Source organism: Streptomyces sp. 3N207 (assembly GCF_052246355.1).
GTDB lineage: Bacteria > Actinomycetota > Actinomycetes > Streptomycetales > Streptomycetaceae > Streptomyces.
This window is the reverse complement of record NZ_JBQQBV010000002.1, coordinates 288,358-345,052: the sequence shown is the minus strand read 5'-3', so window position 1 is coordinate 345,052 and position 56,695 is coordinate 288,358. Positions and strand designations below refer to the sequence as shown.

Here is a 56,695-nt window from a genome sequence, read left to right as displayed (position 1 = left end):
CGGTGGCCAGCAGCCGCACCGAGTCGGTGACCCCGCGCGGTGAGTTGCTGGTGCGCTCGATGAAGGCGAACAGCCGGCCGGAGGTGTCCTCGCCGGGTCTGCTGCCGAGCGAGATGTGCCGGGCGACCTCGTCGGCGGCGGCCCCGTCGTGCTGGAGCAGGTTGGCGGCCTCCCGGTGCAGTGCCATCCGGGTGGCGCCGGGCAGGTTCTCGTAGACCGCGTCGCGGACCAGCGGGTAGCGGAAGTCGACGCCCTGCTCCCGTTCGACGAGCACGCCGTCGCGCAGTGCCTCGTGCGCTGCGTCGGCCACCTGGAGCGCCGGCCGGTCGAGCAGCGCGCTGGCCTCGTGCAGGGTGGCGGGGCGGTCGAAGACGGCGAGCGCCGTCACCAGCAGCCGGGCGTCCTCGGACAGGTCGTTCAGCCGCAGCGCGACGGTGTCCAGGACGCGGCGCGGCAGTTCGTCGCTGCGCAGTCCCGCACGTTGGGAGCGTACGCGCACCAGGCCGTCCTCCGTCAGCGCGTCGAGCAGCAGCTTCACCAGTCCGGGCGCGCCCCCGGTGCGGTGGACGAGCTCGGCGAGCCGGGGCTCCATGGTGGTGGCGCCGAACGCCGTGGTGCCCATCTCGTCCATGGCCGCCATATCCAGCGGGCCGAGGCTCAGCCGGGTGGCGTGCCGGGCGGCGACCTCCTCCAGCACCGTGCCGGCCGCGCTGATCCGGCCACCGGTTCTGCGGGCCAGCAGCCACAGCACGGGCAGCTGGCCGGTGCGCCGCAGCAGCGCGGCCAGCAGCAGGGCCCGCGCTTCCGGGAGCCGTTCGGTGTTGTCCAGTGCGACGGCGAACGGGTCGCCGCAGGCGCTCAGTCGGCGGAGCCGCTCGTCCGGGTCGCGCTCCGCGATCACCTCGTCGCCCCGTATGAGACGCAGCCCCAATTGGGCGGCCTCGGACCGGACGGTATGCAGCAGGTGGGTCTTGCCGATACCCTCTGGCCCCTCGATCGTCACGCAGCCGCCGGTGCCGCTTCGTAACTTCTCCAGCATGCCGCGCAGCACGCCCCGTTCTTCGTGGCGGCCCGCCGTGGGCGCTTCGCGCGGCACTGTCAGTCCGGTCAAGGACACGTCCCATCTCCCTCGGAATGACGACGGTGCCTGCCTCGATGGACGTCGACGTACCGCCGCTGGGGGCGGCACCGTGCCGGGACGCGTGGGCACCGCGGCCCGGCACGCCGTACGTCGGCGGTAGGGAGGCTTGCCAAAGGTCACTTGTCGTGGACCGCACAGCAGGACCGGGGACTCCTGATGCGCTGCGAGTCGGCACAGTCGTGGTCGAATCAGTGGTCGAATCGATCGGCTGATTCCTGTGACGCTGTCGGCCACCGACAGCACGGCAGCGGTGTCCGCTGATCCACCCCCCGTGGACTTCCGCTCTCACTCAAGCTCTTGGCACAGTCGAGCAGTTGGTGCCCTTCAGCTCTGCAACGTGCCCGAGCTTTTCTGCGCTTCTCAAGTCGTACGCGAGCGTGGCGCTCAGAGCCATGCATACAGGAATTCCGGGGCGGAAGACAGCACTCCCTTTCGGCCCGCGGGGCCTCGCAGACGGCCCTCACGAACGGCCCCCGCGGGCGGTCTCGCACGCGGCCCGGCCGCTCCTGCGCCGCCTCGCATATCCCGCGTTCGCGTGAGGTGATCGCGGCCCCCTCCGTACCAGGCTGGCGGTGGCTGACACAGCCGTGCTTCGCCGATCGCCGGTGCCCGTAGCGGTTCCGGCCCGTCCAAGGAGGCTGCCGGTGCACCGACGTGCCCTGCTCACGGGAACGGCCGCCCTTGTGGCCACGGGCGCCGCCACCCCGGCCGTGGCCCGTACCGCGCAGGAAACGCCGGGGGAAACGCAGCCCCGGCACCGCCCGGTGGCCCGCACCTCGGCGGGTGCGGTGCGGGGCACGGACGAGGACGGGATCGCCGTTTTCCGGGGCGTGCCCTACGCCCGGCCGCCGCTGGGGCGGCTGCGTTTCGCACCGCCCGCACCGCCGCTGCCGTGGACCGGGATACGCGAGACGGTGGAGTTCTCCCGGCCCTTCCTCTCGCCCGGTGCGCGCGACGGTACCGAGGACGCGCTCTACGCCAACGTGTGGACGCCCGACCTCACGGGCAGCAGCCCCGTTCTCATCTATGTGCACGGCGGCGCCTGGCTGTACAACACCGCAAGCAACCCGACGTACGACGGAAGCGGCCCCGCGCGGCGCGGCGGACTCGTCGTTGTGACCTTCAACTACCGGCTGGGCTGCTTCGGCTGGGGACTCCACGAGGGCTTCGGCACCGGCGACGCGGCGGCCAACTGGGGGCTCCAGGACCAGGCGGCGCTGCTGCGCTGGGTGCACGAGAACGCCCGGGCCTTCGGCGGGGACTCGGACAACATCACGCTGTGCGGCACCTCGGCCGGCGGCTCCAGCGTGTGGCAGCTCGCCCTGCTCCCGCGGACGCGCCCGCTGGTCCGCCGTATCGTCCCGATCAGCGCAGCGCATGTGTGGACCCCGGCCGGCGCCCTGACCTCGCGCGACGCGCGCAGCACGTACGAGAGCACGGCGCACCGGTTGGACAGCACGGTGGCCGGGCTGCGCCGGCTTCCCTCGCTGGAGGTGATGGACGCCTGGGAAGGCCACTTCGCGGGCGCTGTGGACACCCGCGAGGTGGGCAGCGGCCGGATGTTCCGCGGCCCGGTCGTCGACGGCCGCTGGATGCGCGGCTACGACCACGAGCTGCCGACGCCGGCGCTGCCGGCCATGGTGATCAACACCCGTACGGAAGGCTCGTTCTACACGGATGCGACCGCGCCCGCACCACGCACCGAGGCCGAACTGCGGCGTATGACACGGGAGTACCTGCTGGTGGGCGCGCGCGAGGTGCCCGACGCGCTGCTGGACGGCGCACTCGACGCCTACCGGGCCGCCGCCCGCGCCGACGGACTGCCCGACGACCCGCTCTCGCTCTACACCGAGATCCACGGCGACGGACTGTTCCGCTACCAGATCCTGCGGCTGGCGCAGCGCCGCGCCCGCGAGAGCGGACTGCCGCAGTACCACATGGACTTCGCCCACCCCGTGCTGCCACCGCGGCACGGAACGCCGCACGAGGCGACCTCCCCGTTCCTCTTCGGCACCTACGGCATTCCGCAGAACGCACCGGTGTACGGGGACGGCCCGCTGGAGCGCCGGATCTCGCACACCTTCATCGACCTGGTGGCCTCCTTCGCCCGCACGGGAGTGCCGCGCAGCCCGAACGCCCCCCGGTGGCCCGTCTTCGCGGCCCGTGCTCCGCACTCCCTGGTGCTGGGCGGCGAGCGGGTGGCGCACGTGGCGGCCACGCCCAAGCTGCGCCAGCTCACGTTCTGGGACCGGGCGGGCTGGGTGCCCAGGCCCTGACGCGGCTTCGCGTCCTTCCCGATTCCTCCCTTGGACCCACCTGTCCCCGACCCCGGCCACAGGCCGACAGGAAGGAAGACCATGTCCGACGCACAGCAGGAGCGCTATCTGGTGATGGGTGCCACCGGCGCCCAGGGCGGCGCGGTGCTCAGGCAGTTGACCGCCCAAGGCCGCACCGTGGTGGGGATCGCCCGGGGCGCGGCCGAGGCGGGCACGATGCCGGATGCCGCGACCGCGCACCCGGTCGACCTCGCGGACCGCGACGCGCTGTGCCGCGCGTTCGACGGGGTGACGCGGGTGGCCGCGAGCCTCCCGCTGGTCTACGACGAGGATGTGGCCGCTGCGTACGCCGAGAACATCGCGTACGCGGCAGAGACGGCCGGGGTACGCCGGATGGTGTTCAACACCAACCTGCCGGTACCGCCGGAGCCGACCGGCTACCCGGCGTTCGAGACCCGGCGGATCGCGGAGGAGACGCTGCGGGCTGCCGATGTGCCGGTCACGGTGCTGCGCCCGCCGCTCTACCTGGACAACCTGTTCGGTCCCGGACACGCCCCCGCGCTGGTCAACGACGGCGTGCTGGCCTTCCCGCTGCCCACCACGCTGCCGGTCAGCTGGATGTCGCTGGACGACATGGCCGCGGCCACGGTGGCGGCCCTGGAGGGCGCCGACGAGCTGGTCGGCTCCGCGCTGCGGATCGGCGGCCCGGAAGCCGTCACGGGGCCGCGGCTCGCGGCGCTCTTCGAGGACGTGCTGGGCCGGGATGTGACCTTCCACCCGATGGCTCCCGGCGACTTCGAGGCCGCGGTCAGCGCGGTGCTCGGTCCGCAGCTCGGCGCCGGCATCGCGGGCGGCTACCACTGGGCGTGCGCCTCGGCCGGAGCCGACGCCTTCACCGCCGACGCCGCGGCCACCGAGAAGCACCTGGGCATCCGGCTGACCCCGCTGCGCCAGTGGATCGCAGCGCAGCCGTGGAGCCGGTGGGCCGCGCCCGCCGCGGCGAACGAGGAGGACGCGCAGTGGAACTGAGGACGTTGGGCCGCACCGGTATGCAGGTCAGCCCGCTGTGTCTGGGCACGATGATGTTCGGCGTCTGGGGCAATCCCGACGTCGAGGAGTCGGTCGGCGTGATCGAGGCGGCGCTGGACGCCGGGATCAACTTCGTGGACACCGCCGATGTCTACTCCTGGGGCGGCTCGGAGGAGATCGTCGGAAAGGCGCTGGCGCGCCGCAGGGACGAGATCGTGCTCGCCACCAAGTTCCACTTCCCGATGGGCGACGGGCCGCACCGGTCGGGCAACTCCCGGCGGTGGATCACCCGCGCGGTGGAGGAGAGCCTGCGCCGGCTGGGCACCGACCGGATCGACCTGTACCAGGTGCACCGGCCCGACCCGGAGACAGATCCGGAGGAGACCCTCTCCGCGCTGACCGACCTGGTCGCCGCGGGCAAGGTGTGCGCGGTCGGCACCACCACCTTCCCGGCCGAGGAGATCGTCGAGGCGCAGTGGGTCTCCGAGCGCCGCGGACTGGTCAGGTTCCGTACCGAGCAGGCACCGTACTCGCTGCTCAACAGGGCTGCGGAGGCAGCCACGTTCCCCACCTGCATCCGGCACGGCCTCGGGGTGACGACGTGGAGCCCGCTCAGCGAGGGCTGGCTGACCGGCAAGTACCAGGGCGAGATCGATCTGAGCCGGGGCCGGCAGGCCGCGCACCGGGCCAACTTCGACCTGGAACTGACCGCGAACCGGCGCAAACAGGCCACCGTGGGCCGGCTGGCCAAGCTCGCCTCGGACGCCGGACTGACGCTGATGCAGCTGGCCCTCGGCTTCGTACGCAACCACCCGGCGGTGACCTCGGTACTGATCGGGCCACGCACCCGCGAGCAGCTGGACGGCCTGCTGGCGGCGGCCGACACGGTGCTGGACGCCGACCTGCTCGACCGTATCGACGACTGCGTACCACCCGGCACGGTGCTCAACCCCGCCGACGCGCACTACACGCCCGAGGCGCTGGCCGACCCGGCGCTGCGGCGCAGGAACGGCGTCGGCACCCCTGCGGCCCCCTCCTGGGAGCGCCGCGGGCCCTCGGCCCCGCCGAACGCGTGAGGCCCATCCGTCGCAACTGCTGAGAGGAAACGACACGTGGAAAGCACGGACAGCACGGACACCCTGACCGACATCAGCGAGGAGGTACGCGGCGCGATCGCCGAGGGGCGCCCCGTCGTCGCGCTGGAGTCCTCCCTCATCGCCCACGGGCCCGGCTACCCGGCCAGCGTGGAGATCGCGCTCGCGCTGGAGAAGGCCGTACGGGACGCGGGCGCGGTGCCCGCCACCCTGGGCATCGCCGACGGCAGGTTCGTCGTCGGCATGGACGAGGAGATGATCGAGAGGTTCGGGCAGAGCAAGGGCACCCCGAAGGTGAGCGGCCGGGACATCGGCCGGGTCATGGCGGGCGGCGGCCTCGGCGCGACCACCGTCGCCTCCACCATCGTGGGCGCCGAGCGCGCCGGGATCCCGGTGTTCTCCACGGCGGGCATCGGCGGTGTGCACCGCGGGGCCCAGGAGACCTTCGACATCTCCGCCGACCTCCAGCAGTTCACCCGCAGCCGGATGACGGTGGTGTGCGCAGGCGCCAAGTCGATCCTGGACCTCCAGCTGACGGCCGAGGTGCTGGAGACCGCCGGTGTCCCGGTGCTCGGCTACCGCACCGACTCCCTGCCCGCGTTCTACGTACGCGAGTCGGACGTCCCGGTGCCGCGGGTGGACGACCTGGCGCAGGCCGCGCGTTCGGTGCTGCTGCACTGGGAGGTCAACAAGGGCGGCTCGGTGCTGCTGACCGCGCCCATCGACGAGCAGGACGCACTGGACGGTGCGGAGATCGAGCGGGTCATCCAGCAGGCACTCGACGAGGCCGACCGCGCCGGCGTGGTCGGCAACGCGGTCAGCCCGTTCCTGATGCGGGCCGTCGGCGAGGCCACCGCGGGCCGCTCGGGTGCCGCGACGCGCTCGGTGCTGATCAGCAATGCGCGGCTCGCCGGCGAGTTCGCCGTCGCGCTGTCCGCCGTGCGGGAGGAGAGCTGAGATGGCCGTCTCCACCGGTCCCGTACGACGGGGCGTGATCTTCGATCTGGACGGTACGCTCGCCGACACCGCGCCTGCCATCACCTCGGTCACCGCCAAGATCCTGAGCGCGATGGGGCGTTCGCCCGTCGAGGCGGAGATCCGCGCGACGGTGGGCAAGCCGCTGGACCAGAATTTCGCCATGCTGCTCGGCGTCGATCCCGGCCACCAGGACGTCGGACAGGCCATGGCCGAGTACCGCCGGCTGTTCGGCGAGCACGTACGCACGGAGGGGCCCAGGCTGCTCTTCCCCGGCGTCGCCTCCGGGCTGCTCCAGCTGCGGGAGGCCGGCAGGAAGCTGGGCATCGCCACCTCCAAGGTGCACGCCGCGGCCGTCAAGACCGTCGAACTGACCGCGATCGCCGAGCAGTTCGACGCCATCGCCGGGCACGACAGTGTGCCGCGCGGCAAGCCGCATCCGGACATGGCGCTGAAGGTCGCCGAGGAACTCGGCCTCGCACCCCAGGAGTGCGTCGTGGTGGGCGATGCGACCGGCGACATCGAGATGGGCGCCGCCGCCGGGATGGCCACCATCGGTGTCGGCTACGGGGTCGCCGAAGCGGCGGAGCTCACGGCGGCCGGTGCCGATACCGTCGTCGACTCCTTCGACGCGGTGGTCACGGCGGTGCTGACCGGTGTTCCCGTCGGGGCCTGAGCAGCGGAACGGGCGCCGGGGCAGCGCTGCCCCGGCGCCCGGCCGTGTCCGGAAGACCGCAGACGTCCAGCGAAGGAGAACGCCATGACAGCCCAGGACACCGCCGACAGCCGAGCACTGCTGGTACGGATGACGTACGGCTATATGACCTCGCAGATGATCCGTACCGCGGTGGAGCTGCGCATCCCCGAACTGCTGCGCGAGGGCCCGCGCGGCAGCGCCGAACTGGCCTCGCTGACCGGCACCCATCCGCCGTCGCTGCACCGGCTGCTGCGGGCACTGGTGACGTTCGGCGTACTGACCGAGCCGGAGCCGGGCACCTTCGGCACCACCCCCATCGGAGCGCTGCTGGACACCTCGGCGCCCGGCCATCTCGTCGATATCGCCGCGCTGTTCTGCGGGGAGGAGTTCTGGCACTCCTGGTCGCAGCTGACCCACAGCATCACCACCGGCGAGGCGGCTTTCGACACCCTGCACGGCACCGACTTCTACTCCTACATCGCCCAGCACCCGGAATTCGCGCAGACCTTCCGTTCCGCGATGGCCGCGAACGCCGCCTTCGAGGCGCCGTTCATCGTCGCCGGACACGACTTCTCGCCGTACCGCACCCTGGTCGATGTCGGAGGCGGCGACGGGACGCTGCTGGCGGCGATCCTGGAGCGCTGCCCCGGCCAGCAGGGCATCGTGCTGGAGACGCCCGCCATGGCCGGGCAGGCCCGCGAGCGGCTGGCCGAGGCGGAGCTGGCCGCCCGCTGCGAGGTGGTGGCGGGCGACTTCTTCGACAAGGTGCCCGAGGACGGGGACGGCTATCTCCTCAAGAGCGTCCTGCACAACTGGGACGACGCTCGGGCGATCGACCTGCTCCGCAGCTGCCGTGCCGCGATGGACACCTCGGACACCCTGCTGGTGCTGGAGCCGGTACTCCCCGACACCGCCCGCGAGTCGGTCTGTGTGGAGACCGCGTTCAGCGACCTCAACATGCTGGTGCTGACGGCAGGCGGCTTCGAGCGGACCGAGGCGCAACTGCGGCACATCTTCGCGGAGGCCGGTTTCGAGCTGGCCGGGATCTCCCCGACGATCGAGGCCACGGACTTCCGCGTGGTACGGGGACGGCCGGTGCCGCGATGAGAACCTCGCAGACCTTGGCGCGCCCGGCTGCCGCCGGTACCGGGCCGCCGCGGGGGCGCCGCCCGGGACTGGTCGTCCACAAGTACGGGGGCAGCTCGCTGGCCACACCCGAGCTGATCCGGCACGCCGCCGGGCGGGTCGGCGCGGCGCAGGCCCGGGGCGAGCGCGTCGTCCTGGTCGTCTCCGCGCAGGGCGACACCACGGACGAACTGCTCGCCCGGGCTCGGCACTTCACGCCCGCCGGGGCAGCTCCTGGTACGAACCTGCGCGAGGCCGACCAGTTGCTGGCCACCGGGGAGCTCGCCTCGGCGGCCCTGATGGCGATGGCGCTGCACACGGGCGGCACCCGCGCCCTGTCGCTGACCGGCGGCCAGGCAGGCGTCAGGGCACTGGGGCGGCACGGCTCCGGACTGATCGACCGACTGGCGCCGGGCCGCATCCTGGGGCTGCTGGACGCCGGTGTCGTTCCGGTCGTCGCCGGCTTCCAGGGCGTCAACTCCAGCGGTGACACGGTGACCCTGGGCCGCGGCGGCTCGGACACCACCGCGGTCGCGCTGGCCGTCGGCCTGGGAGCCGAGCGCTGTGAGATCTACACGGATGTCGCAGGAGTCTTCAGCGCCGATCCACGAGTGGTCGCAGCGCCCCGGCTGCTGCCGCACATACCCGTCGACGTGATGGCCGAAATGGCGTTCACCGGCGCCCGAGTGCTGCACTCCCGCGCCGTGGAACTGGCCGCCCTGCATCAGATGCCCACCCATGTGCTGAGCTCCGCCACGGAAGGACCAGGAACAGTGATCACCGGTATGTACGAGACGGCGCTGGAGACCGCGCCGGCCGTCACCGCCGTCACCCATGACACGGACGTGGCCCGGGTGCTGGTGCGCTGCGCGGGCGCCGGGCGGGACATCGCCCCCGACGTCCTCCGGATACTCGCCGAGCATGCGCTGCCCGTCGACCTCGTGGCCCGGTCCGGGCCGCAGGAGGAGGAGTTCCGGATGGGCTTCTCCACCCGGCGCGGCGAACTGCGCGGCGCGCGGCCCGCGCTGGAGCGGCTGGTGGGTACGTTCGGTGGCTTTCTACGGGTCGACGAGGAGGTCGGCAAGGTCACTGTCGTGGGCACCGGGCTGCTCAACCGTCCCGAGTGCACGGCCCGGATGCTCAGCACCCTTGCGGAGGCCGGCATCCCCACCACCTGGATCCTCACCACCCAGATGCGGGCCTCGGCGCTCGTTCCTGCCGAGCGCCTCGCGGAGGCGGTGCGCGTCCTCCACGCGGCGTTCGCCCTGGACGCCGAACGCGTTGGCGGCTAGGGCTTGTCCGGCGCCTCTTGCTGCGGCCTTCCTTTGTGCCGATGAGGGGGTGCCCTGCCGGTCGCTTGCGGGCTGCGGCTTGCGTTGTGGCTGGTGGGGGCACCTCCCGGCCGGAGGCTGGGGGAGCAGTTCCCCGCGCCCCTGACGGGGCGCCTTCCCCTGTGTTGCGAAGCTTGGGCAGTCTGCGCCCTGGGGGTACCCCCTGCTCGAAGAGCTTGGGGGAGCAGGGTGGGCAAGCGCACCCCCCAATGCCGGGTACGCCCTCACCGCCGCAGCGGCGTTCAGCTGCAGCGGCAAGGGGCCGACGGTGGCTCAGCCCGAACGTTCGGCTGAGCCCTCAGGGGCGCCGCCGCGAGGGAGAAGAGACGTCAGCGCGGTGACAACGATCAGCAGCCCGACGTCCCACCACAGGGTGCGCTGCATGGCGTTGGTGTAGGTATGGGCGCGAGCCTCATCCGCCGCGTCGGCCAGCGCCCGGCCGGCCTCGGCGCGGGCCGGGCGCGGAACGTCCGCCAGCGCCGCGGGGCAGCCCCGCGGCGCCCCCGCCCCCTCCTGATCGGCCATCTGCCGCTCATGGCAGGCCGTAAAGGCGCCGACGACCCGATCCTGTGCGGTACCGGTGACGGCCGCGGCACGCAGATCGCGGCGGAGTTCGCCGACCACCGCGTCGGAGCCGGGGCCCGCCTGCGAGCCGACGGCGCCGAAGAACAGCACCCCGATGACGGCGACGCCGACCACTCCGCCCGCCTGCATCACCGCGTTGAAGACTCCGGAGGCCGCTCCCGAGTCGGAGCCGGGCACTTCGAGCAGGCTGACGTTGGTCGCCTGCGCCATCACCAGGCCCATGCCCAGGCCGCCGACGAGCAGCGAGGGGATCAGATACCAGCCGCTGAGGTCGGTGCCGGCCAGCTCGATGGTGCCGATCAGCAGCAGCAGCCCGACGACCATACCGACGGCGCCCAGGGTGACCACGATCCGCTTCGGCGCGGTGCCCGCGTTGCTGATGAAGATGGCGGCGAGAGTGACGCCGATCGGCCAGGCCAGGCTCGCGGCACCGGCGGCCAGCGGTGAGTAACCGAGTCCGCGCTGGAGGTAGAGCGTCATGATGAGGAAGAAGCCGATGATCGCGGTGAGGAAGCTGAGCATCACCACGAGCCCGGCGTTGAAGCCACGCAGCCGGAACAGTGAGGGCGGCACCAGCGGCGAACCGTCCGCCGCCTGCTTGCGGCGCTGCCACACGACGAAGAGTCCGATCACCGGAAGCGCGGCGACCATCAGACCCCAGCCCCAGCCGGGCCAGCCCAACTCCCGGCCTTGGAGCAGCGGATAGAGGACGGCAAGCAGCGCACCGGTGATCAGGAGGACACCCAGCGGGTCCAGCCGTAGCGGCTTCTCGCTCCGGCTCTCCGGCAGCAGCCGCATCGCCATGACGAAGGCGCAGATCCCGACGGGCAGGTTGACCAGGAAGATGGGCCGCCAGTCGAGCCCGAACAGATCGGCCTTGAGCAGCAGCCCGCCGAGGATGGGACCGCTCACATTGGCGGTTCCCGCGATCATTCCGTAGAGGACGAAGGCTCCGCCGCGTTTGGCGGGCGGAATGGTGGCCGCGATGATCGAGAGCACCTGAGGCACCATCATGGCCGCCATGGCGCCCTGCGCGACGCGTCCGGTGATCAGCATCCCGGGCGAGACCGCCGTACCGCATAACACGGAGGCCGCGGTGAAGCCCGCCATGCCCAGCAAGAACAGCCGCCGGCGGCCGAAGATGTCACCGAGCCTGCCGCCGGTGATGAGCATGAGGGCGAAGGGGAGGGTGTAGCCGATGAGCGACCACTGGATGGCCGAGTTGGTCGCTCCCAGGTCGCGCTGGATGGCGGGGATGGCGACGTTGACGATGTTCGCGTCCAGGACGTCGACGAAGACGGCGATGAGGACGACGGCGAGGACGCCGCGCGAACTCCCGCCACGGGGCGGTGCTTCCGGCGGTCCGGTGGCCGTCGTTGCTTCACTGCTCATGCTGCTGGTCCCTTCGAGGCGGATCAGTGTTAAGTTGGTTACCTTAGCTTCTAAGATATTTACGACGTGAGGGAAGTGCAACCGCATTGGGCAACACACACGCACACTCAGGAGGCCCGCGCCGCCAGGAGCTGACGCGGGCGATCTACCAAGAGGCCCGCACGGTGGCCACCCGCCAGGCACTGGCCGACCAGGCCGTCGCGGCGCGGCTCGGCATCGGCAGCACGGACCTGCTCTGCCTCGGCGTGCTCGACCACGCGGGCCCGCTCACCGCAGGCCGGCTCGCCGAACTCACCGGGCTGACCACGGGCGCCGTCACCGGCGTCGTCGACCGGCTGGAGCAGGCCGGGTTCGCCCGCCGCAGCAAGGACCCGGCCGACCGGCGCAAGGTGATCATCCACCCCGAGAGCGCCCAGCGGGAGCGGACCGGCGCGCTCTACTCGCCCGTCCTCGACGCCCTCGACGCCTGGTGCCGGACCCACTCCGAGGACGAACTGGCAACGGTGCTGGACTATCTGCGCTCCTTCAGCGAAGCGCTGCCCGAACTGACCGAGCGCCTGCGCGCCCAAAAATGACCGCCAGGTTGTGGGCAACGCGGGGCCCATGCCATGGAGTGGCGTGATTGCGTGACGGGATCACGGGATGTGCCGGGGCGATGGGCCCGGCAGGGTGATCGGCATGGGAAAACGGCATGCTTCGGCCGAACGGCCCGTCCCCGTCCTGATCGTCGGGGCCGGCCCGGTCGGCTCGACTCTCGCACTGGAGCTGGCGCACCACGGCGTCGCCGGCCTCCTCGTCGAACGGCACGGCGCACCGTCGCCGCATCCGAAGATGGACTTCGTCAACGGCCGGAGCATGGAGCTGTTCCGGCGTCTGGGCGTGGCCGACGAGATCCGCGCCGGCGGCGTACCCGCCGGGCACTCGTTCAACTTCCAGTGGTTCCGCAGCTTTGCCGAGCCGCCGGTCGACGAGTGGACACACCCCTCCGTCGACGAGGCGTTCGCGCACATCGCGCGGACCAACGACGGCACCGCACCACTGGAGCCGTACCAGCGGCTCCCGGGCAACGTCCTGGAGGAGCTGCTGCGCCGCCGGGCCGGTGAGCAGCCGCTGGTCGAGCTGCGCACCAGCACCGCCTTCCGGGAGCTGACCCGGCTGCCGGACGGCACCCTGACGGCGACGCTCACCGACATGGCCACGGGCGAGGAGTACCAGGTCCAGGCCCAGTACGTGGTCGGCTGCGACGGCGCGGGCAGCGCGGTGAGGCGCGGCACCGGCATCGCCATGCCCACCGTCGGCCCGGAGACCGATCACTGCGATGTCTACTTCCGCAGCACGGACCCGCGGCTGCGCCCGTACGGCAGATACTTCCTGGGGATCTCGGCGGGCGGCGCGACGCTGGTCTCACGGGACGAGAAGGACACCTGGACCGCCTTCTTCCCGGAGCTGGACGACACCGACTTCGAACGCGACCCCATCGGGGTGCTCAGCCGTCGGCTGGGCACCGACATCACCGTCGAGGAGGTCCTGAAGGTCACCCGGTGGCGGGGCCGGATGCGGGTGGCGGAGCGCTACCGCGAGGGCCGTGTCTTCCTCGCGGGCGATGCGGCGCACGAGTTCTACCCGATGGGGGGACACGGGGCGAACACCGGGCTGGGTGACGCGGTCGACCTGGGCTGGAAGCTGGCGGGGGTGCTGCGCGGCTGGGGCGGTCCCGCGCTGCTGGAGTCGTACGAGGCCGAACGGCGGCCGGTCGCGCTGTTCAACCGCGAGATGTGCTTCAACCTGCTGGAGGTCTGGCAGCGCTTCCCGCAGCTGGCGGCAGCAGGCGCACCGCCCAGTCATCTGGCGGGCTATCTCGCCCAGGAGCGCTACCAGATCGAGAACACCGGCATCCACTTCGGCTACCGCTACAGCTCCTCGCCCCTCGTCCTGGCCGAGCAGACGGACACCGGCGAAGCGCCGCCCACCTGGCGGTGGACCGGCATCACCCCCTCGACCTGGCCCGGTTCCCGGGCGCCCAGCGTGCGGCTGCCGGACGGCACACCGCTGCTCGACCGGCTCTCCCGGGGGTTCACGCTGGTCGACTTCTCCGGGAAGGAGCTCGGCCGGGACGCGGCCAGGGCCGCCGACAAGCGGGGCATCCCGCTGGACGTACTGGCCGTGGACGACCCACACACGCGGGGGGTGTGGGAACGGTCCCTGGTCCTGGTCCGTCCCGACCAGCACATCGCCTGGCGCGGCGAGACGCCGCCCGCCGACTGGAGCGAGGTCCTCGATCCGGTCAGCGGCAACATGACCGAAGGGCGGCGGCCGTGACGCCGGTCGGCCCGCCCTTCGCGATGTCACCTGCCAGAGCGGTGACGTCCGTCATGACGGCGGGCCAACTCCCCGGCGGGGGCGTGGCGTTCGACTTCCGGGTCCGGCTTCGGCCGGGAGCCGAGGCCGCCGCCGCGCTGCTGGCCACCATGGACGCGCACGGTATCCGGCGGGCCCTGGCGACGGCGGGCGGTACGGCGCCGCTGGAGCGGATCGCCCGGCAGTTCCTGGAAGGCGGCGGGGTGACGGACGACGCCGGCAACAGCGCGCTGCTCGACACCTGCGAGGCCCACCCCGACCGGCTGGTCCCCTGCTACTTCGCCAACCCGCACAACCCGCGCGCCTACGCCGAGCAGGCCGCGCGGTACGCCGCCATGGAGGTCTCGCCCGCGGTGCACGGCGTACCGCTGGCGGATCCGCGCACCGCGGAGCTGGTGGAGACCGCGGGCCGGGCAGGGCACAGCGTCTACACCGTCTGTCTGCCGCTGCCCGGCTCCGGCGTCGCCGAACTCGTCGAGCTCGCCGCCGCGTTCCCCGCGGTGACGTTCGTCCTGGGCCACTGCGGCATCGGGAACATCGACGTGTACGGCATCGAGCTGGTGCGCGAGAGCCCCAATGTGCTGGTCGAGACGTCCGGGGGCTACACCGTCACGCTCCGTGCGGCGCTGGAGCGGCTCGGCGGCGACCGCGTGCTGTTCGGCTCGGAGCATCCCTTGCAGGACCCCGGCGTGGAGCTGGCCAAGTTCGCCGCGCTCGGCCTCGACGCCACCACCGTGGCCCGGGTCGTCCGGGAGAACGCGCACCGCATACTCGGACTCGGAAGGGACCTGCTATGAACGCGCACCTGCCGCAACTGGGAGACTGGACGAGCGCCGAGGAGCTGCTGGCCGGGCAGGAGAAGCAGCTCGCCCTCAGCCTCTCCTGGGCGGCCCGCTCCCCCTTCTACGCCAAGCGCTTCGGCTCCGGGCCGGCCCCGGCAGGCACCGACCTGGCCGGGCTGGAACTGACCAGCAAGCAGGACCTGCGCGACAACTACCCGTTCGGCCTGCTGGCGGTGGAACGCGAACGGCTGGCCACCTACCACGAGTCCAGCGGTACGGCGGGGCAGCCCACCCCCTCCTACTACACCGCCGAGGACTGGCAGGACCTGGCCGAACGCTTCGCCCGCAAGCACGTGGGGCTGACCCCTGCCGACACGCTGCTGGTCAGAACCCCCTACGCACTGCTGCTGACCGGCCATCTCGCGCACGCCGCGGCCCGGTTGAACGGCGCCACGGTGGTGCCCGGCGACAACCGGTCACTGGCGACGCCCTGTTCGCGCATCGTGCGGGCCCTGCACGATCTGGAGGTCACCCTCACCTGGTCGATGCCGACCGAGTGCCTGCTGTGGGCCGCCGGTGCGCGGGCCGCGGGATACGAGCCGGGGCGTGACTTCCCGGCCCTGCGTGCGCTGTTCGTCGGCGGCGAGCCGCTCACTCCCGCGCGCCGCAGCAGGATCGGCCGGCTGTGGGGCGTGCCCGTCGTCGAGGAGTACGGATCCACCGAGACCGGGACCCTCGCCGGTGAGTGCCCGGCGGGACGGCTGCATCTGTGGGCGGACCGGGCCCGCTTCGAGGTGTACGACCCGGCGACCGGCCGGTGCGCACCGGAGGGATCCGGCCAGCTGGTGGTGACCACCCTCTACCGGGAGGCCATGCCGCTGGTCCGCTACAACCTGGAGGACACCGTCGAGGTGTCGTACGAGGAGTGCCCCTGCGGCTGGCAGCTGCCGACCGTCACGGTGCTGGGCCGCTCCGCCTTCGGGTACCCGGTGGGTGGGCGCACGGTGACCCAGCACCGGCTGGAGGAGCTGGTCTTCGGGCTGCCGGACGAGGACGAGGTGCTCTTCTGGCGGGCCCGCGCCGAGCCCGACGTGCTGCGCGTGGAAATCGAGGCCGCTGCGGACCGCGCCGAGGGGGCTGCGGACCGGCTGGACCGGGCCATCGGCGACCGGTTGGGGGTGCCCGCCCGGGTGACGGCGCTGCCGCCCGGGGGGCTGCTGCCCACCGAGCTGCTGCGGGCGATGCCCGATGTGGTCAAGCCCCGCGGCCTGTTCGGACCGGACGAGGACTGGGACAAGGCGCTGTTGTACCAGTGAGCCGCGTCAGCCGGCCGAGTCTGCGCCCCCCTCGGCGAGGGGGGCGTAGTGCTCGATGAACAGCTTGCCGACCAGCTCGCCACGGCTGGTGACGCCCACCTTCTCGAACGCCGCCTTGATGTGGTCGCGCACCGTGTGCGGCGAGAGGTACAGCCGGCGGGCGATGGCCTCGGTCGACATACCGCGGGCGACGCACCGGGTCACCTCCAGCTCCCGTACGGACATCTCGTAGGCGCCGGCCACCAGCGGCATGATCTCGCCCAGCCCGGCCGGTTCGATGACGACGGCGAAGGACTGCAGCGTTCCGTCCGCAGAACGCAGGCACGAGGCATGGCAGATCAGCCATTGTCCCGCGGTGGTGCGCAGCCGGATCCTGGCCTCGCCGCGCCCCCCGGCCCGCGCCAGGGCCCGGGCCTGCATGGCGGTGCTGTGGATCCAGACCGGGATGCGGTAGCCGAGCCCGGAGGGGGTGGTGGGCACGTCCGGGAGGTCGTTGAGGTAGCCCAGCGCCGCCTCGTTGACGGAGACGAGCGAGCCGGCGGTGTCGAAGAGCAGCAGTCCGGGCTGGTCGGCACGGTGCGCGTCGGGCCGGTCCAGCGGCAGGTGGAACGCGCGCAGCCGGCGGGCCAGCGGGGTGACGAGCGAGCCGACGAAGCGGCTGTCCGCAGCGGTGAAGGGCGCCCGGTCCCGCTCGCGGAACAGGCTGACGTAGCCGTGCGTCGTACTGCCGACCCGCAGCACGGCACGCAACTCGTCCTGCATCCCGCGTGGGCGCAGGAAGTCGTGGTAGAGCGCGCTGCGGGTCGGCCGGCCCTGCGCGGACTCCCACAGCCCGGAGACGGGCTGTGGGGCGCGGGCCAGGTCGCGGAAGAGGTTGATCTGTTCGTCGAGGAGTTCACACTCCCAGTAGGCGGCGCACTCGGCATCGCCGATGTTCTCCGCGTGCACCGGCGCGGTCATCATCCCGTTCACCGGGTCGGTGACCCGCCACACCCCCGCATCGTGCGGTACCAGCCTTTGCAGCTTCGCCGCCGCGAGGGCGAACAACTCCGCCGCATCCGCTGCGCGGGCCACGCCGCTGAGTAACCCCTCCCTCTCGCGGGCCGACCTACGCGCCACGGTGACCTCCTTCACTCGGCGGATCTTGCGAACCCGGCATCGGGGGCAGCGCCCCGTCAGGGGCGCGGGGAACTGCGCGACCAGCCACAACCCACCCGCAGTCCGCGGGATCGGGCAAGGGGCACCCCCTTACCGGCAACCTCCGGTCGCTCCCTCAAAACGTAGCCGCGTCGATGACGAAGCGGTACCTGACATCGCCGCCCTCCATCCGCGCGAGGGCCTCATTCACGCGGGCGGCATCAATGAGTTCGACCTCGGCGCCGATCCCGGCGGCCCCGCAGAAGTCGAGGGCCTCCTGGGTCTCGCGGAGCCCGCCGATCATGGAACCGGCGACCGCCTTTCTGCCGTACACCAGTGAGAACGGCGCCACGGAGGCCGGTGCGTCGGCGATACCCAGATGCACCAGCACACCGTCGACGGCCAGCAGCGACAGATACGCGTCCTGGTCGACGCGGGCAGGCGCGGTGTTGAGGATGAGGTCGTAGGAGCCGGTCAGCGGGGTGAAGTCCTCCGGGCCGCACAGCACATGGAAGTGCTCGGCGCCCAGCCGGCGCGCGTCCGCCTCCTTGCGGGGGCTGCCGCTCAGCAGCGTCACCTGTGCATCCATCGCCCGTGCCAGCCGGACCCCCAGATGCCCGAGCCCGCCCATGCCGACGACGGCGACCCGGGTGCCCCGCCGCACCCCCCAGCGGCGCAGCGGCGCATACATGGTCACCCCGGCGCACAGCAGCGGCGCGGCCCGGTGCAGCGGCAGCTCGGCGGGGAGGCGCAGCACATGGCGCTCGTCGACGACGATATGGGTGCTGTAGCCCCCGTACGTCGGCCGGCCGTCGGCGCCGACGGCGTTGTACGTGGAGGTCATACGCCGGCAGAACTGCTCGGCGCCCGCGGCACAGTTGGCGCAGCTGCCGCAGGACTCGACGTAGCAGCCGACGCCGACCCGGTCGCCCACGGCGTGCCGGGTCACGCCGTCGCCGACCGCGGCGACCACGCCCGCTATCTCGTGCCCGGGGACCATGGGGTAGATGCCCTGGCCCCAGTCGCCGCGCACCTGATCGAGGTCGGTGTGACAAATACCGCTGTAGCGGATCTCGATGAGCACATCGTGCGCGCCGGGCGGGCGCCGGGTGATGACGGTCGGTTCCAGCGGCGCTCCCGCCTTCGGCGCCATGTAGGCGGAGACCCGGTCGAGCCGGGTGGTGAGGGATGGCATTGCGCGTCTCCCGATCAGATCAGTAGTAGTGGACCGCGCGGCCCCAGTCCTCGTCGGCCGCGAAGACGGTGCGCGGTTTGACGAACTCGTGTGAGCGGCGCAGCTCTTCGCGGGAGACGAGGCCGCCGGGCGGCAGCGCCCGGATCCGGGAACCGACCCCGAGCACCGAGCGCAGGGCATGTGTCAGCTGGGCCGCGGCTGCCGTGCCCCGGCCGTCGGCGGTCTCGATCTCCATCTCGACCGCGTCGGGCCGCACCCGGGCGCGCCAGAACAGCACCCCGAACTCCACGGGCAGCCGGTAGACCAGCTCCTCCAGTTGCTGCGGGGTGACCTTGCGCCCGCCGACCGGGTATCCGTCGCCGGAGCGTCCGGCCACCCGTACGGTGGGCAGCTGCCAGCCGCAGGAGCAGTCGGCGGCGGAGATTTCCACGGTGTCCTGGAGGTCGTAGCGGACCAGCGGCATCGCCTCGCGGTAGAGCGTGGTGATCACGAGCCGGCCGCGTCCCTCGCGAACGCCGGTTCCGGTGGCGGGGTCGTGGACCTGCGCGAGGAAGCGGTCGGCCCACAGGTGCAGCCGCCCGGCCGGACACTCGCCCGCCAGGCTGCCGGTCTCCGTCGAGCCGTAGTCCTGGTGGACGGGTACGCCGCCCCACAGCTCGCTGATCCGGGCGCGCCGGGCCTCGCTCAGCGGTTCGCCCGCGACGAGGAAGGCCCGCAGCGCCGGGAAGTCCCGCTCGGGCCGGTACCCGGCCTCGCGGGCTGCCGCGGCCCACAGCAGGGCCTCGCTGGGCAGGCACCAGGCGACGGTGACGCCCAGGTCGTGCAGGACGCGGACGACCCGTGCATACGGCATCACCAGTGAGCGGTTGTCGGCGGGGATCACGGTCGCACCCCGGCTGCGGGCCGCCTGGTGCGCCTGGTGGGCCGTGGTGAGCATCGCGTACGGGGTGCGTACCAGGACGGTGTCGTCACAGCCGAGGCCGACGGCGTTGCGGGAGAAGCGGTCGGTGACGTCGTGCCAGTCGCGCTCGGAGAAGTAGGAGGGCGTGGGCTCGCCCGAGGTGCCACTGGACTCGTGGTAGGTGGCCAGATCGCGGCGGTCGAGGGCGAGCATTCCCCACGGGTACTGCGCCCGCAGGTCGTCCTTCGTGGTCAGCGGTACGCCCTCGAGGTCGGCGACGGTCGCCTCGGGGCCCAGGTGGGCCAGGCGTCGCCGGTTGAAGGGCGAGCGCCGGGCCAGCTCGACGGCTGCGGGCAGCCGCGCATCCTGGAACGCGTACAGGCCGGCGAACGACTCCCACGCGCCGAGCGGCGGCGGCAGGGCGAGGGCCGGGGTGGTCTCCACTGGGTTCACGGGACGTCTTCTCCTATGAGTCGGCAGGTGTTCTGCCAGGTCACGCGGTGCCACACCGCGTCCGGAAGCTCCAGCGCCCGGTACTTGGCCAGCTCGACGGCCGGGTGCTGGAGCGGGTACTCGGTGCCCAGCAGCACCCGGTCGCCGCCCAGCCGGTCGAGCGCCGTGCGTACGACGACGCTCAGGCAGCCGGAGGTCTCCAGCAGCACGTTGGGCCGGGGCCGGATCAACTCGACGCCGTACAGGTCCATGTCGCCCACCCCGCCGTGCCCGAGCACGAACGTGACCGAGGGGAACTCCGCCGCGAGCCGCACCAGTTCCGCCACCCCGAAGCCGGGGCGCTGGAGGCAGTGCAGATAGACGCCGTGCCGCCGGGCGGCCGCCAGCTCGACCAGTGCCTCGGTCCGCGGGTCGAGCAGGCCGACGCCGTGCACGGAGGGCGCCAGCTTCAGTCCGCGGAACGCCCCGGCCGCCGCCCGGTAGTCGGCGCAGCGCCGGTGCGGGTTGGCGAAGAAGAACGGCACCAGCCGGCCGCCGGAGCGGGCGCATCCGGCGAGCACGGCGTCGTTGTCGGCGTCGTCGACGACGTGGCCGCCCTCGATGATCTGGCGGGAGAGCCGGTCGGGGTCGACAGCGCCGCCCGCCACGACGACGGCACGGCTGATGCCGTTGCTGTCCATGGTCCGCAGCAGCCGTTCGGTGGCTCCGTCCGCGCCCGCGAGGTGCGCGTGGGAGTCGAAAACCGGCGTGTGCTCCGTACCGGTCACGGGATCACTTCTCGATACAGAACTCGTCGATGGGGTAGCCCACGTGCCGGTCCTCGCTGGGCAGATAGCCCAGTACCCGGTCGCCGGGCTTGAGCTCGGTGCTGTTGAGCACGGTGCCGCCGGGGCCGAGCACCCTGACGTGCCAGTCGTCCTGGAGGATCAGATTGACCCGCTGGCCGCCCGGTGCCACCGCGTCCACGGAGATCAGCGGCCGGGACTCGATCTTGACGCGGCCGACGGTGACCATCCGGGTGCTGCCCTTGATGTCGACGGCCATCACCTTGCTGCCCGCCTGGAGTTCGCTGAGGTAGTTGGTGCGCTCGTCCTTGGAGAGCGTGTAGGAGTGGATGGCTCCGGCGTTGACCCGGAACGGGCGGGTGGGCATGTAGGGCAGCGGGTGGGTCTCGCTGACGCACAGGATCATGCCCTTGGAGTGCGAGCCGACCAGGATGCCCTCGTCCTCCCGGAAGTGGCTGCAGGTGTCGACGCAGGCCCGCTCCCCCATGCCGATGTGCTCGGTGCCCACCACCTCCAGCTCGGTCAGCTGGAGGTCGGGCACCTCCGCCTGTGCGGCGGCCTTCAGCTTCGCGGCGTCACCGACCCGGCGGGGCGCCATCATCACACCGTCCGAGCCGTGTTCCAGGACCCCGAAGATGATCTCGGCCTCCTCGACGTCCTGGGCGACCGTCACCAGGCTGCCGGTGGAGCGGGCCGCCGCGGCGATCACGATCTCCAGCGGGATCTTCGTCGGGTCCCGGAAGAGCAGTACGCTCCACCGCTCGCTCCTGGCCGCGTCGCACGCCTCTTCCAGGGTGGGCGCGTCGATGATCTCGACGAACCGGCCGAACTCGATCTGCGGGTGCTTGAGGGCGAGTTCGGCGGGGGTGATGCCGTGCCGGGCCGGGTCGACGATGACGACGGTGGCCTCGCCGAACTCCTCGGGCAGCGCACCGCCGCCCGGGAAGTAGATCTTGCTGAGCGTGGGCGGCAGCTCCGCGAGGTCGGCAAGGTCGTCGGCGACCACACCCTCCACCCGGTAGTGCAGGGCTTCTTGCAGTACGGCTTCCTTGAGCTCACCGAGGCCGCGGATGTCCAGCCAGCTCAGCTTCATGACAGCACTCCTTCAGGGGTGGGAACGGTTGCGCGGACCGGTACGTGATCGGCTCGGTCGGCGTGGATGACGGAGGCGAGCCGGGCCGCGAGCGCGCCCGGGTCGGGGGCCTGGAAGATGTTGCGCCCGATGGCGACACCCGCAGCGCCGCCGCGCAGCACCTCCTCGACGTAGGCCACGACCTGGCTGTCGTCGGCGGCACGCGGGCCGCCGACCGCGACGACGGGCAGCGGCGCCGCGCGGGTCAGATCGCGCATCTCGGCCTCGGAGCCGACGTACATCGTCTTCACCAGGTCGGCGCCGAGGTCGGCCGCGAGGCTGACGGCGTGTGCGACCAGCTCCGGGTCACGCGGATTGCGGATCTTGGGGCCGCGCGGGTACATCATCGCCAGCAGCGGCACGTTCCAGCGGTCGCACGCCTCGGCGACGGCGGCCATGTCCGAGATCTGCTGGCGCTCCTCGATCGCGCCGAGGTTCACATGGACGCTCACCGCGTCGGCGCCCAGCCGCACGCTCTCCTCCACCGTGGCCACCAGGTACTTGGCGTTCGGGTCGGCGGCGTGCACCGTGCTGGCGCTCAGATGGACGATCAGCGAGGTGTCGCGGAAGACCCCCGGGCGGACGGCGCGCAGGCTGCCCTTGTGCAGCACCACCGCGTCGACCTGGCTCGCGGCCAGCTCACCGACGAGGTCGTCGAGGCGGTTGCCGCCGGTGACGGGTCCGTCGGTCACGGAGTGGTCCAGCGGCACGATCAGCAGCCGCCCGGAGTCACCTCCGTACAGCCGCCGTAGCCGCAGCCTGCGGCCGAACGGCGTGTTCAGTTCCGTTGCCATTCCTTCTCCTGCTCGAGAACGGGAAGCGGCTTCTCCTGCTTCAGGACGGGAAGCGATATGCCGTGAGCGTGGCCGTACGGTCTATCGCCGTACTTTCGGGCACCTATCGCATTTCCGGCGCCTTCGGCGGATACGGTGCGTACCACCCGTTCGCGGAGGATGGCGCCTTCGAGGGCACGCAGCTGCTCGCCGGGGTCGAGACCGAGCTCGTCGGTGTAGCGCAGCCGCAGCTCGCGGTAGACCCGCAACGCGTCGGCACGCCGGCCCGACTGGTAGAGCGCCAGCATCAACTGGGCGCACAGCCGCTCCCGGAACGGGTGGTCGGCCACATGGCTCATCAGCTCACCGACGACGCTGTGGTGCCTGCCCAGATCCAGCTCCAGGTCGAAGCGTTCCTCGGCGGCAGCGACCCGCTCCTCCCCCAGCCGCGCGGCGGACCCGGCGACCAGCGCGCTGTCCAGCCCCGCGCCGAGCGGGCCGCGCCACTCCGCTTCGGCGGCGCGCAGCAGCCGTACGGCCTCCTCCGCATGGCCGTCGCGCGCCGCGTTCCGGCCGCGGGCGGCCAGTTCGCGGAAGCGCAGCAGATCCACCTCGCCGCGGCCGGCCCGCAAGGCGTATCCGGCCGGGTGCGTCTCGACGACCTCGCCCGCACCGGCTTCGGCGAGCCTGCCGCGCAGGTTCGAGACGCAGATCCACACCTGGCCCTTGGCCGAGGCGGGTGGCCGCTCGCCCCAGATGCCGTCGATCAGCCGGTTGACCGGCACCGGCCGGCCGGCCTCCAGGACGAGCAGCGTCAGCAGGATCCGCTGCCGTAGCCCGCCCACCCGCACGGCCCGGCCCGCGTGTTCGACCTCCAGCGGCCCCAGCACCCGGTACTGCGTGTCCCCCATGTGCCCTCCCCATCGGCGTAGGGCTCCAGCCTTGCGGCTGGAGCCCTGGGGACACATCACGTACATCCGGGATACGGCGGCCTCCGGTCACGTGTAGCGATAGAACCGCGTGTGGTCCAGGAGGTCCGCCGGGGACATGGTGCGCCACGGCGGCAACTTCATGCGCAGCGATGGGACGTCAGCCGTGTCGTCGCTGGGCAGATAGTGCGGCACGTCGGGGTGGAGCCGCATCCAGTCGGCCCAGATCTTGTCGATGAAGCAGTGGTGCAGGAAGAAGACGGGGTCGTTGGGCGAGCCGATGTAGAGCATGTGGCCGCCGATCCAGGTGTGCCCGGCGCCGTGCAGCTTCCCCAGGTGGGCCTCCCACGGGAACTTCGCGTATCCCTCCAGGTGGTTGCGGAAGCTCTCGTAGGGCGCCTCGGAGCCGGAGGTGTAGTTCCACGGCGGGCAGTCGTAGACGGTCAGCGCCATGGTGTCCGCAAGTTCCTTGGGCGTGGGCAGCTCGGGGATGAGGCTGCCCAGCTCCCGGACCAGGAAGTCGCGGTCGTCCTGGGTGTAGTGGCCGTTGAGTGAGGGGTGTTCGTCCCCCACCGGGACCACGCTGTTGCGCAGCACCCAGCCGTTGTCCCGCGCGAACGGCCCCGTCATCACCCGCCGGTCGCCCGCGCGGCCGTCGCCGCCCATGAACTCCTCGTCCCACAGCGGCGAGTCGGCGCCGTGGTCGGTGGTCCAGTCCCAGTACGGCAGGGTGACCCGGGGATCGACGCGGCGCAGCGCCCGCTCGAAGAGCAGCAGATACTGGCGGTGCCAGGGGAAGAACCCCGGGTTGATGTGCCCGAGCCGCTTACCGGTGTCCTTGTCGATGTAGTCGGTGGAGTTGATCCGGATGTGGATGCGCACGAGTTCGTCGTAGTAGCCGCGGCGCTTGATCTCCTTGACGGCGGCGACGAAGCGGCGCTTCTCCTCGCGCGAGAGATCCAGATGGTTCCTGCGTACGTATGTCACGCCTACGCCCCCCGGTGGCCTGAGTGGCCCGCGCCGTGTTCGAGGGGCAACAGCTGTGCCCCGCACAGTTCTTCGACCGCCCGGCGCGCCGCGGCCAGCGGGCTGGTGGCCGGCCCGTAGTGGCACATCGCGCTGAGGTAGGCGTCGTCGCCGAGCTTCATCAGATGAAGTTCACGGCCGTCGATACGGACCGTCTGTGCGCCCTTCTGGCCGCTGATCTCGATGTTCCGGCCCCGGTAGGTCTCGGTGTGTACGGGCGCTGCGGCTGCCTCGGTGTCGGCGGCCGCCTTGCCGGGCGCTTCCTCGGCCGAGACCATCACCCAGCCCGCGGCCCCGGACAGCGCCATCGCCGTCCCGAGGCCCGTCGTGGCCTTCACCATCTCGCGTCGTCTCATCTTCTTCCCCGTTCGGACTTCGAAGGTCAGGGCAGGTCGCCGACGACGCCTTTGGGCTCCAGCAGGAACCCGGTGAAGCTGCCGTCGTGCGGAATGCCCGGGGCGGTGTGCCAGGGCGGTACGGCGCCCGTGGTCACCTTGCGGACCGTGGGCTCGGCGACCGCGTCGGTGACCAGGCCGGTCCGCGCGGTCAACAGGTTGAGGGCCAGCGAATCCCGCAGCGGCGCCGTCCCGTCCCGCGGCTCCCAGGGCGCCACGATCACGAACGGGAAGGGCAGTTCGGTGCCGACGGCCGGGTGGTCGTGCCGCGGTGCGGACAGCACGACCGGCCGGGGACAGTACGAACCGTCCGGCAGCCGCACCGCGACCGGACGGGGGTCGAAGCGCGCGCTGTGGTCCTCCAGCCCCTCCGCCAACCGCGCCACCTGCCGGGTGAGTTGCCCGGCACGTTCGCCGCCGACGGCGGGAAGCACGGCTTCGGGATCGGTCACGGGCAGCGCCGGGATGCGGCTGAGCCGCTCGGCAATACGGTCGGCTGTCTCCGCCGGCGGCCCGTTGACCAGCAGCACGGACAGATTGGTGCAGCGCGTACCACCGTCGAAGGACACGGCGTGCACGAGGTGGTCGAGCACCTCGTCGGTGAGCGGGGTGTCCAGCAGCGCCTTGGCCCGGCCGGGGCCACGGACGGCCACGGAGTCCCGGCCGCGCCACCGGCCCACGGCACTCTCCCCGCCGTAGACGATGCCCACATCGGCCGCCTCCAGCAGGAATTCGCCCACCGGGTGCTCGCTGGGCAGCACCGCCAGCCGTCCGGCGGGCAGCCCGGCGGCCAGCAGGGCCGCGGCCAGCCGCGCCGGCGTCCACGGGTCCCGGCTGCCGGGCCGTACGAGCACCCCGTAGCCGTGGAAGAGTGCCTGTGCCCAGGCGCCGTGCGGCGAGGGGTGGTTGCTGGCCATCACTGCGGCGAAGACCCGGCCCCGGGGCACCCAGCGGGTGCGCAGGCCCTCGCCCAGTTCGCCCGAGGGCAGCTCAGCGGCGGTGACCTGCGGCAACTCGGCCAGCTCTGCGGCCAGTTCGGCCAGCGACCGGCGTACCGCGCAGGAGGCGAGGCCGGTGCTGAGCGCCACTCGCCCGACGTACCGTTGCGGCGTCTCCCCGGCGAGCTGCTCCTCGGTGAGCAACTTGGCCGCGCGGGCGAAGAGCGCTGGATCGGGTGCAGGGCCACCTGCGGCGGCGCGCACCGTGTGCACGGCGCCCTGCGCCATCAGCCGCGGGGCAAGCCCCACATCGGCCAGCGGCTGGCCGTGCACCCCGCTCAACTCGGTGCGGTCGGCGCTGGGCTGCGGCCTGCCGTCGATCAGCGGGTCCAAGGCGGGGAGTGGGTCGGGAGCGGGGCGCGCGTGTGCCGCCATCAGTAGACCCCTTCGATGAGGTCCTGTCCGTCGGCCGCGCGGTAGGGAGCCAGGTCGGCCAGCCCGTCCTGTCCGCCACCGGGCGCCGGCGGCACGCGTACGGCGGTGTCCCGCTCCAGCACGTTGGGCAGCAGCATCTCCTCGCTGACCAGATGCAGCCGCACCCTGCCCCGTTGTCCGTACGGCACCACCGCACCGGACTCGTCGACGGGCTGGACGAGGGTGGTGTGCGGGTGCGTCTCGAAGACACAGGCGTGGCTGTCCCCGGGCGCGGGCGGGCGCTGCGGCGCAAGTCCCATCAGGGTGTTGCCGTAGACGCCGATGAGCCGCGCCTCGGGGAAGAAGACCTCGTCCAGCTGGCGCAGCGTCTCGGCCGAGGCCGAGGTGCCGCTCCAGATGATGGCGCGCACCTGACGCTGTACCCGCTCCAGCAGCGCGGGGCGCCCGCACAGGCTCTCCAGCAGCGGCGGTGTGCTGCTCAGCACCTCGATGTGCTGGGAGGCCAGCACGTTCTCCGCCTGGTCCAGCAGATGCTGGACGTACTCCTCGGCGAGGTCCTTGCGGCCCTGCGCCACGGCGCGTTTGACCCAGCGCGGGTCCAGGTCGACGGTGTGGCACAGGCCGCCTCCCATGGCCGCGTGCCGCAGTACGTCGGCGCCCACGACGTGCGGACCGCTGGGCGCCAGACAGAGCCAGTCCCCTGCCGGGGGCAGCCCCGCCGCCAGCAGCCGCTCGCGGGCCCAGCGCAGCATGGGCAGCCGCCCCTCCCCCGCCACGATCCGGGCGGGTGCGCCGGTGGTGCCGCCCGACTCGTGCACCCGGAACTCGCGCCCGGCCAGGCCCCGCGGCACGAGGTCTCGTACGGGCACGGTGCGCAACTCGGCGCTGACGTCGGGGAAGCGCACCAGGTCCGCTGCTGAGCGGATGTCGGCAACGGGGTCGAAGCCCAGTCCCGCCCGTTTGCCGAGCCAGAACGGGGAACCGGTGTCCGGATCGAAGTGCCGGGCGAGGAGCGTACGCACCCGGTCGTCGAAGTCGGTGCGGTGCTGATCGGTGCCGGCTGTGCCGGCGACATCCGCCGCCGAGACCGCGTTCATGCTGGGAACCTCCCGGTGTGCCGCTGTGCCGATCAGAGTGCGCGGGGCGCCTATCCGCAGGTTTTCGTCCGGCTATCGCTGCGCACGCGCGGAGGGGCGCCGCAAGATCCGCCGGACCAGCTACCGCGCGGGCCCCGGCGGTGCCGCAGGGCGCGGAAGCGTGAGTGCGACCAGCGCGCCGAGCAGCGGCAGCAGGGCGATGAGGCCGAGCACGGTGGTGAGCGCATAGTTCTTGGCGAGGGCTCCCGCGACCGCCGAGCCGACGCCGCCGCCGACGAAGAAGGTGAGGTTGAGCAGCGCGATCGCACCGCCGCGCCGCATCGGCTCGATCAGCCCGGACAGCAGGCCCGTGGTGACCACCTGGGTGACAGCGAAGGAGGCGAAGCCGAGCGAGGCACCGGTCACGATCAGGGCCGGTCCGCCGGAGGTGAGGCCGGTCAGGCCGAGCACCACGGCTGCCGCCGTCGCCGTGCCCGCCAGCAGTACGTTGCCGCGGCTGCCGGTGGTGAACCGGCTGGCGAAGCGGGAGAGTACGGCGCCGACGACGGCTCCCGGCAGCAGCCACAGACCGACCGCCAGCACGCTCCAGCCATGCGAGCCGACCAGCGCCTGCGGTACCGCGTACATGGCGCCGAACAGCCCGGCGTAGACCCCGGCTCCGACCACCGCCGCGCGCAGGAAGGCGCCGTTGGTGGCCAGTTCACGGGGCACGAACCCGTCGGGCTCACGGGCGATACGCAGGACGAGTCCGACGGCGCCGAGCACCAGCAGCGCGGCGATGCCCACGGTGAGCATGGCGCCGAGCTCCAGTGCCGAGGACTGGACGAGGAGCAGGAAGGAGGCGGCGGTCACGGTCAGCAGCGCGGCGCCGGTCAGATCGGGTGCCTTGCCGGTGCCCGGGCGTGTTGCCGCCTGCCGCAGACAGAAGGGGACGGCGAGTACCGAGAGCGCGGGCAGGATCAACGCGCCCCGCCAGTGCAGCCATTCGGTGACGAGCCCGCCGGCGAGAGTGGCACCGGCGGAGAACAGCGCCATGGTCGCGCCGAAGATCGCCAGAATCCTCGGTCGCGAAGCGGGTTCGGAGCCGGCGGCGAGGGCCAGCGCGCTGGAGGACATCGCGCCGGAACCGGCCGCCAGTACGAACCGCCCGGCGACCAGGGTGCCCAGATTGGGTGCCGTCAGACAGATCACCGCGCCCAGCAGCAGCGCGACGGTGCCGGCGAGCAGTGTGGTGCGGATGCCCCAGGTGTCGGAGAGCCGTCCGGACAGCGCGGTGCCCACGCCGAGCGCGAGGGCGTGCGCGGTCAGCACCCAGGCGGCTCCGCCGGGGGTGGCGTGCAGCGCGGCCGCGACGTCGGGGAGGGCGACGCCCGCGGCGGTGACGCCGAAGATGGCGGGGCCGAAGAGCGCTCCCAGCCGGACGCCGGCGGACCGGGCGCTGAGCGGGCCGGCACCGGTGGCAGGCATTGCCTGGCCCGGGGCCGAGGAGTTGGTCGTCATCGCTGAGTCCTCTGCTGAGTGGTCAGGGTCGCTCGGTGGTGGCCGGAGCGTGCGAATCATCGACGGCACGGCCCGGCGCCGGCGGGATGTTGTGGTTGAGCCGGAAGAGGTTCTCCGGATCCCAGGTGGCTTTGAGCTGTCCGAGCCGGGCGTAGGTCTCGCGGTCGTACGCCGTCCCGGCGGAGTCGGCCGTCCCGGGCCCGGCAAGGAAGTTGACGTACTTCAGTCCGGTGCCCCAGGGCGCGAGCGCGTCCACGAGCGGGGCGGCCGGGGTGGTGCCGGGTGCCGTCGGCGGCGAGATGGTGGTGAGCGCGAACCGTGCTTCGCGGTGTCCGACGGCGTTCGGCTGTGCGGGGGCCCGGCCCGCCGCGCCGCCCAGGTGCCGCAGCTCGATCACGTAGTCGGCGCAGTCGGCGCTCTCACCGGCGAGGGCGAGGAGGCGTGCGAGCGCGTCGTCGCCGAGGTCGGCGAGCATGAGGGAGTTCTGGTGGTACTCCTGCGGCCCGTCGGGGTCCATATGGATGTCGCCGACGGCGGTGTAGGGCATGTCCCCGACGGTGTCCAGCATCGGGTGCAGCGCGCGCAGCGGCTCCACCAGCCGTTCCCCCTCCTCGGGCGGTCCCGCGTGGGCGACGCGCACATGGACGGCGAGCCGGCCGCGCAGCGGTTCGGGGGTCTCCGGCAGATCGGGCAGCCGCAGCAGGGCGAGCGATGAGGTCATCTCCTCGGGCACCTGGTCGGTCCACTTCCGCCACACCCGCAGCGCCCGGCCCGCCTGCTCACCTGGGTAGAAGAGACCGCCGCCGTACAGCCGCGACACGGGCACGAGGCCGAACTCCAGCGCCGTGACCACGCCGAAGTTGCCCTTGCCGCCGCGCAGCGCCCAGAACAGCCCCGGGTTCTCCGCCGGGCTCGCCACCCGCGGCATCCCGTCGGCGGTCACCACCTCGATACGGGTGACATGGTCGGCCGCGTAGCCGTACTTGCGCGCCAGCAGCCCGAGCCCGCCGCCCAGTGTGTAGCCGACCACGCCCGCCGTGGGGGACGAGCCGTTGAGCGGCGCCAGCCCGTGGTGCGCCGCCAGGGTGATGACCTGGTGCCACTGTGCGCCGGCCGCGGCCCGCGCGGTCCTGGTGGCGGGGTCGACGGTGACGGAGCGCAGGTGCCGGGTGCTCAGCAGCAGGCCGCCCGCGGAGGAGGCGGCCGGGCCGTGGCCGGTGGCCTGCACTCCGACCGGCAGCTCCCAGGTTCGTGCGAAGTCCACGGCGGCGCGGACGTGTGCGTCGCACAGCGCGACGACGATCAGTGTCGGCCGGTGTCCGGAAATCCGGTTGTAGCCCGCGAGTTCGGTTTCATAGGCGGCGTCCCGCGGCAGCAGCACCTGTCCGCGCGTCTGCTCGACGAGCCGCCCGACGGCTTCGGGCGGTGGTGCCTGCGGGATGCGGTGCTCCCAAGTGGACGTCACAGGGCCTCCTGCGGCATGGGTCGAGGTGAACGCCGACATCCTGCGGGAGCTTCACGGAGCGTCACATCCCTCATCTGAGGGGGTCGGCCTAGAACAGCGGCACATGCCTGGCGCCGGTGGGCATGCAGGAGCGTGGAAACGGATTCCGCTCGCGACGTGCCGCGTTGACGAGTCCCGGCTGCCAACGAACGGGTCCGGAACGGATTTGGACACACTTCCGCATACCGGACAGGAGAAACCTCGATGGGAGACGCGGCACCTCTGGTGCATACGGCCATCACCATCACCGCGGTGGTCCTGCTCATCCTCAAGGGCAAGGTCAACCCCGCGCTTGCGCTGGTACTCAGCGCCATCTACCTCGGCATCGTCTGCGGCCTCGGAGCCGAACACACCCTGGAGATCGTCAACAAGGGCTTCGGCGACCTGATGGCCAAGGTGGGGCTGCTCATCGTGTTCGGCGTCCTGCTGGGCACGCTGCTCTCGGCGCTCGGTGCCATCGAGAAGCTGATGAAGCTCCTGTTGCGCCTGCTCGGCCCGAAGCTGCTGCCGTACGCCTTCGCCCTCCTGATGGGCACGGTCCTGCAGTTCATCTTCACGGATGTGCTGTTGGTGGTGTCCGCGCCGCTGGCCCGGTCCCTGGGCGCCCGTATCGGGCCCGGCGGCGTGCCGCGGATGGCTGCGGCGCTGGCCCTGGGCCTGGAGGTGGGAGTCGCGCTGTCGGTGCCGGGCATCGGCACCATGGCGCTGGCCGGACTGCTGGACATCCCGCTGGGAGTCATGCTGCTGTACGGCCTGCCGGTGGCTGCCGTGACGATCGTGCTGACGCTGCTGCTGTTCAGCGCACTGGTCAAGCGGGGCTTCTGGGACCCGGAGCGGGACGAAAGCCCGGAGCCGCCCGCGGAGACCGGCTCGCCGGGTGAGCCCCCCGCGGAGACCGGCTCGCCGGACGAAGCGGACGTGGGGCGGGGCCCGGCGCCGCCGAGTACGCCGTTGCTGCTCTCGCTCTCCCCGCTACTGCTCGCTCTGGTCGTGATCGCGACCGGCGCCGTCGCCGAGATCGCCGGATGGCGTTCGCCCGTCGTGGGATTCCTCTGCAATCCGATCGCCGGGCTGTTCCTGGGTCTGATCTGTGCCTCACTGATCGCGCGGCGCCGCCTGCCGCGGGGCACGGTCGGCGAAATGTTCGCGGAGGGCTACCGGACCAGCGGCCCGATCCTGGTGCTGCGGGGGGTGGGTGGCTCGCTGGCCGCGGTGGTCGGGGCTGTGGGACTCGGGGACATGGTCGAGGACTGCGTCTCGGCCGGCACCTGGGCACCGCTCGTACTGGTCTGGCTGATCGCCGCCGTCCTGCACATGGCCATCGGCTCCGTCATCACCGCGGCCATCACCGCGGCGAGCATTCTCGCCCCGCTGATGCCGGACCTGCACGTGGAACCGGTGCTGGTGGCCCTCGCGGCGGGCGCGGGCTCGCTGTTCGCCATCCACGCCACCAGCAACACCTTCTGGCTCCTGCAGACCCTGCTCGGGCAGACGACGCGCGGAGCGCTGAAGACGGTGACGATGAGCGTCTCGGCCGCCTCCGTGATCGCCCTGCTGCTGATCCAGACGGTGAGCCTGGCGGTGTGAGCGAGCCGTGAGAGGACGGAAAACCTCGCGATCGTGACTACGGTTTCCTCACCCGACCGGAATCCGTTCTACAAGGGCTCATTGACCCCCAAGAACAGCAGTCGCCCACCTCTTTGACCACGGATTTCGTCGAAAGAAGGGTCTTGACTCCGCATCGTCTGAACAGCTTGTATGCGCTGACCGGAACGGTGCTTCCGTCACTCGGACTCCCCCCACCGCAACGCGGTGTCTCACCGGAGGCGATACCCCTCCCCGCCCAGTACGCACAGTACGAACGGAACAGCATGACCGACACCCTCGAAGAGCACAGCAAGCCCAAGCTCACCCGCTCCATCGGCGTGGTGGGCGGCACGCTGCTCACCCTGTCCTGTCTGACCCCGGCCTCGTCACTGTTCGTGATCGTGCCGGACTCGTTCAGCACGCTGGGCACCGGGACGGCACTCACCATCACCGTCGCCGCTCTGCTGTGTATCGGCGTTGCCTTCACCTACTCCGAGCTGGGCACCCTCATCCCGAGCTCGGGCGGTGAGTACGCCATGGTCGGCACCCTGATGGGCAGGCTGGCGGGCTGGCTGGTCTTCGTTCTGTCACTGATCGTCGTCATGATCGTGCCGCCGATCATCGCGCTGGGCACCGCCGACTATCTCGAACCGCTCATACACCTCGATCCGCAGTTCGCAGCCGCCGCCGTGATGCTGCTGTCCACCGCCATGGGCCTGCTGGACCTGCGGGCCAACGCCTGGATCACCGGCGTCTTCCTCGCCCTGGAGGTGGTGGGCGCCGCCATCGTCGCCTTCCTGGGCTTCACCCACACCCAGCGCTCCGCCTCCGTACTGGTGAACCCCGTCATGGACAGCGGCCATGGCCACTCCTCGCCGGTCACGGCCGGTCTGATCGTTGCCGGGCTCGCCACCGCGCTGTTCATCCTCCAGGGCTTCTCGACCGCCGTATACCTGGCCGAGGAGATGGAGAACCCGCGCCGCACCGTCGCCCGCACCGTGCTGTGGACGCTCGCCATCGGGTTCGCGGTCGTGATCGTTCCCGTCGTCGCGATCACGCTGGGCGCCCCCGATCTGCACGCCCTGGCCGGCGGCGACATCGCGGGCATGGTGCAGCAGTGGAGCAATTCCGCCGTCGGGACGTTCATCAGCCTCTGCATCGCGCTGGCGATCATCAACGCCGCGATCGTGATGGTCATCCAGAACTCCCGGGTCGTCTTCGCCTCGGCCCGTGACTCCGCCTGGCCGGCGCCGGTCAACCGCGCCTTCTCCCGGCTCGGCAAGCGCTTCGGCTCCCCCTGGGTGGCCACGCTGATGGTCGGCGTACCCGGCGCGATGCTGTGCTTCGTGAACCTCGACATGCTGAGTGAGGTCACCGGGGTCGCCGTGGCGGGGATGTACGTCTTCGTCGCGCTCGGCGCCCTCGCGGCGCGCCGTGCGGCGTACAAGCACCGGGCCGCCTGGCGTATGCCGCTGTGGCCCGTGCTCCCCGCGCTGCTGATGGCGGTGCTGCTGTGGGTGCTGTGGCAGCAGAGCGCCGAGAGCCTCGCCATCACCGGCGGCATCGTCCTCGCAGCGGCCGCCTACTGGGCGCTCTATCTGCGCCCGCGCCGGCAGACGCACTGGGTCATCTCCGTCCCCGAGGACGAGCAGGCCCCCGCCCCCGCCCCCGCCCAAGAGGACAACCGGGACAACCGCGGAGACACCCTCCAACCCGTCTGACCGGCTGCGCCCCGCAGGGGCGCGGGGAACTGCGCGAACAGCCACGAGGCACCCGCACCCGGCCACCGCCAACAACCCGACGGCGCTCCCCCTCCCCCGACCCCCCCCCCCCGGCGCACATGCTGACCTGCAAATCTGTGACCTAGCCGAGACGAGGGACCAATCGCGTAGCCGCCACTCGTGGCCGATAGTGTTCCTACGCAAACGCGGGGGCACGCGCGTTAAACAGAGCGAGCGCAGACGTCTCCCCCCGCTGCTCTGCACCCGCACACCGGCGTGCCGAACACCGAGGAGGGGAGCCATGACCTACCCGAGCCCGCCCGAACCCCCTGGCAGCGCCGGGGGGTTCGGTCAGCAGCACCCCGGCCCACCCCCAGCGGCGCCCCCGCCAATGCCGCCGGGCCCGCCGGGGATGCCCCCGGACCAGGGCGGCTTCCACCCACAGGGGGTGCCCGGACAGCAGGGCGCACCCGGCATGCAGCCGGGAATGCCGCCCGGCGGGACGCCCGGAGGGTTCCCCGGCGGCGGGACGCCCGGGGGAATGCCCGGAGGGTTCCCCGGCGGCGGGATGCCGCTGCCGCTGCCGCCGAAGAAGAACACCGGCCGCAACTGCCTCACCGCCTTCCTCAGCATCGTCGGCGGCCTCGCCCTCCTCGCGGGCGGCGCACTGACCGCGCACACGATCTCCAACGCCAACCAGGACATCCCCAACCGCTCCGGCTTCGGCCCGGACATGTGGCGCAACGAGCGGGTGGACACGCTCTTCCCCAAGACGCTCGGGCCGAAGACCAACTCGCAGTCCGGCGCGGACGACCCGAAGATCGCCGAGTGGCACCGTCTCGGCATATCCGAGAAGACCGACTGCGCCGGCGCGCTGACCGGAGCGCTGGCCGCCGAGGCGGATAAGCGGGGCTGCAAGGCGGTGCTCCGCGCCACGTACATCGATCCGACGGGCAACCTGGTGGCGACCGTCGCGCTCATCGTCCTGCCGGACGTCGACGATTCCGCGGACGGGATGACCACCTTCTTCGACGCGGAGAAGGACAAGCGCACCGCGAGCCACGGCGTCAAGGCGTTCCCGGTCCCGGACACCGCCGCCGCCGGCTGGAAGAACGCCGACCGCAACGGCTCGGACGGCATACAGGTCACCGACCTGAACCTCCCCTATGCCGTCGCGGTCTCCGCCGGCTCCGCCGACGGCCGCAAGGCGGGCCGTCTGCCCGGCGAGTGGGGCAGGACGCAGCTCGACGCCAAGTCGGACCGCATGCCCTGGCGGGAGGCGGCCCACTCCCTCGCCGGCGACCTCAATCTGCATCTCGGCGACCTGCTGCTCAAGGAGACGTCATGAACCGGGGCGTCATGAACCGCCGGCGCATCAGCACAGTGATCGCCGCTGCCGGGCTGAGCGCACTGCTGTGCACGGTGACCGCGACCCCGGCACAGGCCGACACACCCACCAGTTGGGAGTCCCGGGCCCTCGGCCTCTCCTCCGCGCAGCGCACCACCCAGGGCGAGGGCGTCAAGGTCGCCGTCCTGGACAGCGGCGTGGAGAAGGACCACCCGGCCCTCGCGGGCAAGGTGACCACCGGCCCCGACTTCCTCAAGGACGGCCTCCAACCCGGCGATCCGCGCTGGGGCGGCCACGGTACGGCGATGGCCTCGGACGTGCTCAAGGTCGCCCCGAAGGCCGAGATCCTGTCGGTGCGGGTGATCGACGACAAGAAGGAGCACGACGCCGACGACTGGAAGACCGGGCCCAGCCCCGTCGCCCAGGGCATCGAGTACGCGGTGAACCACGGCGCCGACGTCATCTCCATGTCGCTGGGAGGTGACTCCTTCGGCTCCAGTTTCAACGAGGAGGAGACCAAGGCCCTGGCCCACGCCGCGTACAAGGGCGTGACGGTGGTGGCCTCGGCCGGCAACGACGGCGATGTGTTCAACGACTCGTCCTATCCAGCCGGCTACCCCGGTGTGATCGCCGTCGCCGCCGTCAAGCAGGGCGGCAGCCGGGCGGAGTTCTCCACCGTGCGGACGTACAACACCGTCGCGGCGCCCGGTGTCGACATCGTCAGCGCGAAGAACACCGGCGGCTATGAGCCCGTCAACGGCACCTCGCCCGCCGCGGCCCTCACCTCCGGTGTGGTGGCCCTGATGCTCGGCAAGGACGACAAGCTCAAGCCCTCCCAGGTCCGCGCCATCCTCACCAAGACCGCAGCGCACCCGCCGGGCGGCTACAGCCCGCTGGTCGGCCACGGCGTGATCAACGCCGCGGCGGCCGTACGCGCCGTCTCCAAACCGCCCGCCGACCGGGCGGCTCCGGCCGAGTACAAGGGCAGACCGCACCTGGCCTCTCGTACCAACGTCAAGCCCACCCAGCACCCGCCGATGGAGACATCGCTGCTGACGATCGGCGTCTCGGCGGCAGGTGTCGGGCTGCTGATGGTCGTCGGCGCCATCGTCATCAGCCGTATGGGCCGTCGCCGCACCCCCACCACGCCGCCCCGCCACGGCCTCGCCTAAGGGGGTGCCCCCTTCCGAAATGTGCGGCTGCGGGTGTGTGGTGGCTGGTCGCGCCCGCGCGGCGGAGCCGCACATGAACACAGCCCCGCGCCCCCTTCGGGGCGCGGGGTCCCTCCCAGGTCAGGGCGCCATGCGCAGCCCGTCCTTCTTCGCGCCCCGGCTGAAGACCACCTTCCGGATCGACGCGTACGCCTCGTCCTGCGCCGCGTCGCCCGCGCCCCTGCTCGCCTTCGAAGCGAGGTTGATCAGGGTGTGGCGCGGCGAGGTCTGCATCATGAACGGGGTGAACTCCGCCTTGTCGACGCTCCATTCGCCCCTGCCACGCTTCGCATCCCTCGGGGGGAGGAAGTGGAAGCGGGCCGCGGTGCCCATGCTGCCGCGCGGGTCGTTCATCTTGCCGGCGATCTGGTCGCCCATCCCGTAGACCACCCACGTTCCGTTGACCTTCTCGTACGCCTGGGGAATGTGGGCGTGGGTCCCCAGGATCAGGTCGATGTCCCGCCGTCCGTGCGAGCGGGAGGCGGTCAGCTTCTTGGCGACGGAGCGCTGGAGCTGGTCGGGGTTCTCCTGCCACTCGGTGCCCCAGTGCAGGCTGGCCACCACCACATCGGCGCCTGCACGACGCGCTGCGCGGGCGTCCCGGATGATGCGTTCGGGCTGAATCAGGTTGACGAGCCAGGGCTTGTCCTCGGGGAGGGAGATGCCGTTGGTGCCGTAGGTGTAGGAGAGCTGCGCGACCTTGGCGCCGCCCGCACGCAGCATCGCGGGCCGGCCGCGCTCCCGGGCCGAGCGGGCGGACCCCACATGCTTGAGACCCGCGGTGTCCATCGCCTTGAGGGTGCGGGTCACACCGTCGGCGCTGTCGTCCAGCGTGTGATTGGAGCCGGTCGAACAGGAGTCGTATCCCGCGGCCTTGACGGAGCGGGCCAGCTGGGGCGGCGTCTGGAAGAGCGGGTAGCCGGTGAACGGCCCGCCATCGGGGCCGTAGATGGTCTCCATATGGCAGATCGCCAGGTCGGCTGCCTGCGCCGGTGTCTTGGCGGCGGCGATCATACGGCCGAAGTCGTAGCCGGAGCCGCCCGCGTCCGCACGTGCCTGCCGGATGATCGAGTCGTGCACGAGCAGATCGCCGGTGGCGAACAGCGAGAACCCGCGCCGGGCCCGCTCGGCGCGCTGCCCTCGGGCCTGCGCGGCCTGCTCCCCCTTGCCGTGTCCGGCCCGGGCACCGTCCCGGCCGGAGCCCGAGCCGGAGCCCGAGCCGCTGTCCGAGTCCCCGCACCCGGCCACGACGCCGAGCAGCGCGGCGAGTGCGAGCGCTGCCGAGGCGCGGCGGACGCCGGTGCAGCGGGGGCCGGTGCGGCGCAGGCCGGTACGGCGCAGGCCGGTGCGGTTTCGGGTGCGGTGGGGAGCGTGGCCGGGCGCGGTGTGGCTGGTGCTCATCAGAGCTCCTCCGTGGCGAGTAAGTCATATAAGTCCGATAAATGCACTGGACGATGACTCGCCTTCGCCCCACGGCAGCGACACCGCACCTACGGCCGAACGGCCCACAAGATGCACCCGGTCAATCGTTCGATGTACCCGCGGATCAGCACCGCCGACGAGGCCCCCGCACCCCGCCGCAGCCGAAGATGGCCTGGTCAACAGCGTCGGCTGGCACACCGTGCACCAGGACGCCGCAGCGCCCCTGCTGGTGCCGCTCTATCTGTTGGTCGCGATCGCCGCCTTCATCGTGATCGGCCGGGTGTCGGGCCGACTCAGGCGCGGGTGACGATGTGCCGGAAGAGGGCGCGGAGGGCGGAGTTCGAGGCGGGCGGGAGGGCTGCCTTGTCCAGCTCGGCGTACGCCTCCGAGAGCTGCCAGGCGGATATCTCGTGCGCCGCGGCGCGCCCGCCCGCGTTCTCGATGAGATCGGCCAGTTCGTCCGGGGGCGGCGGGCAGGCCGGGCCGCCGCCCAGCGACTGGGCGAGGGTGCGCGCTGCCGGGTTGCCGGCGCGCAGCGCGGTGATCAGCGGCAGGCTCGGGCCGCCCTCCCGCAGGCCGCTCATGACGGGCCGTCCGCTCAGCCCCGTACCCGACCAGAGATCCTCGATGTCGCGGGCCGCCTGCACCGCTATGCCCAGGTGGTGACCGGCGCGGGTCAGCACCTCGACGACCCGCTCCTCGGCGCCGCCCAGCAGTGCCCCGCCCGCCAGTGCGCACTCCAGCAGCGAACTGGTGCGCGCCGCCGCGACCGCCGCGTACTCCTCCACGCTGATCCCCTCGGGTGCGCGGCGGCGCAGCGCCAGTTCGGCGGAGCGGCCGCTGATCAGCCGGGACGTGGTACGGGTCAGCAGCCGCAGCACGGCGGCCCGCTCCTTCCGGGCCGCCGCGCCGCCCGGCGCCATGGCCCCCGCCAGCCCTTCGGCTCCGGCTGCCCCTAACCCCTGTGTGCCGGGTGCCGTCAGATCCTGGGTCGCGGTCGCCGCGAAGTCCCTGGTGGCTGCGATCGGCTCCGCACCGTCCGGCCCGGTGCGGGGTTCGTCCGGGCCCGCGCTCTCCGCCCCGTGCCCGCCTCCGTTCGTCCCGTCCGGCTCTCCGGGCAGCAGCAGGCAGCGGGTGGCCGCGCCGAGCAGCGCGTCGCCCGCCAGCACCGCCCAGCCCGTGCCGTAGACCGCCCACACGGCTGAGCGCCCCCGGCGGAGCGCTTCGCCGTCCATGACATCGTCGTGCAACGCGGCCCAGTTGTGGACCAGTTCCACGGCCGCGGCCCCCGGCAGCGCCGCGGCCGTGGAGGACTCCGGCGCCCGGCCGTCCCGCTCCGGCTCGCCCGCGCCCGCCGCGTGCAGGGCGAGCGCCGCGTGCGGATACGGACCCGGGGTGACGCCGTAGGTGGGGCTGCCGTCCGGCCGGGTCCAGCCGAAGTGGTAGCCGCAGACCCGCCGCAGCTCCGGCTGGAGCGCACCGACGGCCTCCCTCAGCACTGGTTCTGTCCGCTCGTGCGCGTACGCCAGCAGGGAGGGTGCGGCGGGGACGTCGGAGAGGTCGTGAGTCGTCATACCGGAGCGGCTTCTCCTTCCTCCGGCCCAGGCGCGCAGAGCAGCGCGAAGCGTGTGGGAATGGTGCGCTCTCAGTAATCGGCTTTCCCTCCCTCCGGCCCCGTGACTCCCGCTCGGCGGGCCCGGTACGAAGCACGCGGGGGCGCAGGGGGCGGCAGAGCGCGGCAAGGGGCAGCACGGCGCGGGCAAGGGGCAGCAGGATGGAGCCCAGCGCGTTAAATGCGGGGGGTGAGCTGCTCGCGGCGTGCAACCCGGGACACATACGCACCGCTCCCGGATGCGGGTGTGGGCGCCAGGGGCGAGAGTTGAGAGCCCGTGCGCCCGCGCTCGGAGGGATCGGCGGGACAGCTGACGTCTCGTATGTACGAAGGGCACGAATCACGTAGTTGATGGGGCGTCAGTCGCGTCAGTGGTGTGCGTGGTGCGGGCAGCGTGATCCGATAAGGCTCGCTCGTTGTCGATATCGACCGTGGGCGGGGGTCGGCTACCGGGATGGACCCGCGTCTTCTGGCGAGGTAGCGTTGAGTCCAGCGGGACCTCTGCGGCAGCCCGGACGCCAAGTCCGAGGAGATGCCGGTCTCATCGTCTCGGTGGCCCAGATGCTGGTCGTCGACGACACCTCTCTCGGCCAGGAATCCCGGTCGGCACCCGATTCGTGTTCGACGCCGAACCGATCGACTCGACCCACTTGCCCGTAAGCAAGCGAGATCATCGCCGCCTATTGGCTGGCTCGCTGGATTCGGCGTCATCGCCCGCCACACACCGAAGCCGTGCAACATCGCCTCGATGCGGGGCCGTTCGACCGGAAACACCGACAGCCCAATCGACGTGCGCGAAAACGTGAACTCCCACGCTTTCCACGCTTTCCACGCTTTCCACGAAAGGAAACACACGACATGAACGACCCGACTCGTATCACCGACGGCCCCGAGCGCCAGATGCTCGAATACATGCTTGACCACAATCGGGCCGAACTGATCGATACGGTGCGCGGCCTTTCTGAAACAGAGTCCCGCCGCCGTCTCGTCCCGTCCATGACGACGTCGATCGGGCTGGTCAAACACGCTGCGTTCGCAGAAAGGAAGTGGTTCCAGCACATCTTGGGAGGTTTGCCGGAATCCGAATGTGACGGTGCGATGGTGGGCGAGGCCAGTTTCTCGGTCAGCGACAACGAAACGGTCGCCGACGTGATCGCCGAATTCGAGCGCGCCGGCAACCGCGCACGAACCATCGCCGCGGACATCGACCTCGACGCCACCCGACAGCACCCCGCCTTCGGCGCCGTCAGCCTGCGATGGATCTACCTGCTCATGATCCAGGAATTCGCCCGCCACGCCGGCCACAGCGACATCCTGCGTGAGCAGATCGGCGCCACCCGTCGAGCAGACGGCACGCTTGTACAGGGCGTTGACTGAGCGACAGAGCACAGGTCCTGCTGCCGCCCTGGTCCGAGAAGGTTCCTGGCCGCGGACGGTGCCTGGGCCGGCTGTGCCTGCGGGGCATCCTGTACGTGGGCCGTGCGAGCCATCATCGGGGCCCCGGTCACGGAAACGCCGTGACCGGGGCCCCAGGATCAGCCACCGCGGGAGGTGCCGACCGCCGCTAGTTCCGGTACCGGAAGACGATCCGGCCGCGCGTCAGGTCGTACGGCGGGAGCTCCACCAGTACCCGGTCTTCCAGCATGATCTTGATGTAGTTCTTGCGGATCTTCCCGCTGATGTGCGCGAGCACCTGGTGGCCGTTCTCGAGCTCCACGGTGAACATGGCGCTGCGCAGGCACTCGACGACCTTGCCCTCGACTTCGATGACGTTCTTGTACTTCGTCATCGCACCAGCTCCAGGTTGCTGGTCATCGGTCGGGCACCGATGCCCTCGAACAGCGCCGAGGCCGCTTGATTGGACTCTTGGACTTCGGCCCAGGCCGCGGCGGACCCGGAGCGGTGCAGCGTCCCCAGCGCGTGGGCCAGCAGCGCCCGCGCGATGCCGCGGCGCTGCTCCCCGGCCCGGACCGCGATCAGCCCGATACGTGGCCGGTTCACGGTCACCACCCGAATCAGACCCAGGTAGCGGTCCGGCGCCGCGGCCACCGCGTACTTCGACGGGTCGACGATGGTGTCGCCTTCGGGGAAGGGAATCACCTCGGCGGGCATCGACTGCCACCCGACGGTCGCCTCGACTTCGTCCCGGATTGCGCGGTCCACCGCCCGCAGCAGGCCCTCGTCCGCCTGACCGGCGGGAACGATCGTCACGCCCGAAGGCGGCAGGACTTCGTCGAGCCCTGTGACCCGCGGGTCGGTCGTCACGACGCACTCCCACTCGCGGCGCCGGATCGTGAAACCGGCCCGCCGCCAGCCGGCCGTCAGCTCGACGTCGGCTTCGTCGACCACCGTGTACAGCGGCGCCGGTAGTTCCGCCAGCATCGCCTCGGCGAGCCGGTCGAACGTGGCGTCGTGCCAGGCGTCGATGCTGACGAACAAGCGTCCGTCGGGCCGGTGCTCCGCATGCCCGCGGCCGACCACCAGGTCGTCATCCAGTGCATGCCATTGCCTGTCCGCGACGCGCGTGATCATCACCGCGTTCTCGCCCAGGCCGGATGGGAAAGGCTTCGTGTTCATCGGAGTCTCCTTCCAGGAGTGCCTCGATCTCAGGCGCTCCTGGCGACACCGAACGTCAGCCGCCGGACCGTGACGGGTTGAGGGAGCACCCATGGGTAACTGTGTTCACGGGTCTCACCTCCATACGACGACTTCACGGTCCGCCAGGACCGTAGCAGCGGGGCGCCGACTCGCTCAAAGCCTTTTCTATGAGCTCGTAACGTACCGAGCCGCTGGGCAGTGGAGCGGACCTACGGATGGCTGATGTTCCATCGCTGCTGTCCCGTCTCGCTGGAGCTGAGGCACGACGGCCGCCTGACCTGGTGTGTCTCAGGTTGAGTGAGATGCCGAGTGTCCGTCTGTCTCGCCCAACTGACTTCTGACTGACTGGCGCCTCGTCGAGCACCTGCGTCCGGACCCAGGCTTGCTGGAAGGACTGAGCCGCACGGCCAGCGATACCTGGAAAATCCTTCGTCCGTGCCGCCGTCCGGATGATGCGGTGGCACGGTGATGAACCACGATGAGGCCGCGACTGTCCGACCGTTGACGCTGGCTTGGGTGGGTCGGCACCTGCAGGCCGGCGAACGGATCGCCAATGCCGAGGAGCTGCACGGCGGCATCACCGCCGAGATGCGGAGGCTGATCATCGGCACACGGGACGGAGGCACCCGTGACCTGGTGCTGCGGACCTACGTCGACCCGTTCTATATGGAGCACGCCGAGGACCGGCTGATTGGGGAGGCCAGCGCTCTGACCTTGCTCGCGGGGACCGGCGTGCCGGCTCCTTCATTGGTCGCGGTTGATCCGACTGCCGCGCAGTGCGAGTATCCGTCGCTCCTGATGACCCATCTGGCGGGCCGGACGGTCCTCGACGATGAAGGAGTGGAGGCGCGCGTTCGCCTGCTGGCCCGTCAACTTGTGGCGATCCACGCGGTGTGCCCTGCTGAGCGGCCCCGGGAATATGCGACGTTGACGACCGCCGACACTGTCGTGGCTCCCAAGGGCGCCGACGCGGCCGTATGGGCCGCAGCGATCGAAGTGATCCGCAGGCCCGCGCCACCCTATGAAGGGCGCTTCCTGCACCGGGACTTCCAGCCCGGCAACGTGCTGTTCGACGTGTCGCCTTCGAACCCGGAAGGCGCCCGGATCACCGGCGTCATCGACTGGGCAGCAGCCTCCTGGGGCCCGGCCGATCTCGATGTGGCGCACTGCTCCGTCAATCTCGCGCTGCTGCACGGCCCGGCTTGGGGTCTGCGGTTCTCCGAGGCGTACGAGGAGGCTGGCGGTGTGCTCGCTGCGAGCGTGAGCGAGCGGCTGTACTGGCGGGTGCGGGACGCGCTGGCCGCCTCGGAAGAAGTGCAGTCGGTGTCGCAGCCGTGGCGGGAGGCCGGGAGGGCAGAGCTGACGACGCGAGCTGTGGAGGAGCGGCTGGATGCCTATGTCACCGCCCTGATGGACGCGCCGGGCTGACACGCGAGAAACAGTGGCAGTTGCCCGGGATTGAGCGAGACGTACGCCCGATGCCTCACATCGACCGAGACTGCCTCCGCTTCAGCGAGACAGGACAGCTGCCTGGCCCGGACTATCCATGGGATGGAACACCGGGAAAAACGACCTCTGTCTGAGAGGGCGCTCGCGGTGCACAGCGAAAGGACGGTCTTGATGCGTAACGCCGGGTCATCCGCGTTTGGCTTCACCGACCGTGATCGTGTACTGGCCCTGAAAGACCTCGCTGCTGCGCAAGTTCTGATCGCCGTCCGCCCGCGTGCCGAGATTGATGCGCTACTCCTCGTTTACGCCGGGCGGCCGGTTACCACTTCGGTTGGTGGGACGCCGAGGGACGGCCCGTGTACGGCGGCGCCGGGGGCCGGCAAGGCCGTGCGTCCCGCGTTCGCCATACTGGCCGGTCGGTCTGCGGATGCACCTCCTGACGCGAGTGCCGGCGACAGGTTCGTCGAGCACCCTGTCCAGATCGAGGAGGGTAGGACCTTGCCGCAAGAGTCGTGTTCGATGTCCCGGTCGAGCCTCGCCGAAATCCGCGCCGCGACTTCGCAGCACGCCACAACCTCGCCTGGCTGCGCACGCACGGAATGCTGCGCAGCGAGGAAGCCGAAGAGGTTTACCGGTCATGGGAGCTCGCGGATCTGGCGGCCGGGTGCTGGCCGGCGGCGACTGCCGAAGATCTCGGCCTCACCCTGGAACTGAAAGCGTTCTACTTCCTCTTCGACGACCAGTTCGACGGGCCGCAGGGCGAGGACATGACCGCCTACGCCCACGAGTTGCTGCGTCGGCACATCCAGTCTGTGCCTGACATCGGCGACTACTTCCACGTCCGCCGCGGCTCGGCAGCGACCGAGTCGGTGACCGACATGATCGAGCGGCTCGACCGCTCCGAAGTGCCGCCGTTGGCCTTCCACTCTCGTCGATCGCCACCCGCCCGACATGCGAGTCGACCAGCCGCTCCAGGCAGGCGCAACATTTGGCGAGCGAACTCGGCCTGTCCGACGAGCATGCACAGTGCCTGGCGCGGTACGTCACCGGGCTGGGGACTGGCTGCGTGGTCACAACGACTGGATGAACGCCACTCCGCGCTGTCGCACTGTGTTCAACCACTCGGCTGCCCAGCCGGGTTACGCGGAAGGGCTGTTGGCATCGTGAGCGGTACGAACCGGACCGAGGCGCCTCAACTACGTGGTGTCGCTGCGCGACCACGGCGACGCGGTGATCACCACCTGGGCCGTACGCCGGTATACGTGCTGAACACCCCCGCGCTGATCCATGGGGTGCTGGTGGGGCAGGCCCGGGCATTCCGCAAGGGGCTGGTGTTCGAGCGGGCCCGGCCGTTCTTCGGCAACGGGCTCCTCTCCTCGGGCGGGGACTTCCACAAGCGGCAGCGCCGTCTGCTCCAGCCGATGTTCCACCACACCAGCATCGACGCCTACCGGGACCGGATGGTCGCGCCGGCGACGGCGCGCGTCGCCGGCTGGACGCCGGGGCACGTCGAGCCGGTCGACGAGCACCTGCACCGAATGGCGACAGACATGATCGCCCACACGCCCACACGCTGTTCAGCAGCCATGACGCCCGCCGGCTCGCCGCCCGGATCGAGGCGTCGTTGCCGAGGTTCACGGCCGGTGTGGCAACTTCCGGTCTCCGGGCACCGGAAGCCAGTGCGGCAGCAGCGTACGGCTTCTTCTGACGGCCACGGACGCCAGAACCGGTGCACCGATGTCCCTGGAGGAGATGACCGACGAAATCATCACCCTCACCATCGCCGGCATCGAGACCACCGCGACCTGCCTCACCTGGGCCTGCTACCGGCTCGCTCGGCAACCCGCACTTGGGGACCGGCCGGCCGCCGAAGCTCCGGCAGTCCTCGCCGGACAGCCCGCTGACCGTTGACACGGATCCTCGGCTCTTCGACGATCCGATGTGTTTCCGCCCCAACCGGTGGCTCGCCCACACCGGAACAACCACGCTCACCGGCATCCGCGGTCTGCCTGCCGACGCGTACGTCCCCTTCGGAGCGGGAAACCGGCGATGCATCGGGGGAGCGTTCGCCACGGCCGAGATGAAGATCGTCCTGGCGGCGGTCAACCAGCAATGGCGACTGACACCACTGCCACGGTTCCGGCCTCGGACCGCCGTAGGCGGCGTCGCGCGCCTCGACCGCCTGCGCTTGATCGTGTCAGCTCGCCGACCTTGACCCGTTGCTCGCGCACAGCAAGGAGTACCTGGTGGCCCGACCCCCGCGAGGAGCTGCCCGTGCTGTCGGCGCGCGGAAGCGTGTCGTAAAGCGGTCGGCGCCGAGAACGCGGGCGAAAAAACTCCGCGCGTTCTTGATATCGGGGACGGTCACTCCGATGTGGTCGATTCCCAGGGCCCATGCGCAGACTGCATACGCGCTCCATTCGTTCCCGATGAGTTCTCGATGAGTTCTCGATGATGACGCGAGAACGGGCGGCCCGCATACGGGAGTTCAGCGTTCGGCCGCCGCTGCGCAGCACCGCAGCTCGCCTTCGCGGCCTCTACAGCGGAATATCCGCGCAAATGATCTTTCCGCTGTCGGAGTGCAGCCGAATGGTGACGTCGCGGGCCAGATGGCAGACGATGGGCCAGCCGAACCCGCCGCCTTCTCCGTCGGCGAAACCCTGCGGAGTGCGGTCCCGGGGAAGCGCCGAACTGGAATCTCCGACTTCGACCGTGACGGCGTCGTGCCCGGCGGTCAGCCGGAAGTCCCGGACTCCCTTGCCGTGCCGGAGGGCGTTGGTCACCAGCTCGGACACCACCAGCAGAACTGTCTCCGCGGCTTCGGACGAAGGCGGCGGCGAGACCGTGGCCAGAAAATGCCGGGTGAGCCGGCGGGCCTGAAAACTGCTGCACAAATAGCGTGTCCGCGCTGTGTCCGCTGCAACACTCTCCGCGTCGCGGAGGGCCGCTGCCTGTTCCATGCCTGTCTCCCGTCTCCGCAGGGCTGTTGCCGCCGAATGCGACCGGACCCGCGAATGTGGGGGTCTTTCCTCTTCCGGCGAGGACTCGCACCTGGGCGAATACCTCTCCGTCCGCTGAACGGTGCCCCGTGTGAACGCTCGAACGGCTGAGGGGTCAGTTACCCGGGGCTTTCGTCTTCATGCATAGTTCGTCGCGGATGGTACGGACCGGGAAAGGTCAGACCATTCCGGAGACTGTTGACGATCATCTCGGCCGACGAGCGCCCGCGGGACTCGGCCGACGATCGCCCGCCGGAACGGCTATCAGGAACGGCTGCACGGCCCGCGGGGTGCGCCCGCCACAGCCCCCGGAAGGTGTCACCATGCCGGGCGGCAGGACGTACGATCACTGTGCAGGGGGGCACTGGCGGACGAGTCGCGGGCAACCGCTCAGGCGCCGGGTTTGGGATACTCGGAGACCACAGGTCCGATCAGGGCGGGACGCGCAGAACACCGGCTCCGTGCCGGGGGACGGAGGCGGAGTGAGGTCGCGGGAGAACGACCGTCTGGCCATCACGCCGCTGACCGTCAAGGACGAGTGCGCGGTGCTCCGCTTCAGCGGCGAACTGGACCGTGCGTCCGAGGAGTTCTATCTGGACCGCATCGGCGCCGTGGTCGCCACCGGGTACCGCCACTTGGTGCTGGACGTGACGGCCCTGGTCTTCTGCGACTCCCGGGGCCTCAACTGCCTGCTCGCCCTGCGGTGGCTGCTCCAGCGGCGGGAGGGCAGTCTGCTGCTCGCCTGTGTGGGGCGGCGGCTCGCCGCGGTCCTCGCCCTCACCGGGAGCACGGAGATGCTGCCCGTCTTCTCCAGCGTCAGCGAGGCACTTCGCTCCCTCCCTGCCGAGCAGCGTCCCGACTGGCCTCCCACCGAATGCGCGGAGCTGGACATTCCGCTGCACAGCCCGGAGCCGCTGGAGACCTCCTGGCAGAAGGACGCCAACCCGCACCTCCCCCTGGACCCCGAGGGCATGGACTCCTAGCCGCGGTTCGGCGTCCCGGCCAGCGCCGTCGCGGTGTCGCGGCGGGAGCCGGGCCGGGTCCGGGTGAAGATGGAGGGTCCGACCCGCACACCCTCCGCGCAGCGCAGCGTCGCCGCATCGCACCCTAGGAACGGTCCATGGAGCAGCAACAGGCCGTGGAAGACCCGCCGCAGCAGTCCTTCGACCAGGCGCCGCGGGTCCTGGAACATCCGCAGCCCAAAGCACTGTCCACCCCGGCTTTCGTGCTGTGGGGCCTCGGCCTCACCCTGCTGGTGGTCGTGCTCAGCCTCGCGGCGGGGTCCGAGGTGCGGCTCGTCGGCCTGCTGATCTTCCTTCCGGCGATCGCGGCGAGCGTGGGCACCGTACGGCAGACGCAGGCCGCGTCCGTATGGGCGACGGCCGGGGCCGTGGTGTCCGTCACGCGGCCCGGCTACCACCTCGACGACGTCATCGCGCTGGTGCTCACGCTGCTCTTCGCCGGGCTCGCCGTCGTCGGGGCGCGCTGGCGCATCGCGAAGGACACCGAGCTGCTGCGGCTGCGCTCGACCGCCGCCGTCATCCAGCAGCACATCCTGCACCCGCTGCCCGAGCTGACATCCCAGGTACGGGTGGACGGGGTCTTCGAACCGTTGCAGGAGGACAAGCTGTTCGGCGGCGACATCTACGACGTCGCCGCCTCCCCGTACGGCACCCGGGTGCTGATCGGCGACGTACAAGGCAAGGGGCTGTCGGCGGTGGGGTCGGCCTTCGCGGTGCTGGGCGGGTTCCGCGAGGCTGCCCACCGGGAGCCGACGCTGACCGGCCTGGTGGACGTGCTGGAGAAGTCCGTGGCCCGCCACAACGTCTACGCCCGGCACTCGGGTGAGCCGGAGCGGTTCGTCACGGCCCTGGTCCTCTCGGTCGACCCGCTCGACCGGGGGACCGGGCAGGCGGTCAACTGCGGCCATCTGCCGCCGTTCCTGGTGCGGGACGGCCGACCGCCGTGCCAGGTGGGACTCGGGGAGACGGGGGTGCCGCTGGGACTGGCGTCGCTGGTGGGCGAGGAGCGCTCGGCGGCCGGTTTCGGCTTTCCGCCGGACTCGACCCTGCTGCTGTACACCGACGGTCTCTCCGAGGCGCGGGACCGGGACGGCGCCTTCTACCCGCTCAGAGAGCGGCTCGCCGCGCTGGCGGAGGCCGCCGGTTCCGCTCCCGGCGGCTCTGCTCCGCAGCTGGCCCGTGCGCTGCGCGACGACGTACGCAGCTTCACCCACCCGCATCAGCAGGATGACATCGCGATCCTCACGTTGCAGCGGCTCCCCGCCTCTTCCCGGGCCACCGCAGCCGCCCATGCCGTCGTACCGACAGGGCCCCACGAAGCGGGACATTCCCACTCTGAGTGAAGGCGGACTGGTACAGCACGGGGCGAGGTGAGGGCTCCCCCGGCCGTTCACTGCTCGCAGCGGGGCCTGTCTACGGATGACGGGGGACGACCGTTATCGTCGGTGCGGACGGGGACGGCGGAAGCGCGGGGGCGTGCCGCCGAGGGGGACACGGAGGGGAGCCGCATGACATCCGGCCAGGGGCGGCTGCTCGCGGTCAGTGATCTGCACGTGGGGATGGCGGCCAACAAGCCCGTCACCGAAGCGCTGCGCCCGCTCACGGACGAGGACTGGCTGATCGTCGCGGGAGACGTGGCGGAGCACTTCGAAGAGGTGGACTGGGCGCTGCGGCTGCTCAGCCGACGGTTCGCCCGCGTCATCTGGACGCCGGGCAACCACGAACTGTGGACACCGCGCGGCGACGCGGTGCAGTCGCGGGGCGCCGCGCGGTACGCGCAACTGGTGGAGCTGTGCCGGTCGTTGGGCGTCGTTACGCCGGAGGACGCGTATCCGCGCTGGACGGGGCCCGAGGGCGAGGTGGTGATCGCGCCGGTCTTCCAGCTGTACGACTACACCTTCCGGGCGCCCGGGACACACACCAAGGAGGAGTCGCTGGCTCGCGCCCACGCCTCCGGGATCGTGTGCACGGACGAGTATCTGCTGCACCCGGACCCGTATCCCGCGATCGACGACTGGTGCAGGGAGCGGGTCGCCGAGACCGAGAAACGGCTGGACGAGGTGGACCCCGCGACCCCGCTTGTGCTGGCCAGCCACTGGCCGCTGCTGCGGGAGCCGACGGACGTGATGTGGTACCCGGAGTTCGCGCAGTGGTGCGGTACGGAACTGACGGCGGACTGGCACACCCGGTACAACGTGGCCGTCGCCGTCTACGGCCACCTGCACATCCCTCGTACCACCCACCACGACGGGGTCCGGTTCGAGGAGGTCTCCATCGGCTACCCCAGGGAGTGGCGCCGCCGCGGCCATCCGCGCGGACTGCTGCGCCAGATCCTGCCCGCACCGGACGACAGCTGAGCCGAGGGGGCGTCAATTCTCCGGGTGATGCAGTTTCTTCGCCCGGCGTACGGTGGCGAACAGCAGTGCCGAGGTGAGGCCGACAGCGGTCGCCACCGGCCGCAGCAGCGACGTCGCCTGCGCCCCCGGATCGAGGACGCCGCTCAGCCCGATCCCGGCAGTCAGTGAGCCGACCGCCGTCAGGAGAGGCGCGGCGTACCAGAAAGCGAAGACGAAGACGCTGGCGTCGCCCGCGGGAGTCACCAGGCCGAGGGACAACAGATCCGTCCGCACCGGCCCGCGTGCTGCCGCCAGCACCGCTGCGGCGGCGAACGGTGGGACACACAGCGGCATCAGCAGCAGCGCCCACCCACCGCCGTGCAGCGCGAACGGCACAGCCGCCAGCAGGGTGAACACCACACCGACCAGCACGGGGACGATCGTGTGCTGGACCATCAGGGCAGCGAGGCGGAACGGCGACCAGGAGGAGCGCCGTATGTCGTCCGCCTCCAGCCGTGCGGTCTCCGCGAGCCTGCCCACCGCGCACCAGCCGAGGGCCAACGCGAGGGCGAGTACGACGATGCGGGCCTTCCCCTCCAGCGCCACCGCGAGCCCCACCGTGCCCGCTGCCGCGGCGGTCCACAGGGCGGCGCTCACCACGCGTCCCGGAGCACGCAGCAGGGCGACGGCATCCCGCCATACGACGACGAGCCGGCGCGAGCGCGGCATCGGCAGCCGACGCCGGCTGCCGGATGCGCCGTCCGCGAGGGCTTCACCGACCGCGAGCGTGGCCGCACGCAGTTCGGCGGACCACAGCACGGAAGCGACGGTGGCCGCGGTGGCGGCGCGCGCCCGCAGCCGCCGGGTGGGGATCGTATCCGCCGTCCGGAAGGCATGCGCGACCGCTGCTGCCGTACCGGCGCACAGCAGCACGAGGGCCGACGGCCAGCCCGCCGCCTGCCCACCGGTCGCGTGCAGCACCGGCAGCGCGGCCCAGCCCCACGGCCCGGACCACAGCTCGACCGCCTCCAGGAGTGCTGAACGCCCGCCCGAAGCCGCCCACGCGGACTGCCCGGCGAGCAGGGTCAGCAGCAGCACGGCGTACGGCGTGAGGACCCGTACCCGGCGCGCCACTGCGGCGCTGCGCTCCACGTGGAGGGCGAGCGCGGCAGCCAGCAGCGGCAGACAGACACCGGCCGGCAGACACAGCCCCAGCGCGGGCCCCAGCTCCGCCAGTCCGGTCAGCCGCAGCAGCACGGCACCGCCGACCGCGCACAGCGCCCCGCCGACGGCCGACAACACCACCGTCAGCCGGAACGCGGGCCGCAACACCTTTGCCCGGCGTACCGGTTGGGACAGCAGCCAGGCCAGGTCGTGCCGCGGCACCAGCACGGGGCCGCGCCACAGCGCGTCCCGCGCCGCGAGCACCGCGAGACCGCACGCGAACAGGACCAGGGCGGCCGGCATCGCGCGGCGGACCGCCTCGGCGGTGCCGTCCTGCGCGGTGAGGTGCCCGAGCCGCTGGACGAAGCGGTAGCCCAGCGTGCTGCCGTAGCCGACGGCGAGCAGCAGCACTGCGTAACCGGTGACGGCCAGGTCGCGGTTGCGCTGCTTGCGGTAGGCCAGGCGCTTGACGTGCAGCCAGCGCAGGGTCTCGGGAGTACGGTCGTCGGCGTCCGTCCACTCCGCGCCACCGGGCTCGGCCCGGGGCTCCTCGGTCAGCTCCGTACCGTCCCGCTGGGCGGTGCCGCTCACCGGGCGCCGCCGGATCCGGCAGCCCCGTCGCCGCCTGCGGCACCGGTGCCGGCCGCCGCGTCCAGCTCGTCCAGCACGGCGGGGCCACCCTCGGCGATGACCTTGCCGTCCTCCAGGACGACCACGTGGTCGGCGACGGCGTGGACGAGCTCGGCCTGGTGGGTGGCGAGGAGCACCGCGACACCGTCGGCCTTCTCGCCGCGCAGCAGCTCCGCGAGGCGGATACGCGCTGACGGGTCGAGCCGCTGCTCGGGTTCGTCCAGGACGAGCAGATCGCGGGGCCGCACCAGGGCCGCGGCCAGTTGCAGGGACTGCGTCTGGCCGGAGGAGAGGGCCGAGGGCAACTGGTCGGCGTGTCCGGACAGTCGGCGGTCGGCCAGCACCTGGTCGAGCCACACGTCCGCGTCGGCAACTCCATGGGCCACGGTGATCAGTTCGAGATGTTCGCGGACGGTGAGGTCCGGATAGAACGCGACGGTGTCTCCCGAGACGGCGACCCGGGCGCGCACCTCGGGGTCGTCCTCGTCGACCGGCCTGCCGTCGAACAGGGCGGTGCCCGTGGTCGGCCGGTCCCGCCCGCAAGCGATACGCAGCAGCGTCGACTTGCCCGACCCGTTGTGCCCGAACAGTGCGGTGCAGGCGCCGGGAAACACCTCGAGGTCGAGCGGGTGAAGGGCGTCCCGCTCCCCGTAGCGCCGGCTCACGCCCGCCAGCCGCAGCAGCGGTTCGCCGTACTCCCCCGTCTCGGCCATGGGTGTTCCCGTCATCCTTTCGGGTAGCCCGGCCGGTGGCCCGGCCGCTCGTCGGTCCGGTGATCGGTCCGGTGATCGGCCCGGTGCCGCATGTGGACGGTGACGGGCTTGCCCAGGAAGGTGTCCTCCCGCCCCGCGATGAAGCCCAGCCGTTCCGCAACGCGCACGGACGCCGCGTTGCCGTGCACGATCATTGCGGTGAAGTAGTCCGCGTCCAGCCGGTCGAAGCCCCAGTCCACGACCGCCCGCGCCGCTTCGGAGGCGTATCCGCGGCCCCAGCACTCCCGCCGGAACGTCCAGCCCGCCTCCACCTCGTCGAAAACCTGCCAGTAGTTGAGGCCGCAGCGGCCGATGAGCTCGCCGGTCTCCTTCGACTCGACGGCACACATCCCGTGCCCGCGCTCGGTCCACTGCCGCTCGATCTCCGCAAGGCGCTCCATGGCCTGCTCGCGCGTGAAAGTGGGAACGAAACGGGTGACCTGGGGATCGCTGTGCAGCTCGACGAAGAAGTCCAGGTGGTCCGAGGTCAGCGGACGCAGCAGCAGTCGCTCCGTCTCGATGACGACGCCGCTCCCACTGCCGTGGGCAGGGAAAATTCGTTCGGTGGGGCCCATGGCGGCCATGCTCTCAAACGATCGCCGGCAGAAATGATCTGGTCACACATGACCGGGGAAGGGTGATCGGTAGCGTCGGCTCGATCGGCGGTCACGGCATGGCCATGACGTCATACTCCTGTCACAGCCAGCGAAGGGCGCTGACCATGAGGCCGGTTGGTTGGATAACCTGCAAGGGCGGCGCACCGCGGTCGAGACGTGGATGCGGGTGACGGGGAGGGACTGTCGATGCCGGATGCTCGGGGGAGCTCCGAAGAGAGCCGGACGCCGGGACTGCGTCCGCGGCGGCTGGTCGACGAGACGAAAGAGGCCGAACAGGAGCGCGGCCGGGGCGGGTTCGCGGCGCTGAAGGAGCGCTGTGCCGGTCTGGCCAGGTCGGCCTGGACGGCCGTGCGGCCCAACCGGCGCCGGGCGACCGGCTATATCGCGCTGTGTTCGGTGAGCGCGCTGGTCGGTACGTCCATCGTGGTGGGCTCGGGCAAGGCGGGTGCGGTGCCCGATCTGGCCGACGTCGGCGCCTGGCTGACCAGTTCCCGTACCGGCGAGGCCGCGCACGCCAACGGCCTCACCGGGGACGTGGACGGCAAGGTGAAGCTGCCCGGGATGGGCGACCATCCGGTCTCCATCGCGCAGGACGGCAAGACGGTGCTGGTCTTGGACGAGAAGACCGGCAAGCTCGTACGGATCGATCCCTCGCAGCTGACTGTCGAGCAGTCCTCGCGCTATGGGACGGGGCTGCAGTTGGTCTCCGGCGGCCGGTACGCGTATCTCGTCGACCCGGTCAAGGCGCGGGTGCAGCGCATCGATCCGGTGCGTACGACGCCGATCGGCGCCCCGGTCGACCTGGGCTCGGGACCGTTGGGCAAGGCGGTGGCTGACCCGAAGGGCACGCTGTGGGTTCCGGTGCCGGGCAAGGGCACGGTCGTACCGTTCCCGCACGGCAAGAAGGCGTCGGGCATCAAGGTCGCGGGCAAGAGCAGCAAGCCCGCCACGCTGGTGATGACCCTCGCCGACGGCCGCCCGGTGGTGACCGACACCAAGGGTGGCACCGTGACGCTGCTCAAGCGCACGGGAAGCGGGATGCGGTTCAAGCTGCCGGACAACATCACCAAGGCGCGGCCCGGTTCGGTGCTGGTCCCCGCGGCGACCGCCGGGGACGTGGTGCCGGTACTGGCGAAGAACTCGGGCCGGATGGCGCTGGTCAACACCCGTACGGGCTCGCTGACGACCGCGTTCGTCGGCTCCTCGAACCACGAGTACGGCACACCGCAGGTGCTGGGCTCGAAGGTGTACGTGCCCGACGAGAGCAACGGGACACTGAAGGTCTACGACACCGAGGAGGCCGCGATCACCAAGCCGGTCAAGGTGACCGGCAAGCCCGGCAAGTTGAGCCTGTTCGTCCGCGACGGACTGCTGTGGGTCAACGACGCGGACAACGCGACAGCCGTGGTGATCAACTCGTCCGGGCACGTCAATCGCGTGCACAAGTACGACACCGATGTGCCCTCCGGCCGTAAGCCCAAGGAGAACGACCGCCCCGGTGACGACGGCAGCCGCGATCCGGCGCCGGGCCCGGAAGCGCCCAACCCGCTGCCCGAGGGCCCCTCGGGGCCGGGCCGGGACGACACGCCTTCTGGCCCTGACACTCCGGCGGAGAAGCCGGGCCGCAGCGACAAGCCCGGCAAGCCCGCACCGAAACCGAAGGCCCCCAAGCCCTCGGGACCGGACGAGGACGAGCCCGCGAAGCCGCAGCCACCCGGCGTCCCGCAGGCGGAGTCCGGCTCCGGCATCATCCGCGTCTCCTTCGCCCCCTCCTCCGGGGTGAAGCCGACGGGGTACCGACTCAAGGGCGCGCCGCCCGGTGCCGAGGTGAAGCCGGGCAGGATCGGCCCCGGCGGGCCGTTCACCTTCGAGGTGCAGGGCGGCTCCTGCGACCAGCAGTACAGCTTCACCGTGGAGGCGGACTTCTCGGACGGGCAGAAGGTCGAATCGGGCCGCTCCGGGCCCGCCCGGCCGTGCGTGGCCCCGGGACAGCCGCAGAACGTCAAGTACACGTTCCCGCAGGGCGGCAAGGGCATCGACCTGACCTGGCAGCCGCCCGCCAACGCGGGGAACGGCACCACGTACACGGTCACCGGCGGGGGCCCCGACACCGACAACAACCCGGGCAACACCGCGGCGCAGCTGCGGAACCTGAAGAACTTCCAGACGTACAACGTGACGATCGCCGCCAAGAACGCGGCCGGCTCGGGCGGCAGCGTCGTGCAGCAGATCGACCTGTCCAACACGAAGACGATCCGCGTCGCCGACAACGTGAACGACGGTGATGACGTGGGCGTCCGCAGCCAGCCCAGCACCACGGCCGGAGAGCGCCGAGGCAGCGTGCCCGCCGGACAGACTCCCGAGCTGAAGGTGATCTGCCAGGTCGAGGGCAGCCCGGAGGAGCACGACACCTACAAGTGGAAGAGCAACGTCTGGGACCGGATCGAGTGGGAGGGCGGCACCGCCTACATCAGCGACCTGTGGGTCGGTACCAGCAACCACAAAGAAGGAAAGTTCTCCCCGGAGGTCTGGAAGTGCGACTAGAAAACCACCAATCGCCCGCCTCCACAGCCTCTCCGGAGTCCGTCGCGCTGCTCGCCCAGTGCTTCCACGCGCTCGGCGACAACATCGAGCGGGTCGTCAAGGGCAAGCGGGACACCGTGGAACTGGCACTGGTGTGCCTGTTCTCGGAAGGACACCTGCTCATCGAGGACGTACCGGGGACCGGCAAGACAACGCTGGCGCGCTGTCTGGCCGCCTCGCTGGAAGCCAGCTGGCACCGGGTGCAGTTCACGCCCGACCTGTTGCCCTCGGACATCACCGGGGTGACCATCTACCGGCAGAACACCGGCACGTTCGAGTTCCTGCCGGGCCCGGTCTTCGCCAACATCGTGCTCGGCGACGAGGTCAACCGCGCTTCGCCCAAGACGCAGTCCGCGATGCTCGAGGTGATGGAGGAGCGGCAGGTCACCGCGGACGGCAGCACCCACCCGGTGCCGCGCCCCTTCATGGTGATCGCCACCCAGAACTCGGTGGACATGGGCGGCACCTATCCGCTGCCCGAGGCGCAGCTGGACCGGTTCCTGATGCAGGTCACCCTGGGCTACCCGGACCACGCCTCCGAGGTCGCCGTGCTGTCGGGCGCGGCGTCGCAGCCGGGCATCGAGCAGTTGCCGACGATCGCGACGGGCAAGCACGTCGCGGAGTTCATCCAGGTCGCCCGGCAGATCCAGGTGGCGCCACAGCTGTACGACTACCTGGTGCGGGTGGTCGCGGCCACCCGGGAGCTGCCCGAGGTGCGGCTGGGCGCCAGCCCGCGCGGTTCCGTGGCACTGCTGCGTGCGGTGCGGGTGCGGGCCGCGTCGCAGGGGCGGACGTACGCGCTGCCGGAGGACGTCAAGGCGCTGGCGGGCCCGGTGCTGGCGCACCGGCTGATCCTCACTCCGGAGGCGGAGCTGAGCGGCCGCAGCAGCGCCGATGTCATCGCTGAGGCGCTGGCCACGGTTCCGGTACCGCAGGCGGGGGCACAGGGCTGATGCTGTCGCCGACAGGTTGGGGGGCACTGGTCGGCGGCGCGGCACTCACGGGGGTCGGGTACGGGTTCGGCTATGCGGAGGCGGCGATCCTCGGGGTCGGCTGCCTGCTCGCGGTGGGCGTGGCTGTTGTCTGGACGGGGCGCTCGCCGCAGCTCGCGGCGCGCCGCCGGGTCACTCCGCGCAAGGTGGCGCGCGGGGACCGCGCCGAGGGCTCCGTCACCCTCGGCAACACCGGCCGCCGCACCCGGCGCGGGCTGGAGGTCACCGACAAGTGCGGCGAGCTGCCGCTCACCCTCCAGGTGCCGCCGCTCGCAGCGGGCGCCGAGCACACCGTGCGCTATGCGCTGCCCACCGAGCGGCGCGGCCGGATCGCGCTGGGCCCGCTGCGGC

Annotated in this window: 50 protein-coding genes (2 of these 50 running past the window's edge); 25 read left to right on the top strand and 25 right to left on the bottom strand. The window is 71.4% G+C overall.

What is annotated here, in order from left to right:
• Positions 1-1,117 carry the 5' end (the start) of a LuxR C-terminal-related transcriptional regulator gene (locus ACTWP9_RS04320; protein WP_443244600.1) on the bottom strand. It extends 1,541 nt beyond the left edge of the window, so the window shows 1,117 of its 2,658 coding nt (coding positions 1-1,117); its start codon is at positions 1,115-1,117; its stop codon lies beyond the left edge, outside the window.
• Positions 1,118-1,785: 668 nt separating this feature from the next.
• Here ACTWP9_RS04320 and ACTWP9_RS04315 point away from each other — a divergent pair.
• The 7 genes from ACTWP9_RS04315 to ACTWP9_RS04285 all read left to right on the top strand — a co-directional run bounded on the left by ACTWP9_RS04315 (position 1,786) and on the right by ACTWP9_RS04285 (position 9,629).
• Entirely contained in the window at positions 1,786-3,417 is a 1,632-nt protein-coding gene (locus ACTWP9_RS04315) for a carboxylesterase family protein (RefSeq protein ID WP_443244599.1), read from the top strand.
• An 81-nt stretch (positions 3,418-3,498) separates the two neighbouring features.
• The gene (locus ACTWP9_RS04310) at positions 3,499-4,446 is read left to right on the top strand and encodes an SDR family oxidoreductase (RefSeq protein ID WP_443244598.1); all 948 of its coding nucleotides are present in this window, start codon (positions 3,499-3,501) and stop codon (positions 4,444-4,446) included.
• A complete protein-coding gene (locus ACTWP9_RS04305; RefSeq protein ID WP_443244597.1) occupies positions 4,437-5,522 on the top strand; it encodes an aldo/keto reductase in 1,086 nt (361 codons plus the stop codon). The genes ACTWP9_RS04310 and ACTWP9_RS04305 overlap by 10 nt, the downstream gene beginning before the upstream one ends.
• A gap of 36 nt (positions 5,523-5,558) precedes the next feature.
• Complete coding sequence (locus ACTWP9_RS04300; protein ID WP_443244596.1) at positions 5,559-6,497, top strand: pseudouridine-5'-phosphate glycosidase; 939 nt, start codon at positions 5,559-5,561, stop codon at positions 6,495-6,497.
• Position 6,498: 1 nt separating this feature from the next.
• Positions 6,499-7,191, top strand: coding sequence for an HAD family hydrolase (locus tag ACTWP9_RS04295; RefSeq protein ID WP_443244595.1), 693 nt, complete (start codon positions 6,499-6,501; stop codon positions 7,189-7,191).
• Between the two features lie 84 nt (positions 7,192-7,275).
• Positions 7,276-8,319 carry a methyltransferase gene (locus ACTWP9_RS04290; RefSeq protein WP_443244594.1) on the top strand — a complete coding sequence of 348 codons (1,044 nt, stop codon included), beginning with the start codon at positions 7,276-7,278 and terminating at the stop codon, positions 8,317-8,319.
• The gene (locus ACTWP9_RS04285; RefSeq protein WP_443244593.1) at positions 8,316-9,629 is read left to right on the top strand and encodes an aspartate kinase; all 1,314 of its coding nucleotides are present in this window, start codon (positions 8,316-8,318) and stop codon (positions 9,627-9,629) included. Before ACTWP9_RS04290 ends, ACTWP9_RS04285 begins: the two co-directional genes overlap by 4 nt.
• Positions 9,630-9,941: 312 nt before the next feature.
• On the opposite strand, the gene ACTWP9_RS04280 is transcribed toward ACTWP9_RS04285, so the two are convergent.
• Positions 9,942-11,645, bottom strand: coding sequence for an MFS transporter (locus tag ACTWP9_RS04280; protein ID WP_443244592.1), 1,704 nt, complete (start codon positions 11,643-11,645; stop codon positions 9,942-9,944).
• Positions 11,646-11,731: 86 nt separating this feature from the next.
• Between ACTWP9_RS04280 and ACTWP9_RS04275 the strand changes: the two genes are divergently transcribed.
• The 4 genes from ACTWP9_RS04275 to ACTWP9_RS04260 all read left to right on the top strand — a co-directional run bounded on the left by ACTWP9_RS04275 (position 11,732) and on the right by ACTWP9_RS04260 (position 16,101).
• Complete coding sequence (locus tag ACTWP9_RS04275) at positions 11,732-12,220, top strand: MarR family winged helix-turn-helix transcriptional regulator (protein ID WP_443244591.1); 489 nt, start codon at positions 11,732-11,734, stop codon at positions 12,218-12,220.
• 103 nt (positions 12,221-12,323) lie between these two features.
• Entirely contained in the window at positions 12,324-13,964 is a 1,641-nt protein-coding gene (locus ACTWP9_RS04270) for an FAD-dependent monooxygenase (protein WP_443244590.1), read from the top strand.
• Between the two features lie 23 nt (positions 13,965-13,987).
• On the top strand, positions 13,988-14,800 hold the full coding sequence (locus ACTWP9_RS04265) for an amidohydrolase family protein (RefSeq protein WP_443244589.1): 813 nt from the start codon (positions 13,988-13,990) through the stop codon (positions 14,798-14,800).
• Positions 14,797-16,101 carry a phenylacetate--CoA ligase family protein gene (locus ACTWP9_RS04260; protein ID WP_443244588.1) on the top strand — a complete coding sequence of 435 codons (1,305 nt, stop codon included), beginning with the start codon at positions 14,797-14,799 and terminating at the stop codon, positions 16,099-16,101. Before ACTWP9_RS04265 ends, ACTWP9_RS04260 begins: the two co-directional genes overlap by 4 nt.
• Positions 16,102-16,107: 6 nt before the next feature.
• Here the strand turns inward: ACTWP9_RS04260 and ACTWP9_RS04255 are convergent, their stop codons facing one another.
• From ACTWP9_RS04255 to ACTWP9_RS04195, 13 genes are all read right to left on the bottom strand, one after another.
• Positions 16,108-17,220: a helix-turn-helix transcriptional regulator gene (locus ACTWP9_RS04255; protein ID WP_443244587.1), complete on the bottom strand. Its 1,113-nt coding sequence runs from the start codon at positions 17,218-17,220 to the stop codon at positions 16,108-16,110.
• Positions 17,221-17,374: 154 nt separating this feature from the next.
• On the bottom strand, positions 17,375-18,433 hold the full coding sequence (locus ACTWP9_RS04250; RefSeq protein ID WP_443244586.1) for an NAD(P)-dependent alcohol dehydrogenase: 1,059 nt from the start codon (positions 18,431-18,433) through the stop codon (positions 17,375-17,377).
• Between the two features lie 19 nt (positions 18,434-18,452).
• Positions 18,453-19,787, bottom strand: coding sequence for a phenylacetate--CoA ligase family protein (locus ACTWP9_RS04245; RefSeq protein WP_443244585.1), 1,335 nt, complete (start codon positions 19,785-19,787; stop codon positions 18,453-18,455).
• Positions 19,784-20,554 (bottom strand): amidohydrolase family protein, encoded by a 771-nt coding sequence (locus ACTWP9_RS04240; RefSeq protein ID WP_443244584.1) that lies wholly within the window; start codon positions 20,552-20,554, stop codon positions 19,784-19,786. The genes ACTWP9_RS04245 and ACTWP9_RS04240 overlap by 4 nt, the downstream gene beginning before the upstream one ends.
• Positions 20,555-20,558: 4 nt before the next feature.
• Positions 20,559-21,665, bottom strand: a complete 1,107-nt coding sequence (locus ACTWP9_RS04235) for a 3-dehydroquinate synthase II family protein (RefSeq protein WP_443244583.1) — start codon at positions 21,663-21,665, stop codon at positions 20,559-20,561.
• Positions 21,662-22,498 carry a 2-amino-3,7-dideoxy-D-threo-hept-6-ulosonate synthase gene (locus ACTWP9_RS04230; RefSeq protein WP_443244582.1) on the bottom strand — a complete coding sequence of 279 codons (837 nt, stop codon included), beginning with the start codon at positions 22,496-22,498 and terminating at the stop codon, positions 21,662-21,664. The genes ACTWP9_RS04235 and ACTWP9_RS04230 overlap by 4 nt, the downstream gene beginning before the upstream one ends.
• A complete protein-coding gene (locus tag ACTWP9_RS04225) occupies positions 22,483-23,388 on the bottom strand; it encodes an AfsR/SARP family transcriptional regulator (RefSeq protein WP_443244581.1) in 906 nt (301 codons plus the stop codon). Before ACTWP9_RS04225 ends, ACTWP9_RS04230 begins: the two co-directional genes overlap by 16 nt.
• Positions 23,389-23,475: 87 nt before the next feature.
• Positions 23,476-24,393 (bottom strand): tyrosinase family protein, encoded by a 918-nt coding sequence (locus ACTWP9_RS04220; RefSeq protein ID WP_443244580.1) that lies wholly within the window; start codon positions 24,391-24,393, stop codon positions 23,476-23,478.
• A gap of 2 nt (positions 24,394-24,395) precedes the next feature.
• Complete coding sequence (locus ACTWP9_RS04215; protein ID WP_443244579.1) at positions 24,396-24,788, bottom strand: tyrosinase family oxidase copper chaperone; 393 nt, start codon at positions 24,786-24,788, stop codon at positions 24,396-24,398.
• 26 nt (positions 24,789-24,814) lie between these two features.
• A complete protein-coding gene (locus ACTWP9_RS04210; protein WP_443244578.1) occupies positions 24,815-26,200 on the bottom strand; it encodes an aldehyde dehydrogenase family protein in 1,386 nt (461 codons plus the stop codon).
• On the bottom strand, positions 26,200-27,297 hold the full coding sequence (locus ACTWP9_RS04205; protein ID WP_443244577.1) for a phenazine biosynthesis protein: 1,098 nt from the start codon (positions 27,295-27,297) through the stop codon (positions 26,200-26,202). Before ACTWP9_RS04205 ends, ACTWP9_RS04210 begins: the two co-directional genes overlap by 1 nt.
• Before the next feature lie 120 nt (positions 27,298-27,417).
• Positions 27,418-28,797 (bottom strand): MFS transporter, encoded by a 1,380-nt coding sequence (locus ACTWP9_RS04200; RefSeq protein ID WP_443244576.1) that lies wholly within the window; start codon positions 28,795-28,797, stop codon positions 27,418-27,420.
• Positions 28,798-28,819: 22 nt separating this feature from the next.
• A complete protein-coding gene (locus ACTWP9_RS04195) occupies positions 28,820-30,262 on the bottom strand; it encodes an FAD-binding protein (RefSeq protein WP_443244575.1) in 1,443 nt (480 codons plus the stop codon).
• A 243-nt stretch (positions 30,263-30,505) separates the two neighbouring features.
• Between ACTWP9_RS04195 and ACTWP9_RS04190 the strand changes: the two genes are divergently transcribed.
• From ACTWP9_RS04190 to ACTWP9_RS04175, 4 genes are all read left to right on the top strand, one after another.
• The gene (locus ACTWP9_RS04190; protein ID WP_443244574.1) at positions 30,506-31,888 is read left to right on the top strand and encodes a GntP family permease; all 1,383 of its coding nucleotides are present in this window, start codon (positions 30,506-30,508) and stop codon (positions 31,886-31,888) included.
• Positions 31,889-32,172: 284 nt separating this feature from the next.
• The gene (locus ACTWP9_RS04185) at positions 32,173-33,609 is read left to right on the top strand and encodes an APC family permease (RefSeq protein ID WP_443244573.1); all 1,437 of its coding nucleotides are present in this window, start codon (positions 32,173-32,175) and stop codon (positions 33,607-33,609) included.
• Positions 33,610-33,910: 301 nt separating this feature from the next.
• A complete protein-coding gene (locus ACTWP9_RS04180) occupies positions 33,911-34,957 on the top strand; it encodes a hypothetical protein (RefSeq protein WP_443244572.1) in 1,047 nt (348 codons plus the stop codon).
• A complete protein-coding gene (locus ACTWP9_RS04175; protein ID WP_443244571.1) occupies positions 34,954-36,129 on the top strand; it encodes a S8 family peptidase in 1,176 nt (391 codons plus the stop codon). The genes ACTWP9_RS04180 and ACTWP9_RS04175 overlap by 4 nt, the downstream gene beginning before the upstream one ends.
• Before the next feature lie 120 nt (positions 36,130-36,249).
• Here ACTWP9_RS04175 and ACTWP9_RS04170 read toward each other — a convergent pair whose 3' ends face one another.
• Entirely contained in the window at positions 36,250-37,569 is a 1,320-nt protein-coding gene (locus ACTWP9_RS04170; RefSeq protein WP_443244570.1) for a CapA family protein, read from the bottom strand.
• 314 nt (positions 37,570-37,883) lie between these two features.
• Positions 37,884-39,164: a polyprenyl synthetase family protein gene (locus ACTWP9_RS04165; RefSeq protein WP_443244569.1), complete on the bottom strand. Its 1,281-nt coding sequence runs from the start codon at positions 39,162-39,164 to the stop codon at positions 37,884-37,886.
• Between the two features lie 896 nt (positions 39,165-40,060).
• Between ACTWP9_RS04165 and ACTWP9_RS04160 the strand changes: the two genes are divergently transcribed.
• Positions 40,061-40,579: a DinB family protein gene (locus ACTWP9_RS04160; protein WP_443244568.1), complete on the top strand. Its 519-nt coding sequence runs from the start codon at positions 40,061-40,063 to the stop codon at positions 40,577-40,579.
• Positions 40,580-40,766: 187 nt separating this feature from the next.
• Here the strand turns inward: ACTWP9_RS04160 and infA are convergent, their stop codons facing one another.
• Together infA and ACTWP9_RS04150 are read right to left on the bottom strand one after the other, a co-directional pair.
• Positions 40,767-40,991, bottom strand: coding sequence for a translation initiation factor IF-1 (infA, locus tag ACTWP9_RS04155; RefSeq protein ID WP_037734699.1), 225 nt, complete (start codon positions 40,989-40,991; stop codon positions 40,767-40,769).
• Positions 40,988-41,779: a GNAT family N-acetyltransferase gene (locus ACTWP9_RS04150; RefSeq protein ID WP_443244567.1), complete on the bottom strand. Its 792-nt coding sequence runs from the start codon at positions 41,777-41,779 to the stop codon at positions 40,988-40,990. Before ACTWP9_RS04150 ends, infA begins: the two co-directional genes overlap by 4 nt.
• Before the next feature lie 489 nt (positions 41,780-42,268).
• Between ACTWP9_RS04150 and ACTWP9_RS04145 the strand changes: the two genes are divergently transcribed.
• On the top strand, positions 42,269-43,228 hold the full coding sequence (locus ACTWP9_RS04145) for a phosphotransferase family protein (protein ID WP_443244566.1): 960 nt from the start codon (positions 42,269-42,271) through the stop codon (positions 43,226-43,228).
• Positions 43,229-43,884: 656 nt separating this feature from the next.
• On the opposite strand, the gene ACTWP9_RS04140 is transcribed toward ACTWP9_RS04145, so the two are convergent.
• On the bottom strand, positions 43,885-44,052 hold the full coding sequence (locus ACTWP9_RS04140; RefSeq protein WP_443244565.1) for a hypothetical protein: 168 nt from the start codon (positions 44,050-44,052) through the stop codon (positions 43,885-43,887).
• Positions 44,053-44,445: 393 nt separating this feature from the next.
• Positions 44,446-44,811, bottom strand: coding sequence for a hypothetical protein (locus tag ACTWP9_RS04135; protein ID WP_443244564.1), 366 nt, complete (start codon positions 44,809-44,811; stop codon positions 44,446-44,448).
• A 175-nt stretch (positions 44,812-44,986) separates the two neighbouring features.
• Here ACTWP9_RS04135 and ACTWP9_RS04130 point away from each other — a divergent pair, with 175 nt between their 5' ends.
• On the top strand, positions 44,987-45,160 hold the full coding sequence (locus ACTWP9_RS04130; protein ID WP_443244563.1) for a cytochrome P450: 174 nt from the start codon (positions 44,987-44,989) through the stop codon (positions 45,158-45,160).
• Positions 45,099-45,464, top strand: a complete 366-nt coding sequence (locus ACTWP9_RS04125) for a cytochrome P450 (RefSeq protein WP_443244562.1) — start codon at positions 45,099-45,101, stop codon at positions 45,462-45,464. Before ACTWP9_RS04130 ends, ACTWP9_RS04125 begins: the two co-directional genes overlap by 62 nt.
• A 322-nt stretch (positions 45,465-45,786) precedes the next feature.
• Here the strand turns inward: ACTWP9_RS04125 and ACTWP9_RS04120 are convergent, their stop codons facing one another.
• Positions 45,787-46,209 (bottom strand): ATP-binding protein, encoded by a 423-nt coding sequence (locus tag ACTWP9_RS04120; RefSeq protein WP_443244561.1) that lies wholly within the window; start codon positions 46,207-46,209, stop codon positions 45,787-45,789.
• 521 nt (positions 46,210-46,730) lie between these two features.
• Between ACTWP9_RS04120 and ACTWP9_RS04115 the strand changes: the two genes are divergently transcribed.
• From ACTWP9_RS04115 to ACTWP9_RS04105, 3 genes are all read left to right on the top strand, one after another.
• Entirely contained in the window at positions 46,731-47,231 is a 501-nt protein-coding gene (locus ACTWP9_RS04115; RefSeq protein WP_443244560.1) for an STAS domain-containing protein, read from the top strand.
• A 137-nt stretch (positions 47,232-47,368) separates the two neighbouring features.
• The gene (locus tag ACTWP9_RS04110; RefSeq protein ID WP_443244559.1) at positions 47,369-48,613 is read left to right on the top strand and encodes a PP2C family protein-serine/threonine phosphatase; all 1,245 of its coding nucleotides are present in this window, start codon (positions 47,369-47,371) and stop codon (positions 48,611-48,613) included.
• 165 nt (positions 48,614-48,778) lie between these two features.
• Complete coding sequence (locus ACTWP9_RS04105) at positions 48,779-49,627, top strand: metallophosphoesterase family protein (protein WP_443244558.1); 849 nt, start codon at positions 48,779-48,781, stop codon at positions 49,625-49,627.
• Positions 49,628-49,639: 12 nt separating this feature from the next.
• Here ACTWP9_RS04105 and ACTWP9_RS04100 read toward each other — a convergent pair whose 3' ends face one another.
• The 3 genes from ACTWP9_RS04100 to ACTWP9_RS04090 are packed head-to-tail and all read right to left on the bottom strand — an operon-like array spanning position 49,640 to position 52,727.
• Complete coding sequence (locus ACTWP9_RS04100) at positions 49,640-51,361, bottom strand: hypothetical protein (protein WP_443244557.1); 1,722 nt, start codon at positions 51,359-51,361, stop codon at positions 49,640-49,642.
• Complete coding sequence (locus ACTWP9_RS04095; RefSeq protein WP_443244556.1) at positions 51,358-52,113, bottom strand: ABC transporter ATP-binding protein; 756 nt, start codon at positions 52,111-52,113, stop codon at positions 51,358-51,360. Before ACTWP9_RS04095 ends, ACTWP9_RS04100 begins: the two co-directional genes overlap by 4 nt.
• Before the next feature lie 11 nt (positions 52,114-52,124).
• Positions 52,125-52,727 (bottom strand): GNAT family N-acetyltransferase, encoded by a 603-nt coding sequence (locus ACTWP9_RS04090; protein WP_443244555.1) that lies wholly within the window; start codon positions 52,725-52,727, stop codon positions 52,125-52,127.
• A gap of 228 nt (positions 52,728-52,955) precedes the next feature.
• Between ACTWP9_RS04090 and ACTWP9_RS04085 the strand changes: the two genes are divergently transcribed.
• The 3 genes in view from ACTWP9_RS04085 to ACTWP9_RS04075 are tightly spaced (each overlapping or abutting the next) and all read left to right on the top strand, a layout consistent with a single transcriptional unit that may run on beyond the window.
• Positions 52,956-55,313 carry a fibronectin type III domain-containing protein gene (locus ACTWP9_RS04085; protein ID WP_443244554.1) on the top strand — a complete coding sequence of 786 codons (2,358 nt, stop codon included), beginning with the start codon at positions 52,956-52,958 and terminating at the stop codon, positions 55,311-55,313.
• On the top strand, positions 55,304-56,305 hold the full coding sequence (locus tag ACTWP9_RS04080) for an AAA family ATPase (RefSeq protein WP_443244553.1): 1,002 nt from the start codon (positions 55,304-55,306) through the stop codon (positions 56,303-56,305). Before ACTWP9_RS04085 ends, ACTWP9_RS04080 begins: the two co-directional genes overlap by 10 nt.
• Positions 56,305-56,695, top strand: partial view of a DUF58 domain-containing protein gene (locus ACTWP9_RS04075; protein ID WP_443244552.1) — the 5' portion only. The gene runs 785 nt beyond the window's last position; 391 of the gene's 1,176 nt are visible here — the first part of the coding sequence; its start codon is at positions 56,305-56,307; the stop codon falls past the right edge of the window. The genes ACTWP9_RS04080 and ACTWP9_RS04075 overlap by 1 nt, the downstream gene beginning before the upstream one ends.

What these genes read in the sequence shown, in the direction of transcription:
- ACTWP9_RS04190 (WP_443244574.1), top strand. Translation starts at nt 30,506, where the DNA reads ATGGGAGACGCGGCACCTCTGGTGCATACGGCCATCACCATCACCGCG.
- ACTWP9_RS04215 (WP_443244579.1), bottom strand. Translation starts at nt 24,788, where the DNA reads ATGAGACGACGCGAGATGGTGAAGGCCACGACGGGCCTCGGGACGGCG.
- ACTWP9_RS04150 (WP_443244567.1), bottom strand. Translation starts at nt 41,779, where the DNA reads ATGAACACGAAGCCTTTCCCATCCGGCCTGGGCGAGAACGCGGTGATG.
- ACTWP9_RS04110 (WP_443244559.1), top strand. Translation starts at nt 47,369, where the DNA reads ATGGAGCAGCAACAGGCCGTGGAAGACCCGCCGCAGCAGTCCTTCGAC.
- infA (WP_037734699.1), bottom strand. Translation starts at nt 40,991, where the DNA reads ATGACGAAGTACAAGAACGTCATCGAAGTCGAGGGCAAGGTCGTCGAG.
- ACTWP9_RS04160 (WP_443244568.1), top strand. Translation starts at nt 40,061, where the DNA reads ATGAACGACCCGACTCGTATCACCGACGGCCCCGAGCGCCAGATGCTC.
- ACTWP9_RS04280 (WP_443244592.1), bottom strand. Translation starts at nt 11,645, where the DNA reads ATGAGCAGTGAAGCAACGACGGCCACCGGACCGCCGGAAGCACCGCCC.
- ACTWP9_RS04230 (WP_443244582.1), bottom strand. Translation starts at nt 22,498, where the DNA reads ATGGCAACGGAACTGAACACGCCGTTCGGCCGCAGGCTGCGGCTACGG.
- ACTWP9_RS04225 (WP_443244581.1), bottom strand. Translation starts at nt 23,388, where the DNA reads ATGGGGGACACGCAGTACCGGGTGCTGGGGCCGCTGGAGGTCGAACAC.
- ACTWP9_RS04145 (WP_443244566.1), top strand. Translation starts at nt 42,269, where the DNA reads ATGAACCACGATGAGGCCGCGACTGTCCGACCGTTGACGCTGGCTTGG.
- ACTWP9_RS04290 (WP_443244594.1), top strand. Translation starts at nt 7,276, where the DNA reads ATGACAGCCCAGGACACCGCCGACAGCCGAGCACTGCTGGTACGGATG.
- ACTWP9_RS04130 (WP_443244563.1), top strand. Translation starts at nt 44,987, where the DNA reads ATGTCCCTGGAGGAGATGACCGACGAAATCATCACCCTCACCATCGCC.
- ACTWP9_RS04250 (WP_443244586.1), bottom strand. Translation starts at nt 18,433, where the DNA reads ATGCCATCCCTCACCACCCGGCTCGACCGGGTCTCCGCCTACATGGCG.
- ACTWP9_RS04285 (WP_443244593.1), top strand. Translation starts at nt 8,316, where the DNA reads ATGAGAACCTCGCAGACCTTGGCGCGCCCGGCTGCCGCCGGTACCGGG.
- ACTWP9_RS04120 (WP_443244561.1), bottom strand. Translation starts at nt 46,209, where the DNA reads ATGGAACAGGCAGCGGCCCTCCGCGACGCGGAGAGTGTTGCAGCGGAC.
- ACTWP9_RS04170 (WP_443244570.1), bottom strand. Translation starts at nt 37,569, where the DNA reads ATGAGCACCAGCCACACCGCGCCCGGCCACGCTCCCCACCGCACCCGA.
- ACTWP9_RS04205 (WP_443244577.1), bottom strand. Translation starts at nt 27,297, where the DNA reads ATGAACGCGGTCTCGGCGGCGGATGTCGCCGGCACAGCCGGCACCGAT.
- ACTWP9_RS04090 (WP_443244555.1), bottom strand. Translation starts at nt 52,727, where the DNA reads ATGGGCCCCACCGAACGAATTTTCCCTGCCCACGGCAGTGGGAGCGGC.
- ACTWP9_RS04185 (WP_443244573.1), top strand. Translation starts at nt 32,173, where the DNA reads ATGACCGACACCCTCGAAGAGCACAGCAAGCCCAAGCTCACCCGCTCC.
- ACTWP9_RS04105 (WP_443244558.1), top strand. Translation starts at nt 48,779, where the DNA reads ATGACATCCGGCCAGGGGCGGCTGCTCGCGGTCAGTGATCTGCACGTG.
- ACTWP9_RS04210 (WP_443244578.1), bottom strand. Translation starts at nt 26,200, where the DNA reads ATGGCGGCACACGCGCGCCCCGCTCCCGACCCACTCCCCGCCTTGGAC.
- ACTWP9_RS04270 (WP_443244590.1), top strand. Translation starts at nt 12,324, where the DNA reads ATGGGAAAACGGCATGCTTCGGCCGAACGGCCCGTCCCCGTCCTGATC.
- ACTWP9_RS04310 (WP_443244598.1), top strand. Translation starts at nt 3,499, where the DNA reads ATGTCCGACGCACAGCAGGAGCGCTATCTGGTGATGGGTGCCACCGGC.
- ACTWP9_RS04265 (WP_443244589.1), top strand. Translation starts at nt 13,988, where the DNA reads ATGTCACCTGCCAGAGCGGTGACGTCCGTCATGACGGCGGGCCAACTC.
- ACTWP9_RS04095 (WP_443244556.1), bottom strand. Translation starts at nt 52,113, where the DNA reads ATGGCCGAGACGGGGGAGTACGGCGAACCGCTGCTGCGGCTGGCGGGC.
- ACTWP9_RS04085 (WP_443244554.1), top strand. Translation starts at nt 52,956, where the DNA reads ATGCCGGATGCTCGGGGGAGCTCCGAAGAGAGCCGGACGCCGGGACTG.
- ACTWP9_RS04260 (WP_443244588.1), top strand. Translation starts at nt 14,797, where the DNA reads ATGAACGCGCACCTGCCGCAACTGGGAGACTGGACGAGCGCCGAGGAG.
- ACTWP9_RS04180 (WP_443244572.1), top strand. Translation starts at nt 33,911, where the DNA reads ATGACCTACCCGAGCCCGCCCGAACCCCCTGGCAGCGCCGGGGGGTTC.
- ACTWP9_RS04165 (WP_443244569.1), bottom strand. Translation starts at nt 39,164, where the DNA reads ATGACGACTCACGACCTCTCCGACGTCCCCGCCGCACCCTCCCTGCTG.
- ACTWP9_RS04295 (WP_443244595.1), top strand. Translation starts at nt 6,499, where the DNA reads ATGGCCGTCTCCACCGGTCCCGTACGACGGGGCGTGATCTTCGATCTG.
- ACTWP9_RS04235 (WP_443244583.1), bottom strand. Translation starts at nt 21,665, where the DNA reads ATGAAGCTGAGCTGGCTGGACATCCGCGGCCTCGGTGAGCTCAAGGAA.
- ACTWP9_RS04200 (WP_443244576.1), bottom strand. Translation starts at nt 28,797, where the DNA reads ATGACGACCAACTCCTCGGCCCCGGGCCAGGCAATGCCTGCCACCGGT.
- ACTWP9_RS04175 (WP_443244571.1), top strand. Translation starts at nt 34,954, where the DNA reads ATGAACCGGGGCGTCATGAACCGCCGGCGCATCAGCACAGTGATCGCC.